The organism is Bacillus crepusculi (assembly GCF_014764715.1).
Classification (GTDB): Bacteria; Bacillota; Bacilli; order Bacillales; family Bacillaceae; genus Bacillus.
In genome coordinates this window covers 173,015-229,476 of sequence record NZ_JACXXE010000003.1, presented here as the reverse complement: position 1 = coordinate 229,476, position 56,462 = coordinate 173,015, and the positions used below count along the sequence as shown (strand labels likewise).

Sequence of the window (56,462 nt, the reverse complement as noted above, 5' to 3'; positions counted from 1 at the left end):
ATGGGGCATTTACAGATGGAGCAGCGATTATGCTTGACGGGGGTGAGAGCGCTGGCTAATCATCAAAAACCCGTTCTTATCGTTGGCGGGGCCCAAGGGATCGGCAAAGAAATTGCTCAGCGTTTTTTAAAAGAAGGGCATCGTGTAGCTGTGTCAGATATAGATGAACAAGGACTTTCGCTTTTAAAACAACAGCATCCTCAGCTACTGACATTCCAAGCTGACGTTTCATCGTGGGAAAGTGTTCAGCAGATGACGTCAGCAGCTGAAAGGGAGCTGGGTGGCATTGGGCATCTTGTCTATTCAGCAGGAATGACGAAATCCCTGCCTTTTTTAGAGGTTGATGTTTCACTTTGGAAAAAGACACTGGCTGTGAATCTACATGGTCTTTTCTACTGCATCAAAGCATTAGCGCCCTATCTATGTGAGCGGAAAGAAGGCAGCGTCGTCATTATTGGATCAGGATCTGCGATAACAGGCTCTGGCGGCGGCATCCAGTATTACGCATCAAAAGCAGGTGCTTTTGGTCTGATGCGTTCGCTCGTAAAGGAATTAGGTTCCCATCATGTACGCATCAATGTCATTGCACCCCGCGTGATTGAATCCCAGATGCTTGATACCCTTTATCCTACTAAGGGGGAAAAAGGGAAGCTCCAGTCGCTCATTCCTATCGGGAGATTAGGAAAACCTGAGGACATCGCAGGTCTCACTTTATTTCTCGCAAGCGACGAGGGAAGCTATTTGCACGGACAGGTGATTCTGTTAGATGGCGGGAGAACGTATCAGCCGAAATATACTGAGGGAAAAAGAGCGGAGAGGTGATCGCTCTTTTTGTCATTTTCATAACAATTGTTCCAATTAGAAACGAATGTTTGGTATACTGGTAATCATAGTATATTAAAAGGATGATGTCACATGCTGAATTGGGAAGAAAGACGACAGCTCGTCAAGGTTGCTCATCTTTATTATACAGACGGGTGGACGCAGCAGGAAATTGCAAAAAAGCTCAATGTCTCAAGACCAGTCATTTCAAAGCTCTTGCAAAAAGCAAAAGATGTGGGAATCGTTGAAGTGTACATTAAAGACGAAAGCATTCATACGGTGGAACTGGAAAAGCAGCTAGAAACAACCTTTCAATTAACAGATGCTGTTGTTGTCCCAAGTGTCGGGACAATGCCTGAGATGGTCAAGCGGGCAGTCGGTCAGGCAGGCGCCTATTATCTGTCTAAAAACATGAAAGATGCAGAGAAAATCGGCATTTCTTGGGGAACCACACTTGCTGAGCTTGTGAAGGAATATCCTTTTGAACGAAGAAACGAAGTGAAAGTCATCCCTTTAGAGGGAGGAATGGGCAGACAGGCGGTCGACATTCACGCCAATCAGCTGGCGTATGAGCTGGCAAAGAAGATGAATGGCACATGCTCCTATTTATATGCCCCTGCGATTTTAGAAACAGAAGAATTAAAAGAACGGCTCATGGCGATGCAGGACATAGAAGCTGTGCTTGAAGAAGGCCGAAATGTGGATATTGCCCTTATCGGTATTGGCAACCCGCATAAAGGCTCTACATTAAAAACCGTTGGATATTTAAAAGAAGAGGATTTATCTGGTTTAAGACAATCAGGGGCTGTCGGCGATATTGGCTTTCGCTTCTTTGATGGTGAAGGAAAACCTGTCCAAGATGAATTGAACCAAAAGGTCATTGGATTATCGCTAGAGCAATTAAAGAGTGTCAAAACGGTCATTGCTGTTGTGGAAGGAACCCATAAAGCTGAAAGTATTTTAGGGGCTTTAAATGGCGGATTCATCCAAGTGCTGGTGACAGACGAGCTGACGGCAGCAGCCATTTTAAAGGAAGCATCTGTCCAATAAATGGCTGAGAGCGATCGAATGGTATAAAAAGAGCAACATCAAACGAGAAAGGAGCTGTGTATCTTGAAGAAAACCGAAATGGAAGCAAACCTACACTGTACTCGGTGCCAAGAAGAGACCCTCCACAGCATCGTTTATGTGAATGATCAAATGAAAAGCGTTGAGTGTACAGAGTGTCATCAGAAGATCAGTGTGCAAGTCGACATCATGAAGGAATTTTACAAAGAAGTATACGAAAAAATTGCGACAAAGCCGAAGCGAATGACGCAGGAATATAAGGCGAATCTGAATGGCTTTCTCTCAAGGCTCCCAATCCGCGTTCTCAGTAAGCCATACCGGCTCATGCGATATTTAAACGAATCATACAAAGTGATCAAGCAATATAAAAAATAAAGCAGAGGCTGTTTAGCGCTCTGCTTTATTTTGTGTTTTTTTCATATAATAATAAATCGGCAGTCCAGCAATTCCGATCAGCATGGAGAAAAGGCAGCTTTTCAAATCCGTGATCATCGTGCTGATTAAGACGAAGAAAGAGCCGATAATCGCAATGATCGGTGTGAGCGGATAAAGTGGTACGCTATAAACGCGCTTCATTCCCTTGTTTTGTTTTCTTAGCTTAAAGACAGCGAAAAAGGCCATGACATAAAAAATATAAATCATGAAAATGGAAACCTCTGACAGCTTCTCTGGATTACTGACGATCATAAACACAATGGCAATCAAAATTTGCACAAATACAGCAACCCAAGGTGTTTGGAAGGTAGGATGAATCCGTGAAATGGCTTTGGCGAAAGGGATTTGCTTTCGTTCTGCCATCGCAAATATCACACGTGGGAATGAAAGAACCTTTCCGTTCAAGCAGCCGAAGATACTAATGATGATTCCAATACTAATGATTTTACCGCCGATTGGACCAAAGAGCATTGTAGCCGCAGTACTTGTCGCATTTTCACCTAGCTGGACGATTTGATCAGCAGGTAACACGTGCAAAAGTGCAACATTAATAAAGAGGTAACAAGCCGTGACGATTAAAATCCCGCCTGCCATCGCCCGAGGAAGCAGTTTCTCAGGGTTTTTCATTTCTCCGCCAAGCGCAGCAAGCAAAATCCAGCCATCATAAGCAAACAACGTAGCCAAAATCGCTGCACCGAAGTTCATTTGAGCGATACTATCGTTGACAGCCATGAAGATATTTTCATTTCCTTTCCATAAGCCAAACACAATAATAGCGGCAATTGGGACAAGCTTTCCGATCGTGGTTAGTCCTTGGACAAATCCGCCGTATTTTGTTCCCATGATGTTGATGACACATAAAAATAAAACGGTGATAATGCCAATCGTTGTAGACCAAAAAGAAGAAAGAGAAAATAAATTGGCTAATAATGAACCAAAATAAAGACCAAGAGCACCAATAATGGCTGGTCCGTAAATAATAATTTGCACCCAGCCGCATAAGTAGCCCCAAAATTCACCGTACACTTCTTCGAGATAGGCATATAACCCGCCGGTTCGCGGAATTTGTGTACCAATTTCAGCAACAGTTAGTCCGCCTGCAAGGGTTAAAATTCCACCTAACAGCCAAGCGAATAAGGCGATGCCTGAGCTTCCTGAATAGGAAAGGACGTTGCCTGGCTTCATAAAGACGCCGGACCCGATAATGGTCCCGATGACAAGAGATAGGGCAAAAAATAAGCCGATGTCTTGTTTTAACGCTGGTTGTTCTTTGTTCATTACACACGACCTCCTGCATCACTTTCGTACGTTACTGTGACATGTATTTTGTTCATTGTAATACGATTTTAGGAAAACAAGAATTAAAAAAATTTTCTGACTTTCGTATTTGTAATTGAAAGTGTTTGTTTATTGGAGATATCAGGGTAAATGTTATGTTAAAGACGAACATTATTAGATTATTTTTGTCTTAATGTTAATTTGAAAGGTGAAAACCGAACATCCAGTAAACATGCAGCCAAATGGTTGACTTTTCTTGAAAAATGACCTATTTTATTCATAAGGATATTATCTTGAATTCGAGATATTTTGAAATAGGAGTGAAAATAATGAAAATAAATGGGATTCACCACGTATCAGCTTTAACAGCCAATGCTCAGAAAAATGTTGATTTCTACCGACAAATCCTTGGCTTGAAACTTGTGAAGAAAACAGTCAATCAGGATGACCCTTCTATGTATCACTTGTTTTATGGAGATGAGGTCGCCTCACCAGGAACGGAGCTTACATTCTTTGAAATTCCAATGCTGGCCCGCCGTTTAGAAGGAACAAATGCCATCACACGCACAGGCCTTCTCGTTTCTTCTGAAGAAGCACTTTCATTTTGGGAAAAGCGGTTTGAAGAAAAAGGCGTGCAGCAAGAAACAGCTTCCTTAAGAGGCGGCAGACCTGCCTTGCGCTTTACTGATCCAGAAGGGCAGCAGCTATTCTTGACAGTAGAACCGAATGGACATGAGGCAGGCTCACCGCCAGTACATGCCGAAATTCCGGCAGAGTTTGCGATTAGAGGGCTGGGTCCAGTTGAATTAACCGTTGCAGAAGCGGATAAAACAATCCGTGTTTTAACGGACATTCTTGGCTTCACTGAAAGAGCACGTGAACAATCAAGTGATGGTGAGATTGTGACCATTTTTGAATCAGGAAATGGCGGAGCTGGAACAGAGATTCATGTGATCGAAAAAGCAGAAGGTCCATCTGAGCGTTCCGGCAGAGGGAGTGTACATCACGTTGCCTTTCGTGTGGAAGATGCAGAGGAGCTAGAAAAATGGTATGACAAAATATCAAAAGCAGGCTTCACAAATTCTGGTGTTGTGGAACGCTTCTACTTCAAAGCCCTTTACTTTAGAGAACCGAATGGTATTTTGTTTGAAATTTCAACAGATGGCCCTGGGTTTACAGTAGATGAGGGAGTGGATGAGCTTGGTGATCAGCTTGCACTTCCGCCATTTCTAGAGCACAAACGAGCAGAAATCGAGAAGCGATTAGCTCCAATTCAGTAATCATAGTAAAAGCAGCTCAGTTGATGAGCTGCTTTTTAGATTGTTGACAAAGGGCTAAAATGGTGTTTATTTTAGCCTTTTGTCTTCTTTTCAGCGTGATAGAAAGCCCTTGAAGTCTAGGAAGGGCGAGCACCGGAGCGGAGCGAATTGGACATTCGTGAGCACCGGCGCGCAGACCTGACAAAGAATGCGAGGGGTTGTCTACATGCTGAAAGCAGCTCAGTTGATGAGCTGCTTTTGTCGTTAGGAGCTTACTTGCTTTGATTCAGATTGTGTTAATGTCACCTGTTTTGTTTCTTCTGTTCCGTTTCGAATGAGTGTGATTTTCACTGTGTCTCCTATTTTTGCATTCGTGTATAGCTCGTGTCTTAATTCACTGCCAGTTTCTACTTTTTTGCCATTGATGGCGGTAATGACATCCTCTGATTTTAAGCCAGCTTTTGCGGCAGGGGAGCCGGCAGCGATTTCTTTGATGTATACGCCTTTATCTAGCTGACTGCTTTTGAGTCCTAGTGTTTCCTTCTGATACGCATCCGGAACTTGTTCAAGATCTAGCATGCTAATGCCGATGTATGGACGTTCAATTTTTCCTTTTGCGAGAAGCTGCTCGGCGATTGGTTTGACATCATTGATTGGAAGCGCGAACCCTATGCCTTCAACACCTGTTTCTGAGATTTTCATACTCGTGATTCCCACAACCTTTCCGTCCGTAGTGAGAAGCGGGCCTCCGCTGTTGCCAGGGTTAATAGCTGCATCTGTTTGAATGACATTAATGCTGCTCTCGCCAGCTGATGTATTCATAGAGACCGTACGATCGACACCGCTCACAATTCCTTGCGTTACGGTTCTTGATAGGTCTTCACCAAGCGGGTTACCGATTGCGATGACGGTTTCTCCAGCTCGAAGTGAAGAAGAATCACCTAATGTCGCAACTTTTGTGACATTGCTGCTGCTAATTTCTACAACCGCTAGGTCAGTCAGCGGGTCTGCTCCGACCAGTTTTCCTTCAACTGTTTTGCCATCATGCAAGGAGACCGTTAGTTTGTTTGCCCCTTCAATAACGTGGTTGTTTGTTAATACATAGGCTTTACTGCCGGATTTTTTAAAAATTACGCCTGATCCTGTACCAGTTTCTTCCTCTTGGCTGCTTTTGTTTTGATTTTGCTGTGATTCATCAAAAGGTGTGCTGGTATCGCCAAAGCTCGTGTCTGTTTGACTTTGCGCTTGGTAGTTTGTAATGCCAACAATGGCTGGTGATACATTTTCGACCATATTGGAAATACTGCTTGATGAAGTTGATGTTTGTACAGCTGTTGTTTTTGACGTATTGGCACTTGTATCATTTGTGGATACAGCTTCTGTTTTTGTTGACGATTCATTTGCTGTACTGCTCTCTGTGTGCTGCGCGTATGGCGTGAGGACATAGACACCTAATGCTAACGTACCGCCTGCCAGACCGCTGACAAAGGGCTTAAACCAGCCATTTGGCTTCTTCTTCGGTTTTTTTGGTTGTTCAATTGTTTGTAATTCATAAGAAGGTTGTGTTTCGTCTTTGTGATGTGTCATTTGGATCACTCTCTTTCATTCAATTTTTTCATGTATGTGTTCAAGGTGTTTTACTGTATGTGGTGGATCTGACTTTATCGTAAGAAAAAAATGTGGGATAAAAATGAAAACATTGTGGGAAATTGTTAAAATAAGTAGTGAATCTAAGCAAAATAGAGGAGATTAAACTGTGGAGACAATCGGAATCATTGGTTATGGAAGTATGGCAGATATGATGGTACAAAAATGGCTGGAAAAAGGGGGGCTAGATGCCCGTCAGTTCATGATCCATACAAGAAGTGATACGGAGCGGCTGCATCAGCTCAAAGAGAAGCACCAAGATGTAAACATCTGCTCATTAGACGAACTTTCTGCGGCATGTGATGTGCTTTTTGTCTGTGTGCCGCCGCTTGCTGTATGCGACATTCTGGATCAGCTTCCCCGTGCAAAAAAAGCAATACATATCGTGTCTGTAGCAGCGGCTGTGACGTTAGAAAAGTTATCAAAGCATACGACTCAGCCAGTATCCAGATACATCCCAACGCTCACGTCAGCCGTTGGGACAGGCGTATCACTTGTGGCTCATGGAGAAACCGTAGGGCATGAGGAGCAAGAACGTTTGCACCGTCTGCTTTCAGCTTTTAGCATCGTCCGGGAAGTAGAAGAAGACCGATTTGATGCGGCGAGTAATTTGACAAGCTCCTCTCCTGGCTTCATCGCTGCTATTTTTGAAGAAATGGCGAAAGCCGCTGTGAGAAATAGTGAGCTTTCCTTAGAGGAAGCATATGAATTTTTAACTTATGCGCTTTTAGGCACAGGCCAGGTCCTTGTAGAACGTGGGCTTACATTCGCCGAAACTGTTGATAGGGTGGCGACAAAGGGCGGAATTACTGGAGAAGGCGCTGCGGTCATTCAAAAGCAGGCACCCCAGATGTTTGATGACTTATTTACACAAACCATGAAGAAATACGATCAGCTGAAATCACAGATCGACGAAGCAGATAAACACCACTAAAGACATAGTTAGTGGTGTTTTATTTGTTAAAAAAACCCTTTAATCGTTATTCTTTTGACCCGTAGTAGATGAGTCTAAACTCCTTATTTTTAGAAGATGTATTGAAAAATCAATCAAGTTCTCATATAATTTTTTAGAAAATTTAGAAAAATATACACAAATTTTAAGTTTAATTAAAGGGGGATGGGGATGAAACTCTATGTATCTGTCGATATGGAGGGGATTACTGGTCTAGCAGATCATACATTTGTTGATAGCCGTCAGCACAATTATGAACGGGGCAGACGCATCATGACAGGTGAAGTGAATGCCTGTGTAGAGGCTCTTCTTGAGCATGGTGCAACCGATATTTTGGTCAATGACAGTCATTCTAAAATGAATAATCTCTTGATCGAAGAACTTCATGAAGAGGCAGCCCTTATATCAGGCGATGTAAAGCCTTATTCAATGGTTCAAGGATTAGATCAAACCTATGATGCAGCTGTTTTTTTAGGCTATCATGCGAGGGCATCAATGAAAGGTGTGATGTCCCACAGTATGATTTTTGGAGTCAGACATTTTTACATAAATAATCATCCAATTGGAGAAATGGGCTTTAATGCGTATGTTGCAGGCTATTATGGTGTTCCAGTGATCCTTGTATGCGGGGACGATCAAGCGGCATTTGAAGCAGAAAAGCTGATGCCTGGTGTGAAAACTGTTGCAGTGAAAGAAACCATTTCAAGATCTGCTGTGAAATGCTTAACTCCTGCCAAAGTCAATCAACAAATCTCGCAGCAAGTAGAAGCCGCGATGAAACAGATTCATCAAATCAAGCCGCTGACGCCTCCTAATCAGCCGCTGCTTAAGATCGAATTTGCCAATTATGGACAAGCCGAATGGGCGAATTTAATGCCGGGTACTACCATCCAAGAAGGAACAACGACTGTGACCTATCAGGCAGACAATATATTAGAAGCCTACCAAGCGATGCTAGTCATGACAGAGCTTGCCGCACGTACAACATTTTGTTAAGCGAGGGGGAGACAGCAGATGGCCAGCTTTTTGCTCAGGCGTTTTATGGCGATGATTGCCACGATCTTCATCATTACGACTTTAACGTTTATTTTGATGAAGGTCATTCCAGGATCGCCCTTCAATGAAGAACGAAATACAAACGAAACTGTCCAGCGAAACCTCGAAAGCTACTATCACTTAGACGAACCACTCTATGTTCAATATGTCATCTATTTAAAATCCATCGTTACCTTTGATTTTGGTCCTTCCATTAAAAAGCCTTCTGAAAGCGTCAATGATCTATTGGCGAGAGGCTTCCCAGTCTCATTAGAACTTGGTCTTATCTCAATTTTGATTGCTGTCATCTCTGGCATCCTGCTAGGGGTCATGGCTGCCCTCCGGCATAATGGTTTGATTGATTATATCGCCATGACCATTGCTGTTTTCGGAATATCCATTCCAAACTTTATCTTTGCTACCTTATTAATTCAGCAGCTTGCTGTGAATTTGAAGCTCTTTCCTACTGCGATGTGGACAAGTCCGATGCATATGGTGCTACCTACAATCGCTCTTGCTGTCAGCCCAATGGCCATTATTGCCAGGTTAACGAGATCAAGCATGATAGAAGTGCTCACGCAGGACTATATTCGCACGGCCAAAGCGAAAGGACTTTCTCCTTTTAAGATTGTATTTAAACATGCACTTCGGAATGCGCTTTTACCCGTTGTGACCATTCTAGGGACACTTGTCGCAAGTATTTTAACAGGAAGTTTTGTCATTGAAAAAATATTTGCCATCCCTGGAATGGGAAAATACTTTGTCGAGAGTATTAACAATCGTGATTATCCTGTGATCATGGGGACCACTGTTTTTTACAGCATTATTTTAATCACGCTTCTTTTCATTGTAGATGTGGCATATCGTCTCCTTGATCCAAGGATTCAGCTGCATCAGAAAGGAGGAAAGGCATGACTGTACACCTTCAGCACGATCAGCCGAAACGAAATCATGAAGTGCCAGATGAATGGTTTTCACCTAGAGAGCAAAAGAAGACTGAAGCCCATGCCATGAAAAGACCCTCTCTTTCGTATTGGGCAGATACATGGAGACGGCTAAAGCAAAATAAGCTTGCGATGTTTAGTCTATCTGTGCTGATTTTCCTTTTCTTGATGGCTGTATTAGGTCCAATCCTTGCGCCAAATAGTGTGACAGAGCAGCGTCTTTCAATGCAAAATCTGCCTCCATCGGCTGCTCACTGGTTCGGAACGGACGAGCTTGGACGAGATGTGTTCACGCGTACATGGTACGGAGCGCGCATTTCGTTATTTGTGGGTGTGATGGCAGCCCTGATTGATTTTGCCATTGGTGTGATTTATGGCGGTATTGCTGGGTATAAGGGCGGGAAATATGACCATGTCATGATGCGAATTGTCGAGGTGCTCTACGGTCTTCCTTATTTACTCGTCGTCATTTTATTGATGGTCCTCATGGGGCCTGGGCTTGTCACCATTATTGTAGCGCTCACCGTCACAGGGTGGATTGGAATGGCGAGAATCGTGAGAGGTCAGGTTCTTCAGCTGAAAAGCCAGGAATATGTCCTTGCTTCGAAAACCTTTGGTGCAAAAAGTCTGCGTATCATCCGCCGGAACCTGCTGCCGAATACGATGGGACCGATTATCGTCCAGATGACTTTGACTGTGCCGACTGCGATATTTGCTGAAGCGTTCTTGAGCTTTCTCGGTTTAGGAATCCAGGCGCCGTTTGCAAGCTGGGGCGTGATGGCCAATGATGCTTTGCCGACTGTGCTGTCAGACAATGGTCACTGGTGGCGTTTATTCTTCCCAGCATTTTTTATTTCACTGACGATGTTTTGCTTTAACAATTTAGGTGATGGCTTGCAAGATGCGCTTGATCCAAAGATGAAGAGGTGATGGCGCTGTGAAAAAAATTCTTCAAATGATCGATCTGCATGTCAGCTTTCGGACATATGGCGGCTCGGTTCAAGCAGTACGCGGGGTGAATGTAGATGTGTATGAAAATGAAACCCTTGCCATTGTTGGAGAATCAGGCTGCGGAAAAAGTGTGACGTCACAAAGCATCATGCAGCTTCTCCCGGCATACAGTGCTCATGTCGATCAGGGAGAAATATGGTTTCAAGACCGCAACTTACTGTCATTATCTGAAAAAGAAATGCGCGCCATCCGAGGTGTCGATATCTCGATGATCTTCCAAGATCCGATGACCGCATTGAACCCAACCTTGACAATAGGGGATCAGCTGATGGAGGCGGCGAAGGAGCATCAAAAGCTGACGAAAAAAGAGGTGAAAGAAGCTGCCATTCGGATGCTTAATTTGGTCGGCATTCCGCAGCCGAAGGAGAGACTCAAGCAATATCCACATCAATTCAGCGGTGGTATGAGGCAGCGGCTCATGATTGCAATGGCACTCATTTGCGAGCCAAAGTTGCTGATCGCAGATGAACCGACGACCGCCCTAGATGTCACCATACAGGCGCAAATTTTAGAGCTGTTTAAAGAGATTCAAAGGAAAACAGGTGTCACCATTATCTTAATCACACACGATTTAGGGGTCGTAGCTCAAGTCGCAGATCGAGTGGCGGTCATGTACGGAGGGAAAATGGTTGAGACCGGGACGAGGCGAGATATCTTTTACAGCCCGCAGCATCCGTACACAAAAGGACTGCTACAATCCGTTCCAAGACTTGATATGAAAGATGAACTTATTCCAATTGAAGGGAGCCCGCCTGATTTATTTGCTCCACCGAAAGGATGTCCGTATACAGATCGCTGCCCAGCCGCCATGAAAGTGTGTGATCATCTCATGCCGCACGAAACGCAGCGCTCACCTACCCATACAGTGCATTGCTGGCTCCAGGATGAGCGAGCGAATCAAACGATATTATCTGCAACACAAAGGGGGAGTTTTTCATGAGAAAAACAGGTTGGATCGTCAGCATATGTTTATTAACGATCATGCTGCTTGCAGGATGTACAGCCAATGAGCAAGCAGGTAAAGGATCATCAAGCAATAAGGATGAAGAGAAAGTGTTAACCTTAAATAACGAAAACGAACCGACGTCTTTTGATCCGCCCATTGGCTTTAATAATGTATCGTGGCAAGGGCTGAATAATTTAATGGAGGGATTAACGAGACTGAATGAAAAGCACGAACCATCTCCTGCTATGGCGGAGAAATGGGAGATTTCCAAGGATGGGAAAACGTACACATTCCATTTGCGAGATGGCATCAAATGGTCGAACGGTGATCCAGTCAAAGCGAGTGACTTTGAATACGCTTGGAAGCGGCTACTCGATCCGAAAACAGGTTCGTCTGCATCGTTTTTAGCTTACATGATTGAAGGCGGAGAGGCGTTTAACAGCGGAAAAGGTAAGAAAGAAGACGTGAAAGTGACCGCTGTAAATGACAAAACGCTTGAAGTTCAACTGGCGTATCCGCAGAAATCTTTTTTAAATATGACCGCAAATCCTGCCTTTTTTCCTGTGAATGAGAAGGTAGCCGAGAAGGACCCAAACTGGGCAAAGGATGCGAAAACCTTTGTTGGAAATGGGCCGTTTAAGCTAACAGAGTGGAAGCATGATGAGAGCTTCACGATGGAAAAAAGTGAAACGTATTGGGACAAAAAAACGGTCAAGCTAGATCAAGTGAAATGGCTGATGATCAGTGATCGAAATACGGATTATCAAATGTATCAATCAGGAGATTTAGACACTGCCTTTGTCCCAGCAGAGCAAAGTGAAAATCTGCTGAAAAATAAAGATGTACAAATTGAGGATCAGGCCGGACTGTTTTTTTATCGTCTGAATGTAAACATGGAACCTTTTCAAAATAAGAACATTCGCAAAGCCTTTCAAATGGCGATTAACCCGCAAGATATCGTGGATTATGTGACGAAAAATGAAGAGAAGCCAGCTCGTGCCTTCGTCTCGCCGGGGATTCTAGATTCAAAGGGAGAGGACTTCAGAGAAGCTGGCGGTGATCTTGTGAAAAATGATACGAGTGAAGCGGCGAAGCTGTTAGAAAAAGGACTGAAGGAAGAGAACTATTCGAAGCTGCCGCCCGTCACATTAACATATAGTACAAAGCCTGAGAACAAGAAAAAGGCGGAAGCCATTCAGCAGCAATTAAAAGAAGCGCTAGGAGTAGACGTGAAGCTTGCGAACATGGAAGCGAATGTGTTTGCAGAGGATCAAAAGGCACTGAAGTTCCAATTCTCGCAAAGTTCATTTTTAGCAGACTATGCAGATCCGATCAATTTCCTAGAGAGCTTCCAAACAGGGAATGCCATGAACCGTACAGGGTGGTCAAACGACACCTATGATCAGCTGATCAAAAAGGCGAGCCAGGAAGCAGATGAACAAAAGAGAAACAGCATCCTTCATGATGCGGAAGCACTTCTCATTGAAGAAGCACCAATCATTCCCATTCATTTTTATAACCAAGTACATCTTCAAAAAGAAGGCGTGAAAGGCATTGTCCGTCATCCTGTTGGGTATATCGATTTGAAATGGGCGCAAGTAGCTAGAGAGTAATTGAAGTAAATGAGGAACACGGACGCTTTGAATAAAAGCATCTCAGATTGTTGACAAAGGGCTAAAATGGTGTTTATTTTAGCTCTTTGTCTTCTTTCAGCGTGATAGAAAACCTTTGAAGTCTAGGAAGGGTGAGCACCGGCACGCAGACCTGCGGGCGAATGCGAGGGTTTGTCAACACACTGGGACGCTTTGAATAAAAGCGTCAGTTCCTTTATTCGTTCATGTTATGAAGAAGATGCCCATAGATTGAAAGAAATGAAGAGAAAGAGGGGATATGGCATGAACCAGCGGCCAGCGGCACTTCAAACAGGGGATACGGTGGGAATTATTGCACCAGCAAGCCCGCCTGATGAATTGAAATTAGCGAAAGGGATTGCCTTTTTAGAAAGCCTTGGGCTGAGGGTGAAAAAAGGGAAGTATCTGGGCTGCCGGTATGGGTATTTAGCAGGTCGTGATCATGAAAGAGTGGAAGATCTCCATGGCATGTTTCAAGATCCAGAAGTGAAGGCGGTGATTTGTGCTTGCGGAGGATACGGGACTGGAAGACTTGCAGAAGCCATTGACTATGACCTCATTCGCCGGAATCCAAAAATCTTTTGGGGCTATAGTGATATTACGTTTTTACATACGGCGATCCAGCAGCAGACGGGTCTTGTGACCTTTCATGGTCCAATGCTTTCCTCTGATGTGGGAAGTGAGGAGGTCCATCCGTATACGAAGGATACCTTTTTGCAGCTGTTCACACCGAAGACCTTTACGTATGGGCATCATCTGTCACCTCTTCAAACCTTCTATCATGGCACTGCCTCAGGCGAAATGACAGGAGGGAACCTTGCTCTGATCGTCACTACACTTGGTACACCGTTTGAAATCGATACGAAGGGGAAGCTTTTGTTCATTGAAGATATTGACGAAGAGCCCTATAAAATCGATCGAATGATGCAGCACCTTACATCTGCTGGAAAATTGGATGATGCGGCTGGATTCATCATAGGGGATTTCCATCAATGTGAGCCAAAAAAGAAAGAGCAGTCCCTCACGCTGGAAGAGCTATGGGAGACCTATATCGTGCCGCAAAAGAAACCTGCACTTGGCGGCTTTCGGATCGGTCATTCATCCCCGAACTTTGCCATTCCAATCGGCGTGCAGGCTACACTAGATGCGACAGGAAAAAAACTGCACATTTCCCCAGGTGTCACAGCGAAAGAGGCGATCAAATGAAAATTGTGGATGTTCGTACATGCAGAACGAGTGTACCGCTAAAAAAACCGTTCAAAACTGCTTTAAGAACGGTGTATGACGCAGCTTCTCTGATTGTCATCATGACATATGATCAAGGTGACGTCAGCTACGGGGAGGCAGTTCCCACAGCGGTGATTACAGGTGAAACGCTGGAAAGCATCGACTATGCCATTTGTGAAGTGATAAGACCGATTTTGCTCGGGGCTTCCTTGGCGGAATATGAACACATCTTTTCAGCTATGGACCGCGTGCTCGCTTGCAACACAAGCGCAAAGGCTGCGATTGATATGGCGATTTTCGATGGTTTAGCGAAGCAGGCGGGGCTACCGCTATATCAATACCTTGGCGGATATCGCAATCAGCTTGAAACCGATTATACGGTCAGTGTAAACCGGCCGCTCGAGATGGCAGAAGATGCGAAGCAATACGTAGCTGAAGGCTTTCAAACCTTAAAGATAAAAGTAGGGAAAGATGACATAGACACTGATATTCAGCGTATGAAACGGATTCGAGAAAAAGTTGGACCTGATATTCAGATCAGGCTCGACGCGAACCAGGGCTGGACGTGGAAGGAAGCGATTGTGGCCATTCGAAAAATGGAGGAGCTGAATATTGAACTAGTCGAGCAACCAGTGCCGAAAGAAGACATCGAAGGTCTGCGCAGGGTGACAGAAGCCACAGATACATTGATTATGGCAGATGAAAGTATTTTCGGGTTCCATGATGCGATCAAGGTGCTAGAAACGAGAAGCTGTGATCTGATCAACTTAAAATTAATGAAATCAGGCGGTATAAAGGAGGCACTGAAAATCAATGGTTTAGCAGAAGCGTACGGCGTAAAGTGCATGGTTGGCAGTATGATTGAGTCAAAACTTGGTATTACAGCAGCGGCTCATCTCGCCGCAAGCCAGCCGAACATCACCCGCTATGACTTTGATGCCCCGCTTATGCTAAAAGAGGACTTAATAGACGGAGGAATCGTTTACAGGGGAAAAGATCTATTCTTTCCGCCGCATCATGGGTTAGGCATTCAAGGGGTGAAAGGAGTCTCGTGATGATTTATGAATCAAAGGTTCCAGTCGCTAACGTATGGACAGCGCCGCAGTCGCCAAGAGACATTGATCGAAAGGTACTTCAGGATGCCATTAATATCAAAGAGTGGATTGACCAGCAAACGTATGAAGAAAAATTGGCTTTATGTGAGGAAAATCTAATTCAATCGCAAGTGCTACTCGGCGAGAGAGTCATTGGATTAGAAGAGACAGACGGCTGGATGAAAGTCGTCATTCCCCAGCAGGCCAGCCGGAAACATCCGCAAGGCTATCCTGGTTATATGCCTGCTAAGCAATTAAAACAAGTAACAGAGGGAAGTGCGCCAGCTGCATCTCTTGTCGTTTGTCAGAAAAAAGCCGTATTATATCAAAATGGACAAGCGGATATGGAGATTAGCTTTTTAACAGAGCTGGCAGCTACCAAAGAAACAAGAGATCAATTTCATGTTATGACCCCAGTCGGAATAAGAGAAATCAACAAAGAGGATGTGCGTCCGGTTTCGCAAGCTTCCTCTATGACCGGCAAGGATGTGGTAGACAGGGGAAAACAATTTATTGGCCTTTCGTATTTATGGGGGGGCGTGAGCAGCTTTGGTTATGATTGTTCTGGCTTTGCTTACAGCATGTACAAAGCATGCGGATATCTTTTGCCAAGAGATGCAAGTGATCAAGCAGTTCAAGGAACCCCAGTCACAAGCCATTTAGAACCAGGCGACTTACTGTTTTTTGCAAACGAAAACGGCAAGGGAGCTGTCCGCCATGTTGGGATATATGCGGGGGATGGCCTCATGCTTCACTCGCCTAAAACAGGCAGACAAATTGAGCTTCTTTCCCTTTCTGGTACTTCATATGAAAAGGAATGGGCAGGTGCAAGGCGGTATTTGCCAAGCGAAAGGGGGAATGTGTGATGGCAGTTGAACCACTTTTACAAGTCAACAACCTCAAAAAACATTTTCAACTATCCAAAGGAAAAACCTTAAAAGCACTAGACGGCGTCTCATTTCAGCTGAAACAAGGTGAAACCTTTGGTCTCGTTGGCGAGTCTGGCTGCGGGAAATCCACACTTGGGAAAGTGCTCATGCGGCTTTACGACCCGACAGATGGTGAAGCCTTGTATGAAGGGAAAAATCTCCATCATCTGTCTCAAAAAGAGTCATTTGATTTCAATAGACAAATCCAAATGGTGTTTCAAGATCCGTATTCATCTTTAAATCCAAGGCTGTCAGTAAAAGATATTATGCTGGAGCCAATGGAAATCCATCATCTTTATGGCAGTCAAAAGAAAAGAATTGCCCGCGTGAAAGAACTGCTTGAAGCGGTAGGACTAAGCTATGATTTCGCCACCCGTTACCCGCACGAATTTAGCGGAGGGCAGAGGCAGAGAATCGGTATTGCAAGGGCACTCGCCTTATCGCCAAAGTTTATTGTGGCAGATGAACCGATTTCTGCACTCGATGTGTCCGTTCAAGCGCAGGTCGTGAATTTACTGAAAAAGCTGCAAAAAGAGGAAGGATTAACGTTTCTATTCATTGCCCATGATTTGTCGATGGTGAAATATATTAGTGATCGAATCGGTGTCATGTATTTAGGACATCTCGTGGAAATGACCAGTAGTGAGGCTTTATATAAGACGCCGCTGCATCCGTATACACAGGCTTTGCTATCTGCGATCCCCATCCCAGATCCTGACGTGGAGGACAAGCGCAAAAGGTTTATTTTAAAAGGAGAAATTCCAAGTCCAGTGAACCCGCCAAGCGGCTGTGTATTTAGAACAAGATGTCCTGCTGCAATGGACGTGTGTGCTGAAAAAAAGCCAACATTACAAACAGCGGAAGAAGGACATGAAGTTGCCTGTCATTTATACGATAGGAAATAAAGACATGCATCAAAAGCCACCAAGGAGAACAGCTCGTCTACTTGCTGGCTTTTGCATTTACGAACGCCGAATAGGCAATGTGCAGCATCTAAAAGAGCCGCCAGATTTAATGATTTCTGAAAAATCGACTTCAATGACGGTGTACCCGTGAGCGGTTAGTGCAGCGTTTGTTTCTTGATTGATGGGCAAGCTGATCACTTTTTTCTGCCCAATAGATAAAACATTTGATCCAAGTGTGAATTGCTCTTGTTCACTTATCTCAATCAGGTCATAATGCTTTTTGAGCAGTTGAAGATCCTTTTTGGAGAAGGCTTCAGGGTAAATCAATAACTCATCCTGAGAAAGAATGTTCATCACACAATCGAGATGCAAAATGTGAGGAGGAAGAGGAATGGAAATGATGTCGTAATCCGGCAGTTCCTTTTTTAGCTGATGGATGGCGGCTGGGTTTGTTCTTTTGCTCATGCCAACAAACACACGGTTCTGATCCACAAGCACATCGCCGCCTTCAATCGTTCCAGCTGGCAGGGTGACGGCTGTCCATCCTTTTGCCTGAGCCCACTCTTTTAGGCATTGCTCTTCCCCCTGCCGAACCGGAGCGGCCATGTTTGACACAAATAATGTATGTCCAATCGTAAATCCAATATCCCGAGTAAAGACTTGTTCAGGAAAGCGGTCATTTGCAGGTAGCAGGATGGACCGTACTTGATGTTCTTTTAGTGTTTGGATCAATTGCTTATGCTGAGCCACTGCTTTGATTTGAGAAATATTTTCTCTAGCAAAATGCTTTTGGGTTTCGTTGATGATTTGTTTAATTTCCATATAAATAGGGCTGCATAAGAGGACTTCTTTTAAATCATCATATTCACTCATACATTGCGGCATTTTGTACACTTTCTCTGATTTCATAGAATCCATCAAAGGGCCTCCTTGTTTGTAGATAGTTCTATTATTCCTCCTTCTAGTCAAGGTTGAAACATTTCCGAAAGAAAATCTCTCACATGAGACTAAAGCAAAAAGTTTAGACAAACCTAAAAGAATAGTGTTTAATAAAAGTCGTTCCGCTTCAACGAAAACAGCAAGAAGGAGCTATGATGATGAGTGAAGAAAATTTCAAATACTGCAAGGAATCGAAAGTTGTCAAAACCAGCAGGGTATTCCCTCTCGATACGAATAACCACCAAACCTTATTTGGCGGGAAATTAATGAGTTATATAGATGACATTGCTTCGATCTCGGCAGCAAGACACAGCCGCAGTGAAACGGTCACAGCTTCCATGGATTCAGTTGATTTCTTAGAGCCGATTGGACAAAAGGAATCAGTATGCTTAGAGTCCTATGTGACTTGGGTTGGCACGTCTTCAATGGAGGTATTCGTCAAAGTCATTAAAGAAAACTTGATGTCTGGAGAGCGCAGACTCGCAGCCACTTCATTTCTTACCTTTGTCTCGCTTGATGAAAACGGAAAGCCGAAACGAGTCCCGCAGGTCATGCCGGAAACAGAGGAAGAAATCATGCTGCACCAAACAGCAAAGCAGCGGGCAGAGGAAAGAAAAAGCCGCCGAAAACATAGCAAGGCGCTGGCTGACGCACTTGGGACAGATAAACCATGGGCGTAAAAATCACCCTTTAAGTGGTGATTTTTTTATAAGATGGTATCTTGCATGGCAAGATAGTGTGTGGTAAGATGAAGCTATCTTGTGATGCAAGGTACTGAAATCGGAGGAACAATGATGACAACATCCACACAAATGCTAAAAGGAATTTTAGAAGGCTGCCTGCTGTCAATTATTTCTGAGGGTGAGATTTATGGGTATGAAATGACGAAGAAGCTCGCGCATTATGGGTTTGATCAAATTAGTGAAGGAAGTATTTATCCCATTCTGCTGCGTATGCAAAAAGAACAGCTGGTGAGCACGTCCGCAAAAGCATCAGCAAGCGGACCAAAAAGGAAATACTATACGCTCACGCAAGCGGGAGAACAAGCGCTAACAGATTTCATTGAACGCTGGTATGAGCTGTCAGGAAATGTAGAGCGCTTATTACAAAAAGGGAAGTGAGAAGATGGTATCAAAAGAAACAAGACACATCTTATTAGAGCTACAACTCTATCTTATATCAAAAGGGAAAAATCAGGACGAAATTGACGAGCTGATGGATGAACTGACGACACACGCGGTCGAGGCTGAAAAAGATGGCAAAACAGGGGAGGATGTGTTCGGCAAAGATCCGCGGAGCTTTGCTGATGAACTGGCAAAAGAGCTTTCTAGAAATGATAAAGACTGGGTTCCGTTTGTCAGTGCTTTTTTAATTGGATCGCTCTTTTACATGATTTTAGCAGACGCCATCAGTCAAAATTTATCGTATTCTTGGTATGCACTCATTGGTTATCCGCTGATTATAGTGGCCAATGTGATCATGACCATTGTGATGTTTAGAGCTTCTGCCTTTCAAACAAGCAGGCGGGCATTTTTTTACTTTTGGATATTAGGTATTTTTCAGATGACCGTCATGATCACAGTGAAATTGTTGGACCAAAAACTCGGCACACCCTTACTTGTGCTTACCTCGAGTCAAAGATGGGGCGTCATTCTTCTGATCCTGCTGTGTATTGTCTTACTGAATGCCATATTAAAGGCGAATATGGTGTCGCTCATTCCGATAATCTTCTTCGGACCGCAGCTTCTATTCGAATGGATTGGGTGGACATCGCCTACTATGCTTCTTTTCATAAGTCTGCTATCCATTGTCATTTTAGTCTTGCTCACGATTGTTTTTTTAAGGAAAACAGACAAGAAAAATAAACATTCAATGTAAACTGAGCACATCCTCTTCGATGTGCTTTTCTTTTTCTAAATAAATGTAGAAATGGTATCGTGTTTTTCTTTACAATGGGAAGAGGACAAAAATGAAAAGGGGTTCTGTTTTTGGATATCATATGGGGGTATGTACTCGTTTTTGTATTGGCTGCTTTACCTTTCTTTGAAGTGGTTGGTGTCGTTCCGCTGGCGATTTTAAGTGGTCTGCATCCTGTGACAACGGCTGTTATTGGTTTTGTCGGCAACTTTCTTACAGTCTTGCTTCTCATTGTTTTCGTCGACCGATTTAAAGCGTGGTGGTTGAAGAGGAAAGAGGAGAAACCTGATGAAAAAGGAGAGAAAAAACAGCTGAAAGCCAGAAAGATTTGGGAACGGTATGGTCTCCCTGGTCTGGCACTTGTCGGTCCTTTTATCATTGGCAGTCATTTAGCTGCTTTTATGTGTATGAGCTTCGGTACGAAAAGAAAGCAAGTCGCTGTGTGGATGACGGTCAGTTTAATCATATGGACAGCACTCGCAGCAAGTTTAACCGGTGCAGGCTTCCAGTACTTTGCCCCAGATTCAAATGGATTGTTCGGAGATATTTTTAGCAAGTAAGCAGGGGGAGGATAACAAATGACACATCAAACACGGATCGTGCTTGAAACAGAGCGCCTAAGACTTAGAACAATGGATGAACACGATGCGCCTTTTTTATATGAAAAGCTGTTCCAAGATGAAGAGGTCATGAAATATTATCCTTCACTAAAGGATGAAAAGCAGACGAAAGAGTGGATTGTCTGGAATCAAAAGAATGACCGCACGTACCATACATCTCTGTGGATCATTGAAGAGAAAGAAACGAATGAACCACTTGGACAAAGTGGAATTGTTCTGCAAAACATCGAAGGGCAAACAGAGCTTGAAATTGGCTATATGCTAAAGAAAGCGGCATGGGGAAAGGGCTATGCTGCTGAGGCCGCAAAAGGCTGTCTTACCTATGGATTTGAAGAAATGAAGGTCAGACGGATGGTAAGCTTAATTCGTCCTGAGAATGAAGCGTCAGTGAAGGTCGCTGTAAAAATGGGCATGAAAAAAGAAAAAACCATTTCAAAATGGGAGCAAATCATTGATGTATACAGCATCACCCGTAACGGAGAAAACGGCTCGCTTACCGAATAAGCTAGAGCCGTTTTTTCTTTTATCCACGCTGTTCTAACTGGAGCAAATATTTCTTCCGTTCAATTCCTCCGCCGTAGCCTCCGAGCTCACCGCTTGTTTGAATAACGCGGTGACAGGGAATAATAATCGCCAATTGATTGGCACCATTTGCATTGCCAACCGCCCGAACCAAGTGCGGATCACCAAGCATTGTGGCTAGATCTCGATAGGATCTCGTTTCGCCTGCTGGAATGCGTAAGAGCAGGTCCCATACCTTCATTTGAAATGGGGTGCCATGTAAGGAAAGCGGCACAGTAAACTGCGTGAGCTTTTTTTCAAAATATAAGGATAATTCCTCTGCTAATTGCTGATGAACGTTTGTTTCCCCAACTAAAATACGGGCATGATGCTTCTTTCTCATGGTCTCGATTTCTTTTTCAATTCCCCGCCTGTCCATGAATTCCAGTAAATACACATGTGTGGCATCTGTCACGCTGATCATCCGTCCGATCGGTGTGGAAATAAAGTTGGCATGGAGAATGTTGACCTGCGCCTTTTTAGGGGGATTCCCCATGATTTTCGTAAATGCATCATTGAAGGCACTTGAAGATTCATAGCCAAGGGAGACTTGTTGATCAATGACTTTTTTTCCGTTCAGGATTTCTTTAAAGGCAAGTCCCATTCGGCGTGATCTCGCATATTGAACAAAGGTCATCCCGTAAATGTCTTTAAATTTTCTTCTTGCCGTTGCAGAGTGAATCCCTAACTGGCGAAAATCCTCTTCCTTCCAGCGTTTCTCAGGATTTTTTTCAACTGCTGAAACGAGTGTTTTGACTTCTTCGGGAATGCTGTTAGGGTATGTTAATGGAGTGCAGCGTTTGCACGGACGATAACCTGCTAGCAGTGCTTCTTCGGCTGTAAAGAAAAACTCACAATTTTCATATTTTGGTTTTCTTGCGGTACATGTGGCATGGCAGAAGATGCCGGTTGTTTTAATGCCAGCAAAGAATGTGCCGTCATATTGCGGGTTTTTTTCAACAAGTGCTTGATAGAATTCATGTTTTTGATCGTCGGTCATCATCATTTGATCCACCTCTTGGTTTTCTCTTGTTTTATTATATCAGCGATGTGGTCGTTCCTCTTTCTAACATTTAGTATACTTCGCTTTCATCCACTTTCTTTCGAAAAATGAACAAGTATATTTAAGGGGAAAAGCAAAGTGGTAGACCGGCATATCAGGGTGTGATACACTTTTTTATACAGAATCTGCTCTACGTTAGATCTGCTTATAATGAATTGGTTTTCTAGGGTTCCGTGCGTTGACGCAGTCTGGACCGAGAGAAAACACATAGGGTCTTTAGAAGAGACCGTATGGACACGGAGGGATAAAAGCCCGGGAGATTTGATCAAACGATCGATTTCCAGGCTTTTTTTGTTGCTTGTAATCGGTCAGAAAGGAAGAGATCGGATGAAATGGGGAAATGTATTCATTGCGGCCATCTTTGAAGTCGGCTGGGTGATGGGACTGAAATATGCCCACTCCCTGCTGGAATGGAGCGCAACCATTGTTTGTATTATCGTAAGCTTTTATTTACTCATGAAGGCAACGAGTGTGCTGCCAGTTGGTACACTTTATGCCGTCTTTACCGGGCTTGGAACAGCAGGTACCGTCATCTTAGGCATGGTACTTGGTGAGCCGGTTCAGCTAGTTAAATTACTGCTGATTGTGATGCTTTTGTGCGGTGTATTAGGACTGAAGCTGACAACAGGTGAAAAGAAAGGGGAGGCTGAATCGTGAGCTGGCTTTTACTCATTGGGGCAGGCATCTTAGAAATGCTTTGTGTCACCATGATGAATCAATTCCAGAAAGATCGACATGTCAAATGGATTTTATTCATTGCAGCTGGATTTTCGCTATCCTTTCTGATGCTGTCTCTTGCGATGAATACAATTCCGATGGGAACGGCGTATGCCATTTGGACTGGTATTGGGGCGGCCGGAGGAGCCATGGCCGGTATGCTGTTTTACGGTGAGTCAAAAGACGCGAAACGCATTTTCTTTATCGCACTGATTTTATCTGCGGCAGTAGGGTTAAAAATCATTGAATAAGAAAAGGCTGGCACCTGTTTGCCAGCCTTTTTGTCACATCGAATGATGATTGGAATCGTTTTCATTTTTGCGGTAAAGCTGACTCACAAGCAGAAAACATACACCAAACGTGAGCAAAGGAATGAGTCTTTCTCCGGTCATAAAAAGATAAATGCCCGCAATCAAACATATGATGCCGAGCCAAAAGCTCACTTTACCAAATAAAGTCATGCCTTGCATCTCCATCACTCCTTTTGGGATAAAAGGTCTATTCACATTATATCACGCCAGGTGCAGAATTGAATGAATATTCAATAAAAAATCAGGCTCTTCATTGCTTTTTCTCTTTCCAGTCCAGTATAATATTTCATTAGAATGAAAACGTAAATGAGGTCATGATACATGAGAACATTGATTACAGAGAAACTTGAATTACACAGACAAAAGCACGAGCAAAAAGGCAGGCTTTTAGTTAGCTGTCCGGATCAGCCTGGTATTGTGTCAGCTGTTTCTACTTTTTTATTTGAGCATGGAGCAAATATCATTGAATCCAGTCAATACACAACAGATCATGAAAGTGGACGGTTCTTTTTAAGAATTGAATTTGATTGGAAAGAGATCTCGGGAAATATGGATCAGCTAAAAAGCAGCTTTGAGCCAATCGCTGAATCATTTCAAATGGCATGGAGCATGTCGCGTGCTAGTGAGCTGAAAAAGCTAGCAATTTTTGTGTCAAAAGAACTACACTGCTTACATGAGCTTCTGTGGGAATGGCAGAGCGGAAATCTAATGGCTGAAATAGCGGTTGTCATCAGCAATCATGAAACGGCAAAGGATACAGTCGAAGCACTTGGGATCCCGTTCCATCATGTGAAGGCGAATAAAGACATTCGCAAAGAAGCCGAAAAACAGCAGCTCGCATTACTAAAGGAGTACGACATTGATGCGGTTGTACTTGCTAGATACATGCAAATTTTGACGCCAGCCTTTATTGAACAGCACCCGAACAAAATCATCAATATTCATCATTCCTTCCTACCGGCATTTATAGGGGCTAACCCATACAAGCGTGCATATGAGCGAGGGGTTAAACTGATTGGTGCGACTTCTCATTATGTGACAAATGATTTAGACGAAGGACCGATCATTGAACAGGATATTGAGCGTGTAGATCACCGGGATGATGCGGAGGCATTAAAAAATATTGGCCGCACGATTGAGCGAAGTGTGCTGGCACGTGCCGTCAAATGGCATCTAGAAGATCGAATCATTGTGCATGAGAATAAAACGATTGTCTTTAATTGACCCCTTGACTTTTCTGAAGCAATTGGTGATAATATAAAAAAATTAACGAGCGTTGAAAAGGAATAGTAAGCAGGAACTGGTGCGTAAAGAGAGCAAATGACATGCTGAAACATTTGCCGCAGACAGCTGCTGAACCTACCCTTTGAGCCTTAGAGGAAAAATCTAAGCGCATGCCTGGCGTTACAGGAGTTGAGTGGAATAAGCGTTTGCATGCTTATTCAATGAAGGTGGTACCACGGAAAATCCCTTTTCGTCCTTTACATAAGGAGAAAAAGGGATTTTTTTGTGCCTAAAGGTATAGCGGAGGGAATCAGTGATGAAAAAGCAAAGGATCGTCATAAAAATTGGCAGCAGTTCATTAACAGAGCAAAAGGGAGCCATTGATGAACAAAAAATGCGGGATCATGTGAGAGCCATTGCAAAGCTCAAAGAAGCAGGGCATGAAATCATTTTGATATCGTCAGGAGCTGTTGCAGCAGGCTTTGGCAGCTTAGGGTATCCATCAAGACCTGTGACCTTAAAAGGAAAACAGGCGGCTGCCGCCGTTGGTCAGAGCTTGTTAATGCAGAAATATACAGAACTATTTTCACAGTTTCATATAACACCTGCGCAAATGCTTTTGACACGTAATGATTTTTCAGATCGTACAAGATATCGAAATGCTTATGCAACGATGATGGAGCTGCTGGAAAGAAAAATTTTACCGATCATTAATGAAAATGATTCAGTTTCGATCGAGGAGCTTACCTTTGGGGATAATGACATGCTGTCAGCTCTTGTCAGTGGATTAATCCATGCAGATCAATTGATCATCTTAACGGATATTAACGGAATTTATAATGCAAATCCAAATGAGGATCCCGAGGCGAAGCGGTTTGATGTACTGACACACATTTCGGAAGAATTGTTTTCATATGCAAAGAGCACTGGTTCAAAGGTGGGAACAGGCGGAATGAAATCAAAGCTGTCTGCTGCACAAACGGCACTTTCACTTGGCGTCAAAGTCTTTATTGGCACGGGTACAGGGGAAGAGAAACTGCTTCACATTCTCGCAGGTCAAGGTGATGGAACATATATCGGTGAACAAGACTTGTCAGCTGTCAACAACCGTCGTCAATGGATTCAATTCCACTCACCCGTGTCCGGGAAGATTATGATTGATGCAGGAGCAGAAGCCGCGATTTTGCATAACGGCAGAAGCCTTCTTCCGGCGGGTGTCATTGATGTCGCTGGTGACTTTTCTAAAGGAGAGGTCGTTGAAGTCGTCGGTCCGAACGGATTAGTGGGTAAGGGACAAACATTGTACGCATCCGATGAGCTTCTTGGCATTAAAGGGATGCGAAGTGATGAGCTTTCACATGAGAAACCTGAGGTCATACACCGAGATCACTGGGTACAGCATGTACAAAACTGAGGAGGGAATACGATGAATGAAGTTCTTGAAAAAGCCAAAAAGGCCAGTGCAGCCAAAGATCAGCTACTATTAAAAACGACGGAACAAAAGAATGCTGCTTTACACGCCATTGCAAAAGCTCTAAAAGCATCTTCAGCTTTTTTAATGGAAGAGAACCAAAAGGATGTTCAGGCAGCTGAGGAAAAGCAGTTCACCCCATCTGTCATCGACCGAATCACACTCACGGAAGAGAGAATTGAAGCAATTGCAGATGCAACGCTTCAACTGATTGAGCTCAAAGACCCAATTGGTGAAACGTTAGAAACCATTCAAAAAGAAAACGGTCTTTTGATTGAAAAAGTGCGGGTGCCGCTCGGAACGGTTGGGATGATATATGAAGCAAGACCGAACGTAACAGTAGATGCTGCTACCCTTTGTTTGAAAACTGGAAATGCTGTCATTCTAAGAGGAAGCTCATCGGCTATTCATAGTAATAAAGCGATTGTGAAGGTGATCCATGAGGCGCTACAGACAACGGATATTCCAGTAGACAGTGTGCAATTGATTGAGGATACAGGCCGAGAAACGGCTAAAACGCTGTTCACCTTAAATGATTACCTAGATGTCCTCATTCCGCGCGGCGGAAAAAATTTAATTGATCTAGTAGTAAGAGAGTCGACCGTGCCGGTGCTTGAGACAGGTGCAGGGAACTGTCATATCTACATTGATGAAACGGCAAAAAACGAAATGGCTGAACAAATTGTGCTGAATGCCAAAACCCAAAGACCATCTGTTTGTAATGCCATCGAGAGCATTGTCATTCATGAAACATGGGCAAAGGCACATGGCGCTTCATTATTTGATGCCCTTCATGCAAATGGGGTAGAGATACGAGGAGACGAAGCCGTATGCGCGCTTACTCCGAACGCAACACCTGCGACAACAGCTGACTTTGAAACGGAATTCTTAGCACCCATTGTCAGTATCAAAATCGTAGAGAACATAGAGGAAGCGATTCAGCATATTCAAACATATAGCTCTAAGCACTCTGAAGCGATCATTACGGAAAATGATCAGCATGCGGCATTATTCTTAACAGCCGTTGACGCTGCGGCTGTTTATCATAATGCCTCTACTCGATTCACAGATGGCTTTGAATTTGGCTATGGCGCAGAAATAGGCATTAGTACACAAAAACTGCACGCAAGAGGACCGATGGGTTTGCCAGCCTTAACCTCTGAAAAATTTGTCATTCGTGGTCAAGGACAAATAAGAGAATAACGATATCAACAGAGAGTCTCGTCAAAGCAGGCTCTCTTTTTCCTTTCATTTTTGTATTTCTCAGGTCAAGTATGATAAAATATGGTAATGTTTTATATTTTGAGAAGATTGGAGAAGGCAACGTATGGCGAAAATCATTCCCTCTTCGGATATTGGAGTGAAAATCAATAAGTGGTATGAATTAATCCGCAGATTTGATTCAGAACAAGCAGAACAGTTAAAGCAGGAAATTCGCACCTCTCTTGATTCAATGGAAGAAGATCAGAATTTGCTTCTCTATTTTTCTTTAATGGAATTTAGGCATGAGGTCATGCTCGATTATTTAAAGCCATTAAAGGAAGGAAAGCTTCGCGCCAACTTTTCCGAGCTTTCGAAAGAAATAGATGAGCATCAAACGCATGTCACAGGCATGCTTGAATACTACTATCATTTCTTTAGAGGTATGTATGAATTCGGCCGGAGGCAGTACATTGCTGCCATATCGTCATATCAAAAGGCAGAGCATAAGCTTTCTTTTGTATCAGATGATATTGAACGTGCGGAATATCATTTTAAAATGTCAGAAATATATTATCACATGAAACAAACCCATATCTCGATGCACCATGCCAAGCTAGCGCTGGATGTCTATGTTCAGCACGAACTGTATGCGCTTCGCACCATTCAGTGTGAATTTATTGTGGCTGGTAATTATGATGATATGAGAAGGCATGAAAAGGCACTACCACATCTCGAAAGAGCACTTGCGAGATCAAGAGAATTTCAGAATGTGCGTTTTATTGGTTCCTCTTTGTTTAATATGGGCAACAGCTATTACAGAATGGGAGATTTGAACCGCGCACTCGACTTAATGAAAGAATCCATCTCGTTATTTGATCAGCATCAATCCGATCATCTTCGTCGATCTATAGACCCTCTTTATACAGCCGCTCAAATATTATACAAACAAGGTAAACACGAAGAAGCATTATACTACAGAGAAGAATGTATGAAACGAGCAGAATCTCTTCAGGATGACATTCATATTCAAAAGACAAAATTTCTAGAAGCATTGTACTTGAGACAAGATGCCGAGCATATTAAACGAATTTTCCACTTTTTAGAGTCTGCCTATGCATATCCAGATATAGAGGAGCTAGCATTAGACACCGCAAAGTATTATAATGAAATGGAGGATTATGAAAAATCTTCCATGTTCTACGAGGAAGCGGAACATGCTCGAATCTATATTCAGAGAGGGGATTGTTTATATGAATTTTAAAAAATGGGCAGTCGTCTGTACAAGCATCACCATCCTGGCATTGTGGCTGGCAGCAGCAAATGCCGACCCGGATAACAGAAACCATACGCTAGAACAACCGAATCCGCAGCATGACACCATCTAAAAGCCCTGTTTAAAGGGCTTTTTTTGATGGTTGCCTGCCTTAAATTGAACCCGTGTAACATGTTCATAAAAATGAGGCATGTAGGAAAGCTTAATAAGAGTGTTTTTTCATTGACTCTTAGAATTAGATTGTGTACAATTAAATTGTAGAAAACATTAATGGAGAGAAAGAGGGTTATATTGATGTCAGACGTTTTATTTACTGCAACGGTATCAGCTGTAGGCGGAAGAGAAGGAAAGGTAGTTTCAACAGATGGAGTACTAGAGCATGATGTGGCAATGCCTGGAACACCAAGAGCGAAAAAACTTGAAAAAGCAACAAATCCAGAGCAATTATTCGCAGCAGGCTACTCTGCATGTTTTGATTCAGCCCTTCAAATGGTAGCAAGACAAGAGCGTATCCGTTTTGAAAGTGAAGTAACGGCACATGTGAGCTTAATCAAAGACAGTTCAGATGGTGGCTTTAAACTAGGCGTGAAATTAGAAGTAAAAGGAACTGGAATCGAGCAATCGGCATTAGACGAACTGGTTCATAAAGCACACGGCGTATGCCCATATTCAAAAGCAACTCAAGGAAACATTGAAGTAGAGCTAGTAGCTGTCGCACAATAATGGACAACATAAAAGGCTGAGGGGATATTCCCTCAGCCTTTTGGTTGTGTTAATTTTTTCAAAAGCTCATGTAAAGAGGCGCGCAATATTTTAAGTTCCTCTTCGGATCTGCCTGTCCCAGACAGCATGCGAAAGGGAATCGCAGTGGCCTTCTCTTTTAGCTGTTTTCCATATTCCGTTAACCGAATTTGCACAGACCGCTCATCCTCTTTCGAACGCTCTCGGATGATCAGTCCGTTTTGCTCCATCCGCTTGAGCATAGGTGTGAGTGTGCCGGAGTCTAAATACAGAAGCTCACCCATTGTTTTCACATTTAACGTCCCATGCTCCCACAATAAAAGAAGTGCCAGATATTGCGGGTAGGTGATGTTTAACTCTTCTAATAACGGTTTATACTGCTTCGTCATCTCTCTAGAACTTGCATATAACAGGAAACAAAGCTGATTTTCTAGCTTCATATGTTCGAATTCATTTGTCATGTCAGTCACCAACTATTTTTTGTCATACTTATCATTGTATAAGATTTTCTCCCTTTTTAACATAAATACAGACGAAAAATGAAAAATTCTTCAATGTGCCATAAATGTTTGAGCAATGAATAGAACGTGAAAGGTATAAGTAGAAGAAGGAGGAGATCAAGATGAAACCATTATTCACTGCAAAAGTAAAAGCACAGCATGGAAGAGCAGGACATGTTCGTTCTGATGATGGTGTGCTTGACCACAACATTGTGATGCCAAACGCAAAGAAAGATGGAGAAACTGGTACGAATCCTGAGCAATTATTTGCAGCGGGCTATGCAGCCTGCTTCGGAGGGGCACTTGAACAAGTCGCCAAGAAGCAGGGGGTAGACATTGAATCAGAGGTAGAGGGACATGTTAGTCTATTAAAAGATGAAAGCGATGGGGGCTTTAAGCTTGGTGTGAAACTGATTGTGTCCGCGAAAGGACTTGACCATGACAAAGCGAAAGAGCTTGTTGAGGCTGCGCATGAATTCTGTCCATATTCAAAAGCAACAAGAGGAAATATCGAAGTGGAGCTTGAAGTGGCTGAGTAATGAAAAGAAAAAAAGGGCTAACATTTAGCCCTTTGACAATCATCTGCAACACCTGCTGTCAAGCAGGTGTCTTTTTTAATATTCTTTCTTTTTGTCGTATGCTTCCCACGCTTCAAAGGGCGCAAGGGTTTTTTGTAGAGACAGCTGGTAAAATGGAATGTTCCTTGATTCGTATTCTTTGTTGATTTCTTCATAAATAAATGAATCATCAAAACCAGAAGTTGCGGCATCTTGGTGTCCAGCTGCAAAATAAACTGCCTTTGGTCTAGCCCAGTAGATAGCGCCGAGGCACATCGGGCAAGGCTCACAGCTTGTATATAAAATACATTCTTCTAATTGGTATGTATGTAGAGCCTGGCACGCCTTTCGAATGGCTGTGACTTCTGCATGTGCAGTTGGATCATTATTCGTTGTGACATTGTTGCTTCCCTCTGCAATAATCTGACCATCCTTGACAATGACTGCTCCAAAAGGACCGCCAGTACCACTATTGACTCCTTCTACAGCAAGATCAATTGCGCGTTGTAAAAAAGCTTCGTGATTCATTGTCTTCCTCCCTTTGTTCGACTGACTTCTCTAGTATAAACGAATCATGCTAGAAAAGGAATCATCCTCGTAGATGATCGAACAGGACAATATGCACATAAAAAACCCCTGCCATGTTCAGCAGGGGAGAGAAATCAATTATGCATGCTGCGCTAGCTTTTTACGAGCCACTTCAGCAGCTGTCACCATGTTTTTCAAGGCAGCAATGGTTTCAGGCTCTTGTCTTGTTTTTAGACCACAGTCAGGGTTGACCCAGAAGCGGTCTACCGGACATACGTTCAGTGCATCATCAATGATTTTGCTCATTTCTTCAACAGATGGAACGCGCGGGCTATGGATATCATATACTCCAAGTCCAAGTCCTTTTAGGTATGGATGTTTTTCTAAATAATCAAGGAATCCGCCATGACTGCGTGAGTGCTCAATCGTGATCACATCGGCATCGAGGTCTTCGATGGTATCGACAATATCCTCGAAGTTACTGTAACACATATGTGTATGAATTTGCGTTTCATTTTGAACAGAAGATGTTGATAAACGGAAGGACTCGGCTGCCCAGTTTAAATATTCTGCCCAATCACTTTCTTTGAGCGGAAGACCTTCTCTTAGCGCAGGCTCATCCACTTGAATAACCTCAATACCTGCTGCCTCTAACGCTTCTACCTCTTTACGTAATGCGAAAGCGATCTGGAAGGCAATGTCTTTCCGGGAGATATCTGTTCTTGGGAAAGACCAGTTTAAGATCGTAACAGGTCCTGTCAGCATTCCTTTGACCTTTTTCTTAGTTAGACTTTGTGCGTAAACCGTCTCCTTCACTGTCATTGGCTCTGTAAATTCTACATCTCCATAAATGATTGGCGGCTTCACGCAGCGCGATCCATAGGATTGTACCCAAGCAAATTTCGTAAAGGCAAATCCGGCTAGCTTTTCACCAAAGTATTCGACCATGTCTGTACGTTCAAATTCTCCATGGACAAGAACATCTAGACCAATCTCTTCCTGAATATCAATCCATCTTTTTGTTTCTTTCTTAATAAATTCATCATATTCTGCATCTGTCCACTCGTTTTTACGCCACTTTTGACGAGCGCTGCGTACTTCAGCTGACTGCGGGAAGCTACCGATCGTTGTCGTTGGAAGAAGCGGCAGTTCAAGAGATTCGTTTTGGATACGAAGGCGTTCTTCAAAAGCAACTGGACGTTTAAAATCTTTCGATGAAAGATTGTTGCGTTCTGCTGTTAAATCCGCATTTGTTCCTTTCGCGAATTCCTTTAAGGTAAGAAGCGCTTGTCCTGCCTCATGAATGTCTGCATCAATGGCAGCTGCGCCCTTTGTTAACCCTTCTTTTAATAGCGTTAATTCAGCTAGCTTTTCAGTAGCATAAGAAAGTCCGTTTAATAGTTTTTCTTCAAGCTGTTCGCTTGGGTGTTTCGCAACTGGCACATGAAGTAAGCTGCTTGATGGCTGTAGCCACACTTCTTTCGGCTGAACATCGGCAATCACTTCAGAAATAAATGTTAATCTTTCGCCAAGGTCTGATCTCCAAATATTTCTGCCATCAATAACGCCTGCTGCTAAAATTTTATCTTTCGGGAAGCCATGCTTTTTCACTTGTGCAAGATTGCGTCCTTGATCATGGACAAAATCAAGGCCAATGGCTTCAACAGGGTAAGAGATAAGCTCTTCATAGGCATCCACTGAATCAAAGTATGTTTGAAGAAGAATATTTAAGGCAGGTACGGCTTCTTTGATTGTTTGATAGATTTCTTTTACTGCTTTTACGTCTTCACTTGAAGCGGTGACAAGTGCAGGCTCATCAATTTGAACCCATTTGACGCCGGCTTCTTGAAGCTCTTTTAAAACTTGAATATAAAGCGGCACTAGACGCTGCTCGATCTCCTTCACTTCATTTGCTTCATAGCCTTTAGAAAGTGAGACAAATGTATAAAGACCAAGAACGACAGGTTTTGTTTCAACGCCAAACGCCTTTTTTACCTTTTCGTAAGCTTCAAGCGGTTTGTTGTGTGTGAGTTTGAATTCGGTGCTTTTTTCGTATTCTGGAACGATGTAGTGATAGTTTGTATTAAACCATTTTGTCATTTCACTTGAGACAGCATCTTTTGTTCCTCTTGCCATCGCAAAGTATGTATCTAGCGGGTCTTTCAAGCTGCGGAAGCGTTCTGGAATCCAATTGAACATAACAGCAGTATCCAGTACGTGATCATAGAAGGTGAAGTCACCAGAAGGAACCAGATCAATTTGCTGGTCAATTTGTGTTTTAATGGCGGTTAAAAATTGTTCATCCAGTGTGCTTAAAAGGGTTTCACGGTCCGTTTGCCCCTTCCAATAAGACTCAAGTGCCTTTTTCCATTCTCTGTTTAAACCAATTCGCGGAAAACCTAGATTACTTGTTTTAACAATTGTCAATTCCAATTCCTCCTCTAATAAATATAAAAAGACATCTACACTCACGATCAAGATTGATGAGGGCAAATGTCTGGTTTAAAAGACAAAATGTGTGTGCGAAATAAGGCGTGAGCATAACTAACGCTTTTCCGACATCTCCTATCAACCGTAGGGGGTTTGATGTGATAGAGCGGCTGGTATCCTGGCTGGTGAATCTTCAAGCTTTTCATCCTTCCCATCCTTATGACAGTGGATCATAAAGAAAAGCTCTCCTCACTCACAGTGGCGGGACCGCGCCGGATTTTCACCGGTCTTCCCAATTAAAATTCGACATATCATCGAATTACCGACTCTCAAACTATGAATTTATTGTGTTCGATTATATAACGTTCACTTCATTTCGTCAAAGTAAATTTTGAATAATTTTAATTAAAAAAATCCTGAGAAAATTCTATCTATTCTCAGGACTTCTATTTTAGCTATAGAGATAAAAGATCCGCTTCCAATGTCTTTTCTAACAGGACATCAGGCGCAGTTAAATATAAAAATCCATTTCCTACAAGGGTTTTCGATTGTTTCAGCGGAAGAGTTCTTCTCACAAGCTGAGCATAGACCTCAGGCTCTGTCAGCTTGCGCTGGAACGCTTCTTCCTCGGCATTTTTAATAATGGCCAGTGCACCGCTCACGTGAGGGGCAGCCATTGAAGTACCTGTCAGTCTGCCGTATTTATGGTTAGGGAGAGTGGATAAAATGTCTTCTCCTGGGGCGACGAGGTCGATTTCTTTATTGGCATTGGAAAATTCAGAGGATTCTCTTGCAAGGGAGACAGAGCCGACGGCAATGACCTCATTGTATGCAGCTGGATAGGAGAACTCTTCCGTACGCTCGTCCCCGTCACCTTCATTTCCTGCTGCGCAAACAACAAGTACACCGCTTTTTACCGCATGTTGAATAGCTTCCTGTAGGGCTGGCTCATTGCTTGGACCACCGAGAGACATGGAGATAATATCAACTTTCTGTTCAGTAGCATAGTTGATGCCATTAATGATCCATTCGTATTTCCCGCTACCATTTTCACCGCCGAGAACCTTCACAATAAGCAGCTTAGCTTCAGGGGCAACCCCTAGAATGCCGCCATTTTGATCTGTTGCTGCAATCGTTCCTGCTACATGGGTACCATGCCCGTTGTAGTCTTTCACATTATCCGCATCTCCGTTATCATCATCGGTAAAGTTCTTGCCGCCGATAATCTGATCTTTTAAGTCGGGATGCTCCGTGTCGCAACCTGTATCAAGGACAGCAACGGTTATGCCTTTTCCTTTGAAGCCACTTGACCAAAGTTCGGGTGCTTTAATCTCCTGAATACTTTCCGGCGTCTCTTTCGCTTCCATCACATTGGCTTTTACTTCATACGGAATTAAGCGAATTTCACCTTTCATAAGAAAGCCCTCCTTATTTTGTTTTCAAAGTAGATTCAGGCTGCGTAATGTTATTGTATAAAAGAAACTTTTGTTCGGAAAGGGTCAATTGTAATAATTTTTCAAATAATCAATCTATTATCGAAAGTGCAGTTCTCCTCACTTATTGACGAAGGAGCTCACTTTTTGAGGAAAACTCTTGATATCATATGAAAAAGAAGGAAATGCTGCATAGTGAGCTTGCACCTGTATAGATAAAAATGGGTTGAAAGAACTAAAAAGGGCAGACTGAAAAAACAGCAAAATCAAATGATAGATGAGAGATGAAGAGAAGAAGTCATGTGCAAAATATTTTTGTTCGAAAATAAATGTCTCTTTCATAAAAAATAGATGTGAAGAATGTGACTGTTCCAAATGTGAAAGTCAACATATAATAATGAAAAGACAAGCCTGCCTTTTAGATAGGAGAGATAGAGATGAACAAAGGGAAGATACTCGTAGTCGAAGATGAAAAGAAAATTGCAAGGGTGCTGTCACTTGAACTTGAATATGAAGGATATGAGGTCACAGTCAAAGAGACAGGCATGAACGGACTTCAAGCTCTTGAAGAAGACAGCTTCGATTTGGTGCTGCTTGATGTCATGCTTCCAGAATTAAGCGGCCTTGAAGTGCTGAGAAGGATTCGGAAGACTAATACATCGACACCTATTATTTTGATTACAGCAAGAGGAAGTGTTCCTGATAAGGTAAGCGGGCTCGATCTTGGAGCGAATGATTATATTACAAAGCCTTTTGACATAGAAGAATTATTGGCGCGAATCCGCGCGCAGCTAAGATTGAATATTCATGCGCAAGAAGAAAAGGAAACAGAGCTGAGCATAGCGGATTTGACCGTCAACGAGAAAACAAGAGACATACAAAGAGCCGGACAAATGCTTGAGCTGACACCAAGAGAGTATGATTTGCTTGTCCACTTGCTAAAGCATCAGCAGCAAGTGCTTACAAGGGATCAGCTTTTAACAGCCGTTTGGGGCTTTGATTACTTCGGTGACACGAACGTGGTGGATGTGTATATTCGCTATTTAAGGAAAAAAGTCGATTACCCATTCGAAAAACAGCTGATTCACACAGTGAGAGGTGTGGGTTATGTGATGAAAGGATAAAGAATGAGATTAAAAAATAAAATCCAGCTTTATACGTCGTTGTCTTTGTTTTTAATGGTGCTGCTATTCCATACAGCCATATATTTTATTTTTTCGATGACCTTGACGCAAAAAGATATGTCTCGGCTGTCTGAGGTGGCTGAAAATATTGCCATTGCTTTAAAAAAATCAGAAGAAGAGGGCCTCCCATCCTCAGAGCTGCTAAAGGCATATCTGCCTCAAAATGGCATGATCCGTGTCGTGACAGAGAAGGGTCAATCGAAGCTGACGGTCACAAAGGAATCAACGTTTAGCTCACTGCCTTTTACATATGAATCTAGTCAGACAGCAGAAATTAAAGAATACAACAAGCAGATGATTGCATTCGCTGCGATCCCGGTCATTTGGACAAATGGTGAGATTGTGTCGCTTCAAGTATATGAAGAAATCGAAAATACGGAAGAAAATTTGGCATTATTAAGAATGATTTTAATCGCAGCAGGCGTTTTGTTTATTGTGCTCTCCTATTTTGCTGGCCATATTTTAACAAAACAAATCGTCCGGCCGATTAGTAGAATGACGAGTACAATGAAGGCAAGTATGAAAGAGAAGGCGTTTAAACGGATCAAACTAGCCGGCGATTCTAAGGATGAATTGTATCAAATGGGCCAAACCTTTAATGAAATGTCAGAAATTCTCGAGACGCATTATGAAAAAGAGCAGCAATTTTTGCATGATGCCTCTCATGAATTGAAGACACCGATTACCGTCATTATGAGCTACAGCAATTTACTAAAGCGCTGGGGGCAAACGCGCCCAGAGGTGGTAGAAGAGTCCTCTCAAGCGATTCATGATGAAGCGAAAAAAATGAAGAGACTGACAGATCAATTATTAACACTTGCGAAAAATGGTCAGCCGCTATACTTGGATATGAAGCCAGTTGATCTGGGTCATTTGTGCAAGCAGGTATGTCATACACTTGAAGTCGCAACTAATCGAACCATTCACCCTGACGTGCAAACAGGTCAGCCGCTCGTCGCTGAAGGGGATGAAGAGAAAATCAAACAGCTTTTGACCATCTTGATTGATAATGCGGTTAAATATAGTGCAGAGCCAGTTGGTGTGATCTGCGGGAAAGCAGGAGACAGGCCGTTTATTTCAGTCATGGATAAAGGAATTGGCATAAAAGAAGAGGATCTGCCGAAAATCTTTGACCGCTTTTTCCGTGTGGATGAAGCGAGAAACAGTGAGACGGGTGGAACCGGTCTTGGTCTTGCAATTGCGAAGCAAATTGCTGAAGAGCACGGGGCCGAGCTGAAGGTAGACAGCCGTATAGGCGAAGGGACAACCATGACCATTCTTTTTCAGAAATAAATGGGTCTTTTCTCATCAATTTCTCATTTCCTCCTTATAAAATAGGAAATAGGAAGGAGGCGCTGCATGTCTAGAAAAACGAAAATGGTGCTTGCGCTCGCAGGATGCTTCGTCATTCTTGCGGCCTTTGCAATGCTCATGATTCAAACCCTTGATCAAAAATTATTGAGTGAAGCAGAAATCAAAAACATCATCGCAAAAGACTACAATGGCCATATTACACATATTGATTTAATTAATCATAAACAGGATTATACTTTGACACTTGAAAATTCAAATGGCATCTATCAAATCATTGCATCTTCTGCAAGCGGTCAGATGAAAGAAATCAAACAGCTAAAAAGCTATCAAAAGCCAAATGAAAAAAATGCTGAACTTCTAGCAGAAGAAGCGGCCGTTAAAAAAGTGAGTGGAACCGTCATTCAAAAGAAAGAGAAGTCAGATCGTTTTATCTTTACGATCCAATCAAAAAAAGAATTATATCAAGTCGATGTCGATAAACAAACCTTTAAGGTAATAGAAGCAGAAAAGAAAAAACCAACCTCTAAAGAAAAGAAGCTGACGAAAATCACGGTTGAGGAAGCCATCAAAATTGCCGTAAAAGAAGTCGGGGGGACAGTGGATGATGCCGATCTTGAAACATTTAGCGGCATGCTCGTGTTTGAAGTAGAGCTGGATTTGCCTGACGGAAGAGAGGCAGAGGTGCTTGTGAACGCATATACAGGAGACATTGAAGGCATTACGTACGAAAACTAATCCTTTTCTCATGATTTTCTCATGTTTCTTTCCTTCCTTTATCATCTTGTTTTTTTAAGATAAAGGAGAAATCAAACAGAGGAGGACATGAATATGATGAAAAAAGTACTAGTAGCTACAGCATTAACAGGAACTCTTGTCGCAGGTGGCTTCACTCTCCAAGCGCAAAATACAAATCAAACAGCAAATGCCGAGCAAGTGGTGCAAAAGAAATCATCGTTTGTCTCAAAGAAACAAGCTGAAAAAGCAGCACTAAAAGTGGTGAAAGGCTATGTGGACGATGTGGACCTTGAGCGTAAAAAAGGAAAATGGGTGTATGAGGTCGAGATTCAAAAAGGCGGCTTTGAATATAAAGTATATGTCGATGCAAAAACAGGCAAAGCACTGAATGATCCAGTGAAAGAAAAGAAACAAAATGTGAAAATCACCAAAAAGCAGGCTGAGCAAATTGCACTTGCAAAAGTAAAAGGCACAGTCACAGATTCAGAATTAGATAAAGAGAATGGCGTATACATTTACGAAATCGAAATCACCACTCCAAGCGGCGATGAAGTTGATTTTGAGATTTCCGCTAAAACAGGCAAAATCCTAAAGCAAGAATGGGATGATTAAGCCATGATTGTACCTTACACTTGTAAGGTTTCAGATTGTTGACAAAGGGCTAAAATGATCTTCATTTTAGCCCTTTGTCTTCTTTTCAGCATGATAGAAGCCCTTGAAGTCTAGAAAGGACGAGTACGGGAGCGAATTTGACATTCGTGAGCACCGGAACGCAGGACTGACATCAAATGCGAGGGTTTGTCTACACGCAGGAACCTTACACTTTCATGTGTAAGGTTTTTTCATTAGGACAAACTACTGGAAAGGAGGCGAGAGAATATGATGAAGAAAAAAGAAGAAGAGCAGACGATGGATCATGCGGAATATGTGCCGCACCCTGATGGAGAAGGATATGCTTTGTTTTTGCATGATTCCTTTCATCTCCTCTCCCAAGAGGATATGAATCAGCCGGAAGAGGAATAAAAGACATGAAAGGGCGATGGTCACTTTGCTATCGCTCTTTTTTTGAAAAGTAAGCGAATACATGTGGAGACTTGGCATCTTGCTTATTGACATCATTCCGCTTTTTCTGTAATCTCATTGTGTTAACAATATGAGAACTTCGTTAGGTGAGGCTCCTGTATGGAGATACGCTGCTGCCCAAAAATGTCCAAAGACGCCAATGGGTCAACAGAAATCATCGACATAAGGTGATTTTTAATGCAGCTGGATTTATCCTATGCCATACAGTGCTAAAGCTCTACGATTGAAGGAGCAAGTGTTTATTTTGCCATGCTTACAAAGCGCCTTCATTCGGTTGAAGGTGCTTTTTTATAGGAAAAGGAGGTGTGGGGATGGATCATCCCGATTCGAGACACATAGAGAGTATGTCAAAAGAGCAGATTGAGACATCAGATAGAGGAGATCCTGACCCCCGCACATTCTAAGGGACTCGGGTATCTCCTGACTTTGGGGAGGTAACAGCGATGATACAGAACATTACGTACGATGAACTCATTTTAAGAATCATTATTTTATTAAGAGACGGCAAACGCAAGGAATTTAAAAACATTATGGAAGAGCTTCAGCCATATGATATGGCCTACTTATTTAAAGAGCTTCCAGAAAAACACCGCGGGCGCTTCCTTAGCTTTTTAACAGTTGATGACGTGACGGAAATGATGGGTGAGCTTGAGCGAGAATATCAAGAGATTGTCCTTGAAAAAGTAGGGAAAGACAAAGCCACCTTCGTTACAAACAAAATGGATAACGATGACCTTGCCAACTTGTTCGATGAAATGGATGATGAGCTAAAAGATCAGCTTTTATCTAACATGGAAGCAGAGGAATCAAAGGCCGTCCAGCTTCTGATGAATTACCCTGCTGAGACAGCAGGACGGATCATGACCAACCGGTACGTATGGATTCCTCAGCATTATACAGTTCAGGATGCGGTTGTGAAGCTGAAAAGCTTTGCTGAAATAGCAGAATCGATCAACTACTTATATGTCATTAATGATCAAAAACAGCTTGTAGGGGTCCTCTCATACCGTGACCTTATTTTAGGAGAACCGGATGAAAAGGTGCAGGATCTCATGTTTACAAGAGTCATTGCCGTTGGAGCATTTCAAGATCAGGAGGAAATCGCAAAGCTGATTGAACGATATGATTTCCTCGCCATTCCTGTTGTGGAAGAAAATAATGTCCTCGTCGGAATTGTCACAGTCGATGATATCATTGATGTCGTCATTCAAGAAGCAGGCGAAGACTATGAGAAATTTGCTGCCTCTGGTAAAGATATTACGTTTGACACGCCGGCATTTGTTGCCGCATACCGCCGTCTTCCTTGGCTCATTTTACTCTTATTCATTGGGCTGATTTCAGGCAGTATATTAAATTATTTCGAAGATACCCTTCAGCAAGTTGTTGCTCTTGCGTTCTTTATGCCGATGATTGCAGGGATGACAGGGAATACAGGTACACAGTCTCTTGCGGTTGTCATTAGAGGGCTTTCAAAAGAAGAATTAACGAAAAAAACCATTATGCGCCTTATTTTTAGAGAGCTGAGAACAAGTATTTACATTGGGATTGTCTGTTCCATTATTATTACCGTCGTCGCAATGGTTTGGCAGGGCAATATGATTTTAGGCTTTGTGGTCGGTTCCTCGCTTCTTGCGACACTCATTATTGGAACAATGGCAGGTACGGTCGTGCCGATTATTTTACACAGATTAAATGTGGACCCGGCCATTGCATCTGGGCCACTGATTACAACATTGAATGATATTTTATCACTGCTGATCTATTTTGGAATTGCAACAGCATTCCTTCATACACTGATGTAGCAAAAAGAACTGTAAAACGTGACGTTTTACAGTCTTTTTTGAATAAAGATTGCATATAGCGCTTCCATCCTTTACATTTTAAGGAGAAGGTGGGAGAGAAACATGAAAAAGCTCTTATTCATTTTGTTGTGTATCCTTTTGCTTAGTGCATGTCAAAGGGAAGACGAAGGGAAAGACAGAAGGCTTGTCGCTGCAGAGCACATGCTTGAAGCGATCGCTGAAGGAAATAAAAGAAAAATGGAAGACATATATGTGGAAGGTGCGGTCCCTCGCCCAAACGATATACTAAAATTGAAAAAAGAATGGGGCATTGAGAAGCTTTCCTATCAAGACTTTCAGATGGAAGAAGCAAGTATTCATGTCTTTCATGCAAATTACGAGGATACTCGAACTGGAGAGAAAAAGGCACTTGCCCTTCGGGTGAAAGAAGATCCGGAAAGAGGCGTACTCATTGACTTTGTAGGGGTTGTTGAAGGAGATGACGCTTCGTCTAAATAAAAAGAATCGTTCAAAAGAGCGATTCTTTTTTGATTATCGATTTTTGTACCGGAAGTGTGCGTTGATCTGGCCTTCCAGCATTTTTTTCTTGAATTGTCCGCTTTTTAATGCTTGCTCTTTTTTCTTCATATCTTTTAAAATTTCGGCTGTCTGCACACCATCTTCTCGTTTATTGGCGATGTCCATTAAACGTTCTACATCAGAAAAAGAATATTTCCGCGTGCCTCTTGTTGAGCGCTGGGGGTAAATGAGTTTACGTTCCTCATAATATCGGATTTGCCTCACGGAAAGCCCTGTTAATTCACTGACAATTCCGATTGAAATGACTTTTTTATCTTTATACGATACATCTTCCTGCGTCATATACTCACCCCTGCAAGTCTTTTTTTCTATATTATATAGAACGGCAAGTAAAAAAACCTAACGTTTGTTAGAAAATATAACACAAAAACGAAATAAATGAAAAAACCATGGAAGGAAACTTGACATTAAAGGTGTAATCCATCTTGCGAGCGCATATAATAATGGGGAATTGACATAGGAGGAGGAGCATATGATGGAGCAATCACAGATCATTCGTATGGCAAAAGAAATCATCGCTTTAGATGTAAAGAGGGATGAATTACTGGAGCAATTCATGCAGGCTGCGGGGCATAATGCACATGCTCTTTTAAGAGCCGTACAAAATGATTTGTATAAAAGGTCTTCATAAGCACCCGATCCACATCAATGAATAGGAGGGGATAACCAGTGCGGCGTATATTAAAAGAAGCTTTAGCGAAAGAAAGGCATTATTATACGAAGCAGCTGTGTTCGTTAGGGGTATACAGCCCTGATATGACCAAAAACATGACAATTAGTGACTTAAAAAAAGAGTATCATTTCTTTTTCAACAAATCAGAGCGCTATTTATGAAAATCCCTTAAAATGTGCACACGTCACATAAAGGGTTCTTTTTTTGTTCAATATTATAGTAATATTGAATTTTGTAGAAATTTGACGAATGGATTGTAAGAAAACAAAGAGTCTTTACAGATTATGTTAAAATATGTCGTAACTTGATGGTTTGCTAAAAAAGCTTTTTTTCGAGATGATTGTGAAAAATAAGAAGGATTTTAAAAGTTTATATCGAAATCTTATACATAACACGAATGGAGTCACTTATGTGGTTGAAAGGGTTTTCAAAAACGTACTTCTATTTTTTACGAAAGGCTCCAACTGCACCGCAAGAAAGCCTTGAAGTTAAAAAAATATTATAAGAGGTAGATATGTGATGAGACTATCGTTTAATGAAGAAGAAGTAGAACGTTCAATGACACTTTACAAGGTTTTTGCAAGAGCATTTAAAAGCGTTTCAGAACACAGTATTAGAGATAGCAAAGAGCATGGATTTAATCCAACTGAATTTGCCGTGCTTGAATTACTGTACACAAGAGGTGCTCAAAAGCTTCAGCAAATCGGCTCAAGACTCCTGCTTGTCAGCGGGAATGTCACGTACGTAATTGACAAGTTAGAACGAAATGGTTTCATTGAAAGAGAACAGGACCCAAAGGACAAACGGTCGGTTTATGCCCATTTAACAGATAAAGGGCGCAGTTATCTTGATAAAATTTACCCGATCCATTCTCTTCGTATTGCGCGGGCATTTTCTGGTCTGACGCGTGAAGAACAAGAGCAATTGATTAGTCTGCTGAAAAAAGCAGGCATTCACAGTCAGCATTTATTATTTAGATAAAACGAAAAGGTGCCATGGTTGGCACCTTCAGATTGTCGACAAAGGGCTGAAATGATCTTGGTTTTAGCCCTTTTTCTTCTTGTCAGCGTGACATGAAAACCTTTGTAGACCTAGGAAGGATGAGTACCGGAGCGGAGCGAATATGAGATTCGAGAGCACTGGAACGTAGAACTAGCGCACAATGTGAGGGTTTGTCTACACGCTGAAAGGTGCCATGATTGGCACCTTTTTTTATGTCTCTAGCTCATGTGCAGGATAGGCAATGAACTTCTCGATATCGCTTGCTGGAAGGGGCTTTGCATAATAAAAGCCTTGCAAATCGTCACAGCCCTGCGCAGATAACAACTGCGCCTGAGCAAAGGTTTCAACGCCTTCTGCAATGACTTCGAGAGATAATTGATGCCCCATCGCTATAATGGCACCAGTGATCTGTTCAGACTTTGAATCACTTAAAATATCCTCAATGAAGGATTTGTCGATTTTTAGACGGTGAATGGGCAAATCCTTTAAATAGCTTAAGGAGCTATGACCTGTACCGAAATCATCAATACTAATGCGAACGCCAAGATGCTTCAGCGACGTTAACACCTGTTTTGACTGCTTAATGTTGTCCATTGTCATACTTTCAGTCACTTCAAGTTCGAGCAGTGACGGGTTAAGGTCGTATTTTTTCAGTGTCAGCTTCATCAAATCAATTAAGTCTTCAGAATTGAATTGTTTAGCAGATAAGTTGACAGCTACGGGAATCCTTAAACCATTGTCATACCACATTTTTGCCTGCTTACATGCAGTATCAATGACCCATCTGCCAATATCAATGATAAGACCAGATTCCTCGGCTAATTCAATAAAATCCTCAGGAGACTTTAAAGAACCGTCTGGTGCTTTCATTCTTAAAAGGGCTTCCACCCCTGTCATTTTTCTTGTTTTGGCACTGACTTGAGGCTGATAGTGAAGCACAAACTGCTCTCTTTGAATGGCATCTCTTAACTCCATTTCTCGATTTAGCCTGTCTTCACTAGACCTTTCCATTGATTCGGTAAAGAACTCATAACGGCTTTGCTTATGCTTTTTGGATAAATACATCGCCATGTCCGCTTTTCTCATCAGCTCCATCCCGTCTTTGCCATTTTGCGGAGAGATGGCGATTCCAATACTGATAGAAGTAATGAGCTGATGATTCTGGATGAAAAAAGGGCGTTCAAATTGACGGATGATATTTTCAGACAGCTGTTCAATTTTATGTGTCCCATGCTCCATGTGAGGAAAGATCATTAAAAATTCATCTCCGCCAATTCTTGCAATGAAGCCGTTATCTGGTAAACATTGCGTCAGTCTGTTTGCGGCGGCTTTGAGCAGTAAGTCCCCAATGTTATGCCCTAGTGCATCATTAATAATTTTAAATCGATTCAGGTCAAGAAAAAGAACAGCCGTTGATGTCCTTGTCTCTCCTTGTGCGGATAGAACATCATTTAAATGATTGATGCCGTGACGCCGATTAGGAAGCTCAGTTAATGCATCATAATGTGCCATCACATGAATTTCTTTTTCTGCAATCCGCTGCTGCGTTAAATCCTTTAAAACAAGATAAATACTGTCAAGTGTATTGTTGACATGAACAGGTATGTAAGTGACATGGTAATAATAAAAGCGATCTGCTGCTTTTAGTTCTGCTTCACGTGACATAGCCTTCTTTGACTGGTAAATGAATTTTTCCCACATCTCAGTCGGCATCACATATTGGCTGACATCATCACCGATCCAAGAATTGCATATTTTTAAAATTTGCTTACCAGAGTCATTCGCAGAAAGCACCTTTCGATCGACAGATAACACGATAATGCCATCGATATTATGTTTGATGAGTGATTGGAACCGCTGTTCATTTTCCTTTAGCTTATCTGACTGCTTCATGATTCGGTAATCAATATAAGCACCGAAGATCATTAGCGTTTGGACAACCAGCGTCATAAGGCCGATGAAAATAGATAGACTAAATGGCGACATTTCAAGAGAACCGCCCGCAGCTGCCTGCCCATCTGAATGAAAAAACATCGTAGAAGCAGCCATGCCGGTATAATGCATGCCAGCAATAGCACCAGCCATTATGAGTGCACCAGCTATTTTGAACAGCTGGTCCTTCTGTCTTTTCTCAGATCGATGGAGTCGAAAAAAGAAATGTAACGAAAAGAAAGATGCTAGTGCAGCAATGAAAAACGAAAGAAAAAAGAGGACTGGGTCATAGCTAATTGTGACATTTGCCATTGATTCCATTCCGAGATAATGCATGCTGCAAATCGCCGATCCCATGGTGATTGAACTAATCAGCAGTCTTCTTGTGGAGAGCTGCTCTTGAATGCATATCGAAAAAGCGATCAAAGAACCGATAAAAGATGCCATAATCGATAAAATCAGTAAAGGGGTTTCGTATGTAATGCCAGAGCGCATGTGGAATGCCATCATACCGATAAAGTGCATCGACCATATCCCCATCCCCATGATCATTGCACCAATGATCAGCCATACCTTTTTCTTTGCGCCGCTTGACTGTATCACTCGGCTGGCTAAAAGAAGAGCTGAGTAGGAGGCACCGGCGGCGACAGCGACTGACAGAAAGACAAGCCATCCGTTGTAGCTTCCTGTTAACTGGGTCATATGAGAAAACCTCCTGTATCCTAAAACAGACATATACTTCATATATCGGATCGATTGGCCCCGGTGTTCACTTTTCCTTCACTTAAAAAGAACAATCAACATTTTTTTCGTTCATTTTTTATAGTAAAATCAAATTTAATGTAAAAAAACGATGAAAAGTGAATCGTTTCTAAGGTTTTATACGTTTAATATGTGACGCGGTTCTAGAAGCGATAGAGCCTGTCAAACTGATTATGTGTGAAAGGGATTGATAAGCATCGAAGATTTCATTATTTCTTTGGCTGATGCCTTTAAGAATTTGTCGTACTTTGGCATTTTCCTCGCATTATGCATTGAATTTGTTCCTGCTGAAGTGGTTTTGCCTCTCGCGGGTTACTGGGTCTCAAAAGGGGACATGACCTTCATCGGTGTTGTGGCTGCAGGATCGATTGGCGGTGTGGTGGGTCCTTTGACCTTGTACTGGTTAGGGCGTTACGGCGGCAGACCCTTTTTGAATAAATATGGGAAGTACTTTTTTGTGAAACCTGAGTCGCTTGATCAATCGGATGCTTTCTTTGAAAAGCATGGCGGCTTTGTCGCGTTTAGCGGCCGGTTTATTCCGGGGGTGAGAACCCTTATTTCCATCCCATGTGGTATTGCCAAGATGAATGTGTGGGTATTTTGCCTGTATACGTTTTTGGCCATTACGCCGATTACGTTTGTGTATGTGTATCTAGGATTTATACTTGGGGAGAATTGGAAAGAGGTTGGTGCCATTTTAGATCCATATCTTTTACCGGTTGGAATCGGTATTGTGATCTTGTTCGTTCTTTACGTATGGCTAAAGCGAAGAAAGAGAAAAACAGAAACGCCAACGGTCTAAACATGGTATTCAGATGAACATAACGTGTTGACAATCCAGTGTTTATTGATTAAGATAAAAGTAATCTAAATATTCTTAATCCCACCAAAGGGGAGTAGCGTCCGGTTTTTACCGGAAACAAAGTCGTCATTACATGGACTTACGTTCCATCGGCTTTGTTGGCATGATTTTACATATCACATGTCTAGCAAGACCTTTGCCATCTCAGGCAAAGGTCTTTTTTGTATTCATAAGCCTTTGTCTGTTGTGGGACAATAGATAAAAACAAGGAGGAATGATGATGGATGCAGCAATAATTTTAGAGTACGGGTGGGTTCTTCTCGTATTGATTGGATTAGAAGGGATTCTAGCAGCTGATAATGCGCTAGTCATGGCCGTGATGGTCAAACACCTTCCTGAAAAGCAAAGAAAAAAGGCATTGTTTTACGGACTTGCAGGTGCGTTTGTCATGCGATTTGGTTCTTTATTCCTGATTTCGTTTTTAGTGGACGTGTGGCAGGTTCAAGCAATTGGCGCCATTTATCTTCTTTATATTTCTATTCACCATATTTTGAAATCTCATGTATTTAAGAAAAAGGAATCAGAGACAAACATGAAGCAAAGCGGCTTCTGGGCAACAGTCGTGAAGGTAGAGCTTGCTGATATTGCCTTTGCAGTAGACTCTATTTTAGCAGCTGTCGCTTTAGCGGTGACACTGCCGACAACAAGTCTTCCGCAAATCGGCGGACTTGATGGCGGTCAGTTTATCGTGATTCTTTTAGGCGGTATCATTGGCCTTGTGATCATGCGATTTGCAGCAACGGTCTTTGTGAAACTTCTCAAAACAAGACCAAGCCTAGAAACAGCAGCATTTGTCATTGTCGGATGGGTTGGTGTGAAGCTCACACTTTATACACTTTCACATCCTGCCATTGGAGTCGTGTCCTCTCATTTCATTCATTCAACATTATGGAAAGTCATTTTCTGGACGGTGCTTCTCTCGATTGCAGCATTTGGCTGGTTTTTATCAAGTCCATCCAGAAAAGGCGGGCAAGATCATAAGGAAAAACAAGAGGTGCGCCTAGAAGAATAGGTTTTTTGAAAGAAATATCATTTCATTTTCATAACACGTATATTACAAAAAAGGGGGAGATACCCCCTTATTTCTTTGCTTTTAGACGAAACGTTGTAAAGGAGATCATGAAATATGTGTCATAATTGAGTAACAGGAAATGAATTCCTCATTTCTTCCTTTGCGCTTCCCTCATAAATTAGCTATCATAAATGAGTAATATAGGGAGAACTGAGGTGAAACCATTGCTTAGCCTTTTGTTTAAAAAAGGAAAGAAAAAGCAAACATTAGAGCAGTCAGCTATCAGTATCCAAAAAGGTGATAGCGAGCTGCAAAATGCATTAATAGAGCAATACAAACCATTTGTCGCTAAGACGGTTTCATCCGTTTGTAAACGATATATAGATGAAAAAGATGATGAATTCAGCATAGGCTTAATTGCCTTTAATGAAGCGATAGAAAAATACTCTGCCGAAAAAGGAAACTCACTCCTTGCGTTTGCAGAATTAATTATTAAAAGAAAAGTGATCGACTATATTCGAAAAGAAGCAAGAAATGCGCCAACGGTTCAAATGGACCTTCAGGAAAGTGAAAATGGCGAATACTCTCAAAGTATGATTGAAGCAGAGCTTTCTGCAAATGAATATAGACGTTTAATTGAACAAGAACACAGAAGAGAAGAGATTGAACATTTTAAAGAACGATTGAAGGTATACGGTCTCACGTTTCAAGAGCTGCTTGAGCATTCACCAAAGCATGCAGATGCCAGGCAAAATGCCATTAAAGTGGCTCATACACTCGTTGAACACGATGAGCTAAGAACCATTTTATTTCAGAAAAAACAATTGCCAGTCAAACAGCTCGAAAAGCTAGTGGAAGTCAGCCGCAAAACGATTGAGAGAAATAGAAAATATATCATTGCGATGGCGATCATTATGACAGGTGATTATGTGTATTTGAAAGATTACCTTAAAGGGGTGCTTAATTCATGAGAAGAGGCATTATAGTAGAGAAAAACAAAAAACATGTCACGCTGCTGACCCCTGATGGACAATTTCTGCGGACAAAATACGAACAGCAAGACTATGAAATCGGTCAAGAGGTGACATTTCCAAATGAATCACGTCTCGAAAGAAAAAGAGCCGGTTTTTTTGACCTGCTCCGTTTACGTCCTTTAAATGTAGGAATTCTATCAATCGCAGCGATTATTGTCGTGATTTTCACTATGATGCCATCTTTCTCAAGTCAAAAAGCATATGCGTATATGACAATTGACATTAACCCAAGCTTTGAGCTAAAGCTGGATCACAATTATCAAGTGATCGGTGTCACACCACTGAATAAAGATGCGAAACAAGTGCTCGCCAATATGAAGAATTTAGAAAAAAATGACATGACCCAAGTCGTGCAGGAAATTATAGACGATTGTGATAAAAAGGGATACGTGAACCGCTCTAAAAGCATTTATATTTCAACCGTTTATGAAAACAAGCAGGATCATACATATAAAACAAACGTAAAAAGTAAAATTAACACCATCTCTGGTGAATATCAAAAGCGCGATTACAAGCTAGAAACTGTGGAAGGTGACCTGGAAACAAGAGAAAAAGCACAAAAGGCAGGCATCTCCACAGGAACATATATTAGAAATCAAGAACTGCACGACAAAGAACAAGAAGACATCAAAAAGGATGAAGCTCCAGCAGACGATGACGCGGTCAAAGAAGAAGAGCCTAAGAAAGATGATGAAGATCAAAAAGGCAAAGATGAACAAGAAGAGGTAAAGCCAGACGATAGCGAAGAGGTGCAGCCAGATCAAGAGGCTCCTGAAGGCGAAGACAAAGACAAAGAGCAGAAGGAACTAGAGAGGGAAGAGCAAGGGTCTGTTCAAAAGCCTCACCAAACAAAGCCTAATGATGAAAACAAAGACAAAAAGATAAAAGAGGAAAAGGACCGCTCTTTTGATAAAGAGCAAAAAAAAAATCACTCAACTGACCAAGAGCATAAAAAGAATTCGAACGATACATCACATGGTCATGCTGAAAAGCACGCAAAAAAAAACAGCAGCGATCAGAAACGACCGTTCGGTGAACAAAAAAGAGAACATGCAAAACAAAAAGGAAAAGATGCGCGCCCGCATATCGAGGGGAACCGTCAAGAGCACACATATGAACAATAAAAAAACGCCAGAATAGCTCCGGCGTATTTCACCATGTCTTTATTTAGATTGATTGCCCATTTGTGATTGAGCCTGTTGAACGAGTCTTTTTGTGATCTCACCGCCAACAGAACCGTTTGCTCGTGCGACTGTATCTGAACCGAGAGTCACGCCAAATTCTTGAGCGATCTCGTATTTAAATTGATCTAAAGCTTGTTCCACTCCAGGAACAAGAAGTTGATTTCGGTTTGCCATATGATATTCCTCCTTTCACCTCATGTTTGTTACGCCTTCTTATTTTGAAAAAAACGGCCCGCAATTATGCTGGCAATTGCTGCACAAAAAAACCGAGGTGACCTCATCACCTCGGCTCTTATTTAATCCTTTGTAAGCTGCAACGTATTAAACATCATTTCCTGCGCGGTGCTTTGCAAGTGAGAAGTGAACACAGAGAAGACCGTAGAACTAATAATGCCTTTAATTAAATTCCATTGTTTCTTCGTTAATTCTGTAAACTGTTCATGGAGCTTGTCTGTCTGTTCCTCGGTCATTTCTCGTAAATTTGTTTCCTTTAACGGAAAATGTGTATGGTGATAAATAAAATCAAGGACGTGCGCATATGCTTCATAAAAACGGATGGGACTAATAATATCATCCGTTCGATCTGTGATCGTGTTAAATAAGGCAGATAAGATCATACGAATGGCATCAAAGTCAAAAACGGATTTTAAATCCCTGACAATTAATAAAATAACGACTTGATCAATGGAGTACTTCTTGCCAAGCTCTGGATGACCAATCATATCTTTAATATCACGTTTGATCCAGTTTTGAATCGCCGTCGATTTAAGAGAAGTCAGCTCACACAAGTTGCCAAGCTCAACAATTTCATTTGTTGATAGTCCGTGCTCTGATTTTTGCTTCCGCCGTTCGAGCTTCTCAAAAAACGAAGGGATCTTTAATTCATCATATTCATGATCTTTGTCGCTTTTTACAGATAGATTCAAAAGCTGAAGCGGAGTCAGATCTCCCTCTCCTTTTAGAGAATACAGAAGTCTCGTCATGTCAATTCTCGTTAATTTAAAAGTCACCATGTTCCACCTCATTTTGTACGTCAAAAACGTGATTATTGATCTAATTCAACATCATAATCTCTTTTTGATGAAAATGCAAAATAAACTAAAAAACGGGTTGGTGCGTCACAATTTGTTCACTTTTCTTCTGTAGCAAATGTCGTAAACATTGAAGTGACAGTGCTTAAACCGTTATGATAAACATAGAAAACGATTCCTTTTCCCTTGCAATTTGAGACGTTTATTTCTATAATTTTATTAATAAGTTCATTTGAACTTAATATGACAGCGGAGGTTATGTATGGGTAAAAGAATATTTCTGTTTATATTAACGAACATTCTTGTTATCACTACGATTGGTATTGTCTTATCGGTTATTAGTGCAACAACTGGTGTTGGTTCTTATATAGGAGCAGACGGAAGACTTAATATACTTTATCTTCTCATATTCAGTGCAGTTGTTGGTTTTGTAGGCTCGTTTATGTCACTTGCGATGTCTCGCTGGATGGCTAAAATGATGATGGGTGTGCGCGTGTTAAACCCTGAAAAGGATTCATTAACATATGATGAGCAGCAGCTTGTTGACCGCGTTCACAGGCTATCAAGAGCAGCAGGCCTTTCTAAAATGCCTGAGGTCGGTATTTACCAATCATCTGAAGTAAATGCTTTTGCGACAGGTCCTTCTAAGAGAAGATCGCTTGTTGCAGTATCAACTGGATTGCTTCATGAAATGGATGATGCAGCAGTTGAAGGTGTTATCGCTCACGAAGTCGCTCACGTTGCGAACGGTGACATGGTGACAATGACGTTACTACAAGGGATCGTCAACACGTTCGTTGTTTTCCTTTCAAGAATTGCGGCATGGATCGCAAGTCGTTTCGTTTCACGTGAAGAGCTTGTGCCGATTGTCCACTTTATTGCGGTGATTGTGTTCCAAATCATCTTCTCTATCCTAGGAAGCCTTGTCGTGTTTGCATACTCTAGACATCGTGAATTCCATGCAGACCGCGGCGGTGCTGACCTAGCTGGAAAAGACAAAATGATTCATGCACTTCGTTCCCTTGAGGCATATACGTCAAGAATCAAAGATGATGATCAAACAGCAGTTGCGACATTAAAAATTAGTGGAAAAAGAAAAGCATCTCTTTTCTCAACACACCCTGATTTAAACGAAAGAATCAGAAGACTAGAAGCAAAATAAGAAAGACCAAAAAGGCATTCTGTTACAGGATGTCTTTTTCTTTTTGATGAAAAAGAAAATAAAGCACAAAATACCTTTAAAATCATGTCTCTTTTCATTAAAATGATAAAGTATTCGAAAAGAAAGATAAAAGAAGGAATGACAATGAATCCAATTAAAAAGTTAATTGACCGGCTGTCAGCATTCCAGCTGATTGCCCTTTATTATTTTCTGGCTGTTACAGTGTCGTTCATTCTTCTCAGCCTCCCAGTGGCGCATCAAGAGGGAGTGAAATGGACATTTATTGATGCCTTATTTACAGCTGTGAGTGCTGTAAGTGTCACAGGACTAACCGTTGTCGATACTTCGCAAACATTTAGTGTCGCAGGTATGTGGATCCTTGCGTTTGTTCTGCAAATCGGAGGCATCGGCATTATGACCCTCGGTACCTTTGTGTGGATTGTCATGCGAAAAAGAATAGGTATTAAAGAAAGAAAGCTCATTATGGCAGATCAAAACCAGAGCAATTTATCAGGAATTGTGAAATTAATGAAGCAGGTTTTATATTTAATTTTGCTTATTGAGTTTGTAGGCGGTCTGATTTTAAGTATGTATTTTCTCAAATATTACGATGTACAGACAGCATTCTTACATGGTTTCTTCTCAAGTATAAGTGCGACCACCAATGGTGGCTTCGATATTACAGGGAATTCGCTCATCCCATACAAAGATGATTATTTCGTCCAATTTATTACGATGCTGCTGATCATCTTTGGCGCGATTGGCTTTCCTGTGCTCGTGGAAGTAAAGGATTACTTATTTAATCAGGACCGAAAGCACGCATCGTTCTCGTTGTTTACAAAAATCACAACGATTACGTTTGGCAGCCTAGTTATTGTTGGCGCTATTGGGATTTATGCTCTTGAAGCACGGTTTACGTTTTTAGGAAAGAGCTGGCACGAAGTGTTGTTTTATTCATTGTTCCAATCGACAGCTACAAGAAGTGGGGGACTTTCCACATTAGACATTACACAATTGACAGAACCGACGCTGTTATTTTTATGTCTGCTCATGTTTATCGGGGCTTCTCCAAGCTCTGTCGGGGGCGGAATTCGGACAACCACGTTTGCCCTTAATTTACTCGCGTTGTTTCATTTTGCCCGGGGAAATAAGTCCATTAAAATTTTCAAAAGAGAGCTGCATCAAGCAGATATTACCAAATCCTTAATGGTGACAATGATGGCCTTTATTTTGGTGTTTGGAGCTACGTTCCTGTTAACCTTATCAGAGCATAATACACTTCTTGAAAATTTATTTGAAGTCTGTTCTGCTTTCGGAACAACAGGTCTATCACTAGGGATTACCTCTGAGCTCTCTGTTTTCGGTAAGTGTATCATTATGATGGTCATGTTTATTGGGCGAATTGGCATTCCAAGCTTCTTATATTTAATTGGTCGTCGTGAAAGTGAAGCGAATTATCATTATCCGAAAGAGCGCGTCATCATCGGCTGAACAGCATTCCAAGCGAATGCTGTTTTTTTATTTCCATTATATAACTGGCTAAATCATGCGTTATGTTCGCAATCTATAGGTAAGAGGTGAACGAGACGTGCTGGATGTTTTATGGAAAGCGATTGTCATGCTGCTAGTTGGAACTTTGCTGCTGAGAATAGCAGGGCCTAAGTCCATTAGTCAATTAACTGTACAACAAACAGTAATCATGATTTCAATTGGGTCGATTATTATCCAACCCTTTATTGAGCATAATTTACTTGATACTATTTATGCAGCAGCCATCTTTATTGTGGCACTTGTGATTATGGAAAAGCTGTCAATTCAATTTGATTTCTTTGAAAAGTTGGTGTCAGGGAAATCGGTGGTGATTTTAGAGGATGGCGAAATGCTTGATCATAAGCTGAAGAAAACCAGGCTCACAAGGGACCAATTTAAAATGCGCTTAAAGCAGCAAGGTATTTCAGACATCAGTTGTCTCAAAAAAGCCACACTAGAAGCAAATGGACAAATTGGCTATGAGTTAAAATCTGAGGAAAAGCCAGTGACGGTTAAACAAATGAAAGAGCTCTTTGACCAATTAAAAGAAGAGCTAAACATGTCAAAAAAGGACTGATTTCAGATGAAAAGAAAAGCAGCGAAAAATGAAGCGCGAACAAACAATATGACGCCTACTGAAAGCATGGCACATGATCAAGGACAAACACAATTTGACGAACAATCAAAAGATCGTCAGGCAAACCGAAATTCTCAGCAAGGCAAACAAGGAGGAGCATCTCGTGACTAAAAAGCATGTGAAGAGCAAGGATATGAAAGACCATAAAAAACCGATGAACCCAGACATTTTAGAAGAGGAATTTGGCAGCGAGCTTGGAGATGTGAACAGCAGCAAATGGCTGGATACCCTCGGCCAGCCAAAAAAGGATGCTGCATGTCATACTGAACAAAAGAAATAGAAAAAACGATCCTTCTCGCGGGATCGTTTTTTATTTGATATAACTGCTTTGCCTGCCGGTGATTGTTCGCATGAGATGGGTCATTTTGAGCTCAATCACTGGCTGTGCGACGGTTTTGACAAAGGTACTAGAAAGGGTAAAGGTTAAGAGAATCGTCAGCAGCAATAGAATCAATACACTTGCCGCATTCAGTGCCCAATCATCAAACCAAATCGTTCTGAGCAGCTTGATGATAAAGCCGTGCAATAAATAGACATATAACGTTCTCGTGCCCCATTTCGTGAAGAAGAATCGGCGCGTTGGGACTAATGCAAAGAAGCTAAATGTAGCGCCAAAGGCCAGCAAATACCAGGCCATTCGTTTCATCGCCGCAATCAGCCCTTCATCTCCAAGCGAAGCGTATGACTGGGATCCAAATAAGAACGAATAATCGAATTCATAGAAATAGCAAAACATAAATACACCTATGAAGACAAGAAGTGCTGTTATTTTCCCTTTATTTGTTCTGATAAATTCAAAGTGCTGCTTCTTTAAATAAAAACCAGCCAAAAACATTGGCAAAAAGACAAATGTACGCGATAAACTAAGCGTATTACTAATGTTGTCCACGTAACCGACAAGTAATGCAATTGATAAACTGACGATCATCGCCCATTGGAACGGCAGTTTGGAAAAAGGAATGAGCAGCAAATTCCAAAAGAATAAACTAATTAAAAACCATAAGGACCATTGCGGATCTATTGGATTTAAATTGGACATGCTTTGATCCTGCAAGAAATAATAGTACACAGAATAAATCACCTGGAAAATGAAATATGGGATGATTAGCTTAACGGCGACTTTTTTCATAAAACCAGGCTTTCTAAATCCTTTTGCAAAGAAGCCAGAAACCAAAATAAAGGCCGGCATATGGAATGTATAAATAAACTTGTATAAATAGAGCATCCAATCATTATCATGAATAAATGATCGTAACAAATGACCAAAAACGACTAGAAAAATCAGAAGAAATTTTGCATTATCAAAATAACTATCTCGTGAAGCTGCCATAACATCACCTTTCCTGCTTCATTTCAAACATAAATGTTCTAAGTGCACTGTTCCCTCATTTGCCCCATTTTAAAATACATTTTGGATCATTTCGCTATTTGATTTGAAATTGTACAACGGTTGTAAAAGAAGCGTAAGAAAAGAGATTCATTATCCAATCGTGTCATCCGAATGCAATAAATGAAACAGTCGTCATGTAAAAAGTTATCTTTTTTTATGAGTCGAATGAAGGAACAATGAAAATATTGTAGAAATATTGTAGAGGAACGAGGCTGGAAAAGGAGTGTAAGAGAATGACTGAAACGCTCGATGGCAAGCGAATCATCTCCGAGGGAGATATCAGAAAATTAGAAAAAGAGAACGAATATTTGCGAACTGAGTTGATGCAGCAAAAAATGCTGTTAAATAAGACGTTAGATGCCATTTTTATATTTGATCAGCACCTCAACATTATCGAAGCCAACGAAGCGACATGCAGACTTGTGCAGACACCGAAAGAAGACCTCCTCAATAAATCCATTCTAGATTTCCTTTACGGCTTCCCGAAAGATAAAATTGAATGCTCACTCGAGATCTTTTTTCGAAAAGGAACATTAAAAAGAGAAATCTCCATCCAGCTTGAAAATGGCGAGACAAAATACATTGAATTTGTCGCAGAAAAAGACGCCTTGAATCAACAATATATTGTGGTGATGCGTGATATTTCTTCAAAGAAAATTTTAGAACGGGAACGCTCCATGAATGAACAGCTGTTCAAAGATTTGTTTGACCGAGCGATTGATGGTATGGTCATATTTGATCAGGATGGCTGCATGATTGATGCCAATCACTCTTTTTGTCAGAGCTTTGAGCTTCAAAAGACAGATTTAACCGATCGTTATTTAAATGAATTTGTCAAAGAAGAAAATCTTCCAGCCTTGCAGCACCTTTTAACTTCATTAAA

At 41.9% G+C, this 56,462-nt stretch carries 62 protein-coding genes, 1 pseudogene, 4 riboswitches and 1 other annotated feature (2 of these 68 running past the window's edge); of the genes and pseudogenes, 49 read left to right on the top strand and 14 right to left on the bottom strand.

What is annotated here, in order from left to right:
- From IEE86_RS07990 to IEE86_RS07975, 4 genes are all read left to right on the top strand, one after another.
- On the top strand, positions 1–59 hold the final stretch of the coding sequence (locus IEE86_RS07990) for an SDR family NAD(P)-dependent oxidoreductase (protein ID WP_224740868.1). Its footprint begins 643 nt before the window's first position; the window shows 59 of its 702 coding nt (coding positions 644–702); the start codon falls outside the window, past its left edge; its stop codon occupies positions 57–59.
- On the top strand, positions 16–822 hold the full coding sequence (locus IEE86_RS07985; RefSeq protein ID WP_191096730.1) for an SDR family NAD(P)-dependent oxidoreductase: 807 nt from the start codon (positions 16–18) through the stop codon (positions 820–822). The genes IEE86_RS07990 and IEE86_RS07985 overlap by 44 nt, the downstream gene beginning before the upstream one ends.
- A 93-nt stretch (positions 823–915) precedes the next feature.
- Positions 916–1,872, top strand: a complete 957-nt coding sequence (locus tag IEE86_RS07980; RefSeq protein WP_191096729.1) for a sugar-binding transcriptional regulator — start codon at positions 916–918, stop codon at positions 1,870–1,872.
- A 63-nt stretch (positions 1,873–1,935) separates the two neighbouring features.
- Positions 1,936–2,265 carry a bh protein gene (locus IEE86_RS07975; protein WP_191096728.1) on the top strand — a complete coding sequence of 110 codons (330 nt, stop codon included), beginning with the start codon at positions 1,936–1,938 and terminating at the stop codon, positions 2,263–2,265.
- Positions 2,266–2,277: 12 nt separating this feature from the next.
- Here the strand turns inward: IEE86_RS07975 and IEE86_RS07970 are convergent, their stop codons facing one another.
- Positions 2,278–3,603: an APC family permease gene (locus IEE86_RS07970; protein WP_191096727.1), complete on the bottom strand. Its 1,326-nt coding sequence runs from the start codon at positions 3,601–3,603 to the stop codon at positions 2,278–2,280.
- A 329-nt stretch (positions 3,604–3,932) separates the two neighbouring features.
- Here IEE86_RS07970 and IEE86_RS07965 point away from each other — a divergent pair, with 329 nt between their 5' ends.
- Complete coding sequence (locus IEE86_RS07965) at positions 3,933–4,883, top strand: ring-cleaving dioxygenase (RefSeq protein WP_191096726.1); 951 nt, start codon at positions 3,933–3,935, stop codon at positions 4,881–4,883.
- Between the two features lie 243 nt (positions 4,884–5,126).
- On the opposite strand, the gene IEE86_RS07960 is transcribed toward IEE86_RS07965, so the two are convergent.
- Positions 5,127–6,449 carry a S1C family serine protease gene (locus IEE86_RS07960; RefSeq protein WP_191096725.1) on the bottom strand — a complete coding sequence of 441 codons (1,323 nt, stop codon included), beginning with the start codon at positions 6,447–6,449 and terminating at the stop codon, positions 5,127–5,129.
- A gap of 169 nt (positions 6,450–6,618) precedes the next feature.
- Between IEE86_RS07960 and proG the strand changes: the two genes are divergently transcribed.
- The 10 genes and pseudogenes from proG to IEE86_RS07910 all read left to right on the top strand — a co-directional run bounded on the left by proG (position 6,619) and on the right by IEE86_RS07910 (position 17,183).
- Complete coding sequence (proG, locus tag IEE86_RS07955) at positions 6,619–7,443, top strand: pyrroline-5-carboxylate reductase ProG (protein ID WP_191096724.1); 825 nt, start codon at positions 6,619–6,621, stop codon at positions 7,441–7,443.
- A gap of 189 nt (positions 7,444–7,632) precedes the next feature.
- Entirely contained in the window at positions 7,633–8,457 is an 825-nt protein-coding gene (locus IEE86_RS07950; protein ID WP_191096723.1) for a M55 family metallopeptidase, read from the top strand.
- An 18-nt stretch (positions 8,458–8,475) separates the two neighbouring features.
- Positions 8,476–9,411, top strand: coding sequence for an ABC transporter permease (locus tag IEE86_RS07945; protein WP_191096722.1), 936 nt, complete (start codon positions 8,476–8,478; stop codon positions 9,409–9,411).
- Positions 9,408–10,370, top strand: coding sequence for an ABC transporter permease (locus IEE86_RS07940; protein WP_191096721.1), 963 nt, complete (start codon positions 9,408–9,410; stop codon positions 10,368–10,370). The genes IEE86_RS07945 and IEE86_RS07940 overlap by 4 nt, the downstream gene beginning before the upstream one ends.
- A 7-nt stretch (positions 10,371–10,377) precedes the next feature.
- Positions 10,378–11,391: an ABC transporter ATP-binding protein gene (locus IEE86_RS07935; RefSeq protein WP_191096720.1), complete on the top strand. Its 1,014-nt coding sequence runs from the start codon at positions 10,378–10,380 to the stop codon at positions 11,389–11,391.
- Complete coding sequence (locus tag IEE86_RS07930) at positions 11,388–13,010, top strand: peptide ABC transporter substrate-binding protein (RefSeq protein WP_191096719.1); 1,623 nt, start codon at positions 11,388–11,390, stop codon at positions 13,008–13,010. The genes IEE86_RS07935 and IEE86_RS07930 overlap by 4 nt, the downstream gene beginning before the upstream one ends.
- Before the next feature lie 282 nt (positions 13,011–13,292).
- On the top strand, positions 13,293–14,234 hold the full coding sequence (locus IEE86_RS07925) for a S66 peptidase family protein (RefSeq protein ID WP_191096718.1): 942 nt from the start codon (positions 13,293–13,295) through the stop codon (positions 14,232–14,234).
- Entirely contained in the window at positions 14,231–15,310 is a 1,080-nt protein-coding gene (locus IEE86_RS07920) for a dipeptide epimerase (RefSeq protein WP_191096717.1), read from the top strand. The genes IEE86_RS07925 and IEE86_RS07920 overlap by 4 nt, the downstream gene beginning before the upstream one ends.
- Positions 15,310–16,225 (top strand): annotated as a pseudogene (locus tag IEE86_RS07915) (C40 family peptidase). The gene IEE86_RS07920 and the pseudogene IEE86_RS07915 overlap by 1 nt, the downstream one beginning before the upstream one ends.
- Positions 16,215–17,183 (top strand): ABC transporter ATP-binding protein, encoded by a 969-nt coding sequence (locus IEE86_RS07910; RefSeq protein ID WP_191096715.1) that lies wholly within the window; start codon positions 16,215–16,217, stop codon positions 17,181–17,183. Before IEE86_RS07915 ends, IEE86_RS07910 begins: the two are co-directional and overlap by 11 nt.
- A gap of 57 nt (positions 17,184–17,240) precedes the next feature.
- Here IEE86_RS07910 and IEE86_RS07905 read toward each other — a convergent pair whose 3' ends face one another.
- On the bottom strand, positions 17,241–18,101 hold the full coding sequence (locus tag IEE86_RS07905; RefSeq protein ID WP_191096714.1) for a dimethylarginine dimethylaminohydrolase family protein: 861 nt from the start codon (positions 18,099–18,101) through the stop codon (positions 17,241–17,243).
- Positions 18,102–18,280: 179 nt separating this feature from the next.
- On the opposite strand from IEE86_RS07905, the gene IEE86_RS07900 reads away from it, so the two are divergent.
- From IEE86_RS07900 to IEE86_RS07880, 5 genes are all read left to right on the top strand, one after another.
- Entirely contained in the window at positions 18,281–18,802 is a 522-nt protein-coding gene (locus IEE86_RS07900; protein WP_008346212.1) for an acyl-CoA thioesterase, read from the top strand.
- Positions 18,803–18,916: 114 nt separating this feature from the next.
- Positions 18,917–19,243 (top strand): PadR family transcriptional regulator, encoded by a 327-nt coding sequence (locus tag IEE86_RS07895; protein ID WP_191096713.1) that lies wholly within the window; start codon positions 18,917–18,919, stop codon positions 19,241–19,243.
- Positions 19,244–19,247: 4 nt separating this feature from the next.
- Positions 19,248–20,000, top strand: coding sequence for an HAAS domain-containing protein (locus IEE86_RS07890; protein ID WP_191096712.1), 753 nt, complete (start codon positions 19,248–19,250; stop codon positions 19,998–20,000).
- Positions 20,001–20,110: 110 nt separating this feature from the next.
- The gene (locus IEE86_RS07885) at positions 20,111–20,599 is read left to right on the top strand and encodes a small multi-drug export protein (RefSeq protein WP_191096711.1); all 489 of its coding nucleotides are present in this window, start codon (positions 20,111–20,113) and stop codon (positions 20,597–20,599) included.
- Between the two features lie 18 nt (positions 20,600–20,617).
- Positions 20,618–21,163: a GNAT family N-acetyltransferase gene (locus IEE86_RS07880; protein ID WP_191096710.1), complete on the top strand. Its 546-nt coding sequence runs from the start codon at positions 20,618–20,620 to the stop codon at positions 21,161–21,163.
- Between the two features lie 19 nt (positions 21,164–21,182).
- On the opposite strand, the gene IEE86_RS07875 is transcribed toward IEE86_RS07880, so the two are convergent.
- Entirely contained in the window at positions 21,183–22,226 is a 1,044-nt protein-coding gene (locus tag IEE86_RS07875; protein WP_191096709.1) for a bifunctional transcriptional activator/DNA repair enzyme AdaA, read from the bottom strand.
- 209 nt (positions 22,227–22,435) lie between these two features.
- Positions 22,436–22,544, top strand: a riboswitch (guanidine-I (ykkC/yxkD leader).
- Positions 22,545–22,610: 66 nt separating this feature from the next.
- Between IEE86_RS07875 and IEE86_RS07870 the strand changes: the two genes are divergently transcribed.
- Complete coding sequence (locus IEE86_RS07870; protein WP_191096708.1) at positions 22,611–22,940, top strand: DMT family transporter; 330 nt, start codon at positions 22,611–22,613, stop codon at positions 22,938–22,940.
- Positions 22,937–23,251, top strand: a complete 315-nt coding sequence (locus IEE86_RS07865; protein WP_318010266.1) for a DMT family transporter — start codon at positions 22,937–22,939, stop codon at positions 23,249–23,251. Before IEE86_RS07870 ends, IEE86_RS07865 begins: the two co-directional genes overlap by 4 nt.
- 33 nt (positions 23,252–23,284) lie before the next feature.
- On the opposite strand, the gene IEE86_RS07860 is transcribed toward IEE86_RS07865, so the two are convergent.
- Positions 23,285–23,470, bottom strand: coding sequence for a hypothetical protein (locus IEE86_RS07860; RefSeq protein WP_191096707.1), 186 nt, complete (start codon positions 23,468–23,470; stop codon positions 23,285–23,287).
- A gap of 162 nt (positions 23,471–23,632) precedes the next feature.
- Between IEE86_RS07860 and purU the strand changes: the two genes are divergently transcribed.
- From purU to IEE86_RS07830, 6 genes are all read left to right on the top strand, one after another.
- Positions 23,633–24,535, top strand: coding sequence for a formyltetrahydrofolate deformylase (gene purU, locus IEE86_RS07855; protein ID WP_191096706.1), 903 nt, complete (start codon positions 23,633–23,635; stop codon positions 24,533–24,535).
- 43 nt (positions 24,536–24,578) lie between these two features.
- Positions 24,579–24,796 (top strand) — a binding site (T-box leader).
- Positions 24,797–24,851: 55 nt separating this feature from the next.
- Positions 24,852–25,949 carry a glutamate 5-kinase gene (gene proB, locus IEE86_RS07850; RefSeq protein ID WP_191096705.1) on the top strand — a complete coding sequence of 366 codons (1,098 nt, stop codon included), beginning with the start codon at positions 24,852–24,854 and terminating at the stop codon, positions 25,947–25,949.
- A gap of 12 nt (positions 25,950–25,961) precedes the next feature.
- Positions 25,962–27,209 (top strand): glutamate-5-semialdehyde dehydrogenase, encoded by a 1,248-nt coding sequence (locus IEE86_RS07845; RefSeq protein WP_191096704.1) that lies wholly within the window; start codon positions 25,962–25,964, stop codon positions 27,207–27,209.
- 124 nt (positions 27,210–27,333) lie between these two features.
- Positions 27,334–28,470, top strand: a complete 1,137-nt coding sequence (locus IEE86_RS07840) for a response regulator aspartate phosphatase (protein WP_191096703.1) — start codon at positions 27,334–27,336, stop codon at positions 28,468–28,470.
- Entirely contained in the window at positions 28,424–28,594 is a 171-nt protein-coding gene (locus tag IEE86_RS07835) for a phosphatase (protein ID WP_224740867.1), read from the top strand. Before IEE86_RS07840 ends, IEE86_RS07835 begins: the two co-directional genes overlap by 47 nt.
- Positions 28,595–28,776: 182 nt before the next feature.
- A complete protein-coding gene (locus IEE86_RS07830; protein ID WP_191096702.1) occupies positions 28,777–29,205 on the top strand; it encodes an organic hydroperoxide resistance protein in 429 nt (142 codons plus the stop codon).
- 32 nt (positions 29,206–29,237) lie between these two features.
- Here IEE86_RS07830 and IEE86_RS07825 read toward each other — a convergent pair whose 3' ends face one another.
- Entirely contained in the window at positions 29,238–29,684 is a 447-nt protein-coding gene (locus IEE86_RS07825; RefSeq protein WP_191096701.1) for a MarR family winged helix-turn-helix transcriptional regulator, read from the bottom strand.
- 161 nt (positions 29,685–29,845) lie between these two features.
- Here IEE86_RS07825 and ohrB point away from each other — a divergent pair, with 161 nt between their 5' ends.
- Positions 29,846–30,262, top strand: coding sequence for an organic hydroperoxide resistance protein OhrB (gene ohrB, locus IEE86_RS07820; protein ID WP_191096700.1), 417 nt, complete (start codon positions 29,846–29,848; stop codon positions 30,260–30,262).
- A gap of 75 nt (positions 30,263–30,337) precedes the next feature.
- Here ohrB and guaD read toward each other — a convergent pair whose 3' ends face one another.
- From guaD to IEE86_RS07805, 3 genes are all read right to left on the bottom strand, one after another.
- Positions 30,338–30,808 carry a guanine deaminase gene (guaD, locus tag IEE86_RS07815; RefSeq protein ID WP_191096699.1) on the bottom strand — a complete coding sequence of 157 codons (471 nt, stop codon included), beginning with the start codon at positions 30,806–30,808 and terminating at the stop codon, positions 30,338–30,340.
- Positions 30,809–30,946: 138 nt separating this feature from the next.
- Entirely contained in the window at positions 30,947–33,235 is a 2,289-nt protein-coding gene (gene metE, locus IEE86_RS07810) for a 5-methyltetrahydropteroyltriglutamate--homocysteine S-methyltransferase (RefSeq protein ID WP_191096698.1), read from the bottom strand.
- Between the two features lie 154 nt (positions 33,236–33,389).
- A riboswitch (cobalamin riboswitch) is annotated at positions 33,390–33,581 on the bottom strand.
- 112 nt (positions 33,582–33,693) lie between these two features.
- Complete coding sequence (locus IEE86_RS07805; protein WP_191096697.1) at positions 33,694–34,653, bottom strand: S8 family peptidase; 960 nt, start codon at positions 34,651–34,653, stop codon at positions 33,694–33,696.
- A 455-nt stretch (positions 34,654–35,108) separates the two neighbouring features.
- Here IEE86_RS07805 and IEE86_RS07800 point away from each other — a divergent pair, with 455 nt between their 5' ends.
- From IEE86_RS07800 to IEE86_RS07770, 7 genes are all read left to right on the top strand, one after another.
- Positions 35,109–35,795: a response regulator transcription factor gene (locus tag IEE86_RS07800; protein WP_191096696.1), complete on the top strand. Its 687-nt coding sequence runs from the start codon at positions 35,109–35,111 to the stop codon at positions 35,793–35,795.
- A 3-nt stretch (positions 35,796–35,798) separates the two neighbouring features.
- On the top strand, positions 35,799–37,148 hold the full coding sequence (locus IEE86_RS07795) for a sensor histidine kinase (protein ID WP_191096695.1): 1,350 nt from the start codon (positions 35,799–35,801) through the stop codon (positions 37,146–37,148).
- Between the two features lie 66 nt (positions 37,149–37,214).
- Positions 37,215–37,904, top strand: a complete 690-nt coding sequence (locus IEE86_RS07790; RefSeq protein WP_191096694.1) for a PepSY domain-containing protein — start codon at positions 37,215–37,217, stop codon at positions 37,902–37,904.
- Between the two features lie 93 nt (positions 37,905–37,997).
- Complete coding sequence (locus IEE86_RS07785; protein ID WP_191096693.1) at positions 37,998–38,516, top strand: PepSY domain-containing protein; 519 nt, start codon at positions 37,998–38,000, stop codon at positions 38,514–38,516.
- 267 nt (positions 38,517–38,783) lie between these two features.
- Positions 38,784–38,927: a hypothetical protein gene (locus tag IEE86_RS07780; protein WP_191096692.1), complete on the top strand. Its 144-nt coding sequence runs from the start codon at positions 38,784–38,786 to the stop codon at positions 38,925–38,927.
- A gap of 131 nt (positions 38,928–39,058) precedes the next feature.
- A riboswitch (M-box (ykoK) riboswitch) is annotated at positions 39,059–39,222 on the top strand.
- Between the two features lie 208 nt (positions 39,223–39,430).
- Positions 39,431–40,789, top strand: a complete 1,359-nt coding sequence (gene mgtE / locus IEE86_RS07775) for a magnesium transporter (RefSeq protein ID WP_191096691.1) — start codon at positions 39,431–39,433, stop codon at positions 40,787–40,789.
- Positions 40,790–40,891: 102 nt separating this feature from the next.
- Positions 40,892–41,287, top strand: coding sequence for a hypothetical protein (locus tag IEE86_RS07770; protein ID WP_191096690.1), 396 nt, complete (start codon positions 40,892–40,894; stop codon positions 41,285–41,287).
- A 33-nt stretch (positions 41,288–41,320) separates the two neighbouring features.
- Here the strand turns inward: IEE86_RS07770 and IEE86_RS07765 are convergent, their stop codons facing one another.
- The gene (locus tag IEE86_RS07765) at positions 41,321–41,650 is read right to left on the bottom strand and encodes a MerR family transcriptional regulator (RefSeq protein ID WP_008361347.1); all 330 of its coding nucleotides are present in this window, start codon (positions 41,648–41,650) and stop codon (positions 41,321–41,323) included.
- Between the two features lie 193 nt (positions 41,651–41,843).
- Here IEE86_RS07765 and IEE86_RS07760 point away from each other — a divergent pair, with 193 nt between their 5' ends.
- The 3 genes from IEE86_RS07760 to IEE86_RS07750 all read left to right on the top strand — a co-directional run bounded on the left by IEE86_RS07760 (position 41,844) and on the right by IEE86_RS07750 (position 43,022).
- Positions 41,844–41,999, top strand: a complete 156-nt coding sequence (locus IEE86_RS07760; protein ID WP_224740890.1) for a hypothetical protein — start codon at positions 41,844–41,846, stop codon at positions 41,997–41,999.
- A 38-nt stretch (positions 42,000–42,037) separates the two neighbouring features.
- Positions 42,038–42,202, top strand: coding sequence for a stress protein (locus tag IEE86_RS07755; RefSeq protein WP_191096689.1), 165 nt, complete (start codon positions 42,038–42,040; stop codon positions 42,200–42,202).
- A 355-nt stretch (positions 42,203–42,557) separates the two neighbouring features.
- Positions 42,558–43,022, top strand: a complete 465-nt coding sequence (locus tag IEE86_RS07750; protein ID WP_095408317.1) for a MarR family winged helix-turn-helix transcriptional regulator — start codon at positions 42,558–42,560, stop codon at positions 43,020–43,022.
- 231 nt (positions 43,023–43,253) lie between these two features.
- Here the strand turns inward: IEE86_RS07750 and IEE86_RS07745 are convergent, their stop codons facing one another.
- Positions 43,254–45,677 (bottom strand): bifunctional diguanylate cyclase/phosphodiesterase, encoded by a 2,424-nt coding sequence (locus IEE86_RS07745; RefSeq protein WP_191096688.1) that lies wholly within the window; start codon positions 45,675–45,677, stop codon positions 43,254–43,256.
- Between the two features lie 247 nt (positions 45,678–45,924).
- Here IEE86_RS07745 and IEE86_RS07740 point away from each other — a divergent pair, with 247 nt between their 5' ends.
- The 4 genes from IEE86_RS07740 to IEE86_RS07725 all read left to right on the top strand — a co-directional run bounded on the left by IEE86_RS07740 (position 45,925) and on the right by IEE86_RS07725 (position 49,769).
- A complete protein-coding gene (locus IEE86_RS07740; RefSeq protein ID WP_191096687.1) occupies positions 45,925–46,539 on the top strand; it encodes a DedA family protein in 615 nt (204 codons plus the stop codon).
- 77 nt (positions 46,540–46,616) lie between these two features.
- Positions 46,617–46,788: riboswitch (yybP-ykoY riboswitch) on the top strand.
- Positions 46,789–46,819: 31 nt separating this feature from the next.
- Complete coding sequence (locus IEE86_RS07735; RefSeq protein WP_191096686.1) at positions 46,820–47,611, top strand: TerC family protein; 792 nt, start codon at positions 46,820–46,822, stop codon at positions 47,609–47,611.
- 215 nt (positions 47,612–47,826) lie between these two features.
- Positions 47,827–48,582, top strand: a complete 756-nt coding sequence (sigI, locus tag IEE86_RS07730; protein ID WP_191096685.1) for an RNA polymerase sigma factor SigI — start codon at positions 47,827–47,829, stop codon at positions 48,580–48,582.
- Positions 48,579–49,769, top strand: a complete 1,191-nt coding sequence (locus IEE86_RS07725) for an anti-sigma factor domain-containing protein (RefSeq protein WP_191096684.1) — start codon at positions 48,579–48,581, stop codon at positions 49,767–49,769. The genes sigI and IEE86_RS07725 overlap by 4 nt, the downstream gene beginning before the upstream one ends.
- Before the next feature lie 39 nt (positions 49,770–49,808).
- Here the strand turns inward: IEE86_RS07725 and IEE86_RS07720 are convergent, their stop codons facing one another.
- Entirely contained in the window at positions 49,809–50,003 is a 195-nt protein-coding gene (locus IEE86_RS07720; RefSeq protein WP_003211343.1) for an alpha/beta-type small acid-soluble spore protein, read from the bottom strand.
- 122 nt (positions 50,004–50,125) lie between these two features.
- Positions 50,126–50,842, bottom strand: a complete 717-nt coding sequence (locus IEE86_RS07715) for a DUF1836 domain-containing protein (RefSeq protein WP_191096683.1) — start codon at positions 50,840–50,842, stop codon at positions 50,126–50,128.
- A 280-nt stretch (positions 50,843–51,122) separates the two neighbouring features.
- On the opposite strand from IEE86_RS07715, the gene htpX reads away from it, so the two are divergent.
- The 5 genes from htpX (at position 51,123) to IEE86_RS07690 (ending at position 54,469) form a co-directional block, all read left to right on the top strand.
- Positions 51,123–52,022 (top strand): protease HtpX, encoded by a 900-nt coding sequence (gene htpX, locus IEE86_RS07710; protein ID WP_191096682.1) that lies wholly within the window; start codon positions 51,123–51,125, stop codon positions 52,020–52,022.
- 144 nt (positions 52,023–52,166) lie between these two features.
- The gene (locus tag IEE86_RS07705) at positions 52,167–53,513 is read left to right on the top strand and encodes a TrkH family potassium uptake protein (protein ID WP_191096681.1); all 1,347 of its coding nucleotides are present in this window, start codon (positions 52,167–52,169) and stop codon (positions 53,511–53,513) included.
- Between the two features lie 97 nt (positions 53,514–53,610).
- Positions 53,611–54,129: a DUF421 domain-containing protein gene (locus tag IEE86_RS07700; RefSeq protein ID WP_191096680.1), complete on the top strand. Its 519-nt coding sequence runs from the start codon at positions 53,611–53,613 to the stop codon at positions 54,127–54,129.
- 6 nt (positions 54,130–54,135) lie between these two features.
- Complete coding sequence (locus tag IEE86_RS07695) at positions 54,136–54,300, top strand: hypothetical protein (RefSeq protein WP_191096679.1); 165 nt, start codon at positions 54,136–54,138, stop codon at positions 54,298–54,300.
- A complete protein-coding gene (locus IEE86_RS07690) occupies positions 54,293–54,469 on the top strand; it encodes a hypothetical protein (protein ID WP_191096678.1) in 177 nt (58 codons plus the stop codon). The genes IEE86_RS07695 and IEE86_RS07690 overlap by 8 nt, the downstream gene beginning before the upstream one ends.
- Before the next feature lie 30 nt (positions 54,470–54,499).
- Here IEE86_RS07690 and IEE86_RS07685 read toward each other — a convergent pair whose 3' ends face one another.
- The gene (locus tag IEE86_RS07685) at positions 54,500–55,519 is read right to left on the bottom strand and encodes an acyltransferase family protein (RefSeq protein ID WP_191096677.1); all 1,020 of its coding nucleotides are present in this window, start codon (positions 55,517–55,519) and stop codon (positions 54,500–54,502) included.
- A 293-nt stretch (positions 55,520–55,812) separates the two neighbouring features.
- Between IEE86_RS07685 and IEE86_RS07680 the strand changes: the two genes are divergently transcribed.
- Positions 55,813–56,462: the beginning of a PAS domain-containing sensor histidine kinase gene (locus IEE86_RS07680; RefSeq protein ID WP_191096676.1), read on the top strand. It continues 1,561 nt past the right edge of the window; 650 of the gene's 2,211 nt are visible here — the first part of the coding sequence; it begins with the start codon at positions 55,813–55,815; the stop codon falls past the right edge of the window.

What these genes read in the sequence shown, in the direction of transcription:
- IEE86_RS07985 (WP_191096730.1), top strand. Translation starts at nt 16, where the DNA reads ATGGAGCAGCGATTATGCTTGACGGGGGTGAGAGCGCTGGCTAATCAT.
- IEE86_RS07980 (WP_191096729.1), top strand. Translation starts at nt 916, where the DNA reads ATGCTGAATTGGGAAGAAAGACGACAGCTCGTCAAGGTTGCTCATCTT.
- IEE86_RS07970 (WP_191096727.1), bottom strand. Translation starts at nt 3,603, where the DNA reads ATGAACAAAGAACAACCAGCGTTAAAACAAGACATCGGCTTATTTTTT.
- IEE86_RS07965 (WP_191096726.1), top strand. Translation starts at nt 3,933, where the DNA reads ATGAAAATAAATGGGATTCACCACGTATCAGCTTTAACAGCCAATGCT.
- IEE86_RS07960 (WP_191096725.1), bottom strand. Translation starts at nt 6,449, where the DNA reads ATGACACATCACAAAGACGAAACACAACCTTCTTATGAATTACAAACA.
- IEE86_RS07950 (WP_191096723.1), top strand. Translation starts at nt 7,633, where the DNA reads ATGAAACTCTATGTATCTGTCGATATGGAGGGGATTACTGGTCTAGCA.
- IEE86_RS07945 (WP_191096722.1), top strand. Translation starts at nt 8,476, where the DNA reads ATGGCCAGCTTTTTGCTCAGGCGTTTTATGGCGATGATTGCCACGATC.
- IEE86_RS07940 (WP_191096721.1), top strand. Translation starts at nt 9,408, where the DNA reads ATGACTGTACACCTTCAGCACGATCAGCCGAAACGAAATCATGAAGTG.
- IEE86_RS07930 (WP_191096719.1), top strand. Translation starts at nt 11,388, where the DNA reads ATGAGAAAAACAGGTTGGATCGTCAGCATATGTTTATTAACGATCATG.
- IEE86_RS07925 (WP_191096718.1), top strand. Translation starts at nt 13,293, where the DNA reads ATGAACCAGCGGCCAGCGGCACTTCAAACAGGGGATACGGTGGGAATT.
- IEE86_RS07920 (WP_191096717.1), top strand. Translation starts at nt 14,231, where the DNA reads ATGAAAATTGTGGATGTTCGTACATGCAGAACGAGTGTACCGCTAAAA.
- IEE86_RS07910 (WP_191096715.1), top strand. Translation starts at nt 16,215, where the DNA reads ATGGCAGTTGAACCACTTTTACAAGTCAACAACCTCAAAAAACATTTT.
- IEE86_RS07905 (WP_191096714.1), bottom strand. Translation starts at nt 18,101, where the DNA reads ATGGATTCTATGAAATCAGAGAAAGTGTACAAAATGCCGCAATGTATG.
- IEE86_RS07900 (WP_008346212.1), top strand. Translation starts at nt 18,281, where the DNA reads ATGAGTGAAGAAAATTTCAAATACTGCAAGGAATCGAAAGTTGTCAAA.
- IEE86_RS07895 (WP_191096713.1), top strand. Translation starts at nt 18,917, where the DNA reads ATGACAACATCCACACAAATGCTAAAAGGAATTTTAGAAGGCTGCCTG.
- IEE86_RS07890 (WP_191096712.1), top strand. Translation starts at nt 19,248, where the DNA reads ATGGTATCAAAAGAAACAAGACACATCTTATTAGAGCTACAACTCTAT.
- IEE86_RS07880 (WP_191096710.1), top strand. Translation starts at nt 20,618, where the DNA reads ATGACACATCAAACACGGATCGTGCTTGAAACAGAGCGCCTAAGACTT.
- IEE86_RS07875 (WP_191096709.1), bottom strand. Translation starts at nt 22,226, where the DNA reads ATGATGATGACCGACGATCAAAAACATGAATTCTATCAAGCACTTGTT.
- IEE86_RS07870 (WP_191096708.1), top strand. Translation starts at nt 22,611, where the DNA reads ATGAAATGGGGAAATGTATTCATTGCGGCCATCTTTGAAGTCGGCTGG.
- IEE86_RS07860 (WP_191096707.1), bottom strand. Translation starts at nt 23,470, where the DNA reads ATGCAAGGCATGACTTTATTTGGTAAAGTGAGCTTTTGGCTCGGCATC.
- purU (WP_191096706.1), top strand. Translation starts at nt 23,633, where the DNA reads ATGAGAACATTGATTACAGAGAAACTTGAATTACACAGACAAAAGCAC.
- proB (WP_191096705.1), top strand. Translation starts at nt 24,852, where the DNA reads ATGAAAAAGCAAAGGATCGTCATAAAAATTGGCAGCAGTTCATTAACA.
- IEE86_RS07845 (WP_191096704.1), top strand. Translation starts at nt 25,962, where the DNA reads ATGAATGAAGTTCTTGAAAAAGCCAAAAAGGCCAGTGCAGCCAAAGAT.
- IEE86_RS07840 (WP_191096703.1), top strand. Translation starts at nt 27,334, where the DNA reads ATGGCGAAAATCATTCCCTCTTCGGATATTGGAGTGAAAATCAATAAG.
- IEE86_RS07835 (WP_224740867.1), top strand. Translation starts at nt 28,424, where the DNA reads ATGCTCGAATCTATATTCAGAGAGGGGATTGTTTATATGAATTTTAAA.
- IEE86_RS07830 (WP_191096702.1), top strand. Translation starts at nt 28,777, where the DNA reads ATGTCAGACGTTTTATTTACTGCAACGGTATCAGCTGTAGGCGGAAGA.
- IEE86_RS07825 (WP_191096701.1), bottom strand. Translation starts at nt 29,684, where the DNA reads ATGACAAATGAATTCGAACATATGAAGCTAGAAAATCAGCTTTGTTTC.
- ohrB (WP_191096700.1), top strand. Translation starts at nt 29,846, where the DNA reads ATGAAACCATTATTCACTGCAAAAGTAAAAGCACAGCATGGAAGAGCA.
- guaD (WP_191096699.1), bottom strand. Translation starts at nt 30,808, where the DNA reads ATGAATCACGAAGCTTTTTTACAACGCGCAATTGATCTTGCTGTAGAA.
- IEE86_RS07805 (WP_191096697.1), bottom strand. Translation starts at nt 34,653, where the DNA reads ATGAAAGGTGAAATTCGCTTAATTCCGTATGAAGTAAAAGCCAATGTG.
- IEE86_RS07800 (WP_191096696.1), top strand. Translation starts at nt 35,109, where the DNA reads ATGAACAAAGGGAAGATACTCGTAGTCGAAGATGAAAAGAAAATTGCA.
- IEE86_RS07795 (WP_191096695.1), top strand. Translation starts at nt 35,799, where the DNA reads ATGAGATTAAAAAATAAAATCCAGCTTTATACGTCGTTGTCTTTGTTT.
- IEE86_RS07790 (WP_191096694.1), top strand. Translation starts at nt 37,215, where the DNA reads ATGTCTAGAAAAACGAAAATGGTGCTTGCGCTCGCAGGATGCTTCGTC.
- IEE86_RS07785 (WP_191096693.1), top strand. Translation starts at nt 37,998, where the DNA reads ATGATGAAAAAAGTACTAGTAGCTACAGCATTAACAGGAACTCTTGTC.
- IEE86_RS07780 (WP_191096692.1), top strand. Translation starts at nt 38,784, where the DNA reads ATGATGAAGAAAAAAGAAGAAGAGCAGACGATGGATCATGCGGAATAT.
- mgtE (WP_191096691.1), top strand. Translation starts at nt 39,431, where the DNA reads ATGATACAGAACATTACGTACGATGAACTCATTTTAAGAATCATTATT.
- IEE86_RS07770 (WP_191096690.1), top strand. Translation starts at nt 40,892, where the DNA reads ATGAAAAAGCTCTTATTCATTTTGTTGTGTATCCTTTTGCTTAGTGCA.
- IEE86_RS07765 (WP_008361347.1), bottom strand. Translation starts at nt 41,650, where the DNA reads ATGACGCAGGAAGATGTATCGTATAAAGATAAAAAAGTCATTTCAATC.
- IEE86_RS07760 (WP_224740890.1), top strand. Translation starts at nt 41,844, where the DNA reads ATGGAGCAATCACAGATCATTCGTATGGCAAAAGAAATCATCGCTTTA.
- IEE86_RS07745 (WP_191096688.1), bottom strand. Translation starts at nt 45,677, where the DNA reads ATGACCCAGTTAACAGGAAGCTACAACGGATGGCTTGTCTTTCTGTCA.
- IEE86_RS07735 (WP_191096686.1), top strand. Translation starts at nt 46,820, where the DNA reads ATGGATGCAGCAATAATTTTAGAGTACGGGTGGGTTCTTCTCGTATTG.
- IEE86_RS07725 (WP_191096684.1), top strand. Translation starts at nt 48,579, where the DNA reads ATGAGAAGAGGCATTATAGTAGAGAAAAACAAAAAACATGTCACGCTG.
- IEE86_RS07720 (WP_003211343.1), bottom strand. Translation starts at nt 50,003, where the DNA reads ATGGCAAACCGAAATCAACTTCTTGTTCCTGGAGTGGAACAAGCTTTA.
- IEE86_RS07715 (WP_191096683.1), bottom strand. Translation starts at nt 50,842, where the DNA reads ATGGTGACTTTTAAATTAACGAGAATTGACATGACGAGACTTCTGTAT.
- htpX (WP_191096682.1), top strand. Translation starts at nt 51,123, where the DNA reads ATGGGTAAAAGAATATTTCTGTTTATATTAACGAACATTCTTGTTATC.
- IEE86_RS07705 (WP_191096681.1), top strand. Translation starts at nt 52,167, where the DNA reads ATGAATCCAATTAAAAAGTTAATTGACCGGCTGTCAGCATTCCAGCTG.
- IEE86_RS07695 (WP_191096679.1), top strand. Translation starts at nt 54,136, where the DNA reads ATGAAAAGAAAAGCAGCGAAAAATGAAGCGCGAACAAACAATATGACG.
- IEE86_RS07685 (WP_191096677.1), bottom strand. Translation starts at nt 55,519, where the DNA reads ATGGCAGCTTCACGAGATAGTTATTTTGATAATGCAAAATTTCTTCTG.